The following is a 57,671-nucleotide window of genomic DNA, read 5'->3' on the forward strand; positions in this document are numbered from 1 at the left end:
TTTGCTGTTAATGGCCGCCAGTTGCCAGCCCACCACCAGCAGCGCCAGCCCCAGCAATGCGGGAACGGTTCGCTGCGCCAGCGTTCGCATCAGATGCGACAGCGGCGGATTACGCCTGCGCACCGTAACGGGCGGCAGCGTAATCACTTCACCGGCGGCGGGTTCAGGAATGCGTCTTTGCGCGTTTTGTACTGTTTTCATGTCAGGCCCCTTGATGATGGAGAGTGAAGCTGTTGGCGTAACGTTCGGGGTCCCGCCCGGTCCATACGGAACCATCCATGAGGGTGCTGGTGCGTAACAGCTGAGAAGGCGGCGTGATGCCGCCTACCGCTGCGGCGGCGTCCCGCCAGATGTCCGTGCGGTTAATCCGGGCGGCGATGGCGTTATAATCCGGCGCGTCCTTGAGCAGCCCCCAGCGACGAAACTGCGTCAGGAACCACATCCCGTCGGAATGCCACGGAAAACTCACTTCCGCATCGTGATAAAAACGAATGGCGTGCGCGTCCTGCCAGCGATGCCCTGCGCCGTTGTCGTACTCGCCCAACATACGTCCGGTCAGGTACTGCTCTTTGGTGTTAAGCCAGGCGCGACGGGCCAGTATTTGTGCGGTTTCGCGTCGGTTTTCCACTGAGGCGTCGATCCAGCGCGCCGCCTCCAGTACCGCGCTGACCAGCGCTCTGGCGGTGTTTGGATGCTGTTCAACCCAGTCACGGCGCGTTCCCAGGATTTTTTCCGGGTGATCGGGCCAGATGGCCTGCGAGGTTGCGGCAGTAAAACCAATGCGATCATTAATCGCACGGGCATTCCACGGTTCACCGACGCAAAAGCCCACCATGTTGCCAATACGCATGTTCATCACCATTTGCGGCGGCGGCACGACGACCATTCGGACATCAGAGAACGGGTTAATCCCCGCGCTAGCCAGCCAGTAATAGAGCCACATCGCATGCGTTCCGGTCGGAAAGGTATGCGCAAAGGTGTAAGTGCCGGGCGCTTGTCCGGCGATCATGTTTTTCAATCCGCCAGCGTCGGTAATGCCTTTCTCCTGAAGCGCCGTCGACAGCGTGATTGCCTGCCCGTTCTGATTTAGCGTCATCAGGTTCGCCATCGGCTGCGGCTTACTGGCAATACCAAGCTCAAGACCATAGAGCAGGCCATACAGCACATGCGCCGCGTCCAGTTCGCCGGAAACGAGTTTGTCGCGCACCGCCGCCCAACTGGCCTCTTTGGTCGGCACAAGGGTAATGCCGTATTTCTTATCAAACCCTTTCAACGCGGCGATGATCAGCGGCGCGCAGTCAGTGAGCGGAATAAAACCTACTCTGACGGTTTCAAGTTCGGGTTTGTCCGACCCTGCCGCCCACACGGACTGCATCAAACCGGGTACCAGCAGCGCCCCGCCCATCGCGGCCCCTGCCTGCAATAATCGACGTCGCGTCAATGAAACAGACCTGTCACCCATACATGCTCCCCATTGCAAAAAAAAAGCGCCCGGCAATGCCGAAGCATTGCAGGACGCCTTTATCCCAAACGCGCGCAAACCGTCGTTGGTTTGCCGCTAAACTGTTTTCAGAACTCTTTTACCATTTCAGTCCTGCAATTCAGATGCCAACATCAACATGCCCCTATTCCGCCGCTTTTCAGGCGGTACGCGAACGCGCTTGCACCCGAATCTGGCACACGATGCCCAGCCGTTGTGCAGCTACCCTTTGGTTGTCACCTGCCAGAGCGATTTCACCGTGAGCAGCGCACGCGCGATGTCCACCATCCGCTGGTTCTTATCCATCGCCATTTTGCGCAGCGACTGCCAGGCCTGCTCTTCAGACAGATTCTGGTGATGCATCAGCACATATTTGGCCTTATCAATAACCTTTCGCTCCTCCAGCGCATCCTGTAGTGACGCCAGTTGCCCGCTAAGCTGCTCCAGCTCCCGCGCCTGTTGCCGCACAACCAGCAGCAACTGCTTATCCCGGCGCAATGAGAACGTATCGTCGGTGGCATCATCCAGCCAGCTGGCGAGCGGCAACGTTGTCTCATCCTGCGCCAGACGGCGCTCCACCGCAGACATTAACTCGGCGATCAGCATCTCCTCGATGCTGCGCAGTTGCTCCAGCCGTTGCGTCTGGAGCGTGAACCAGCGTAAAGCGCTTTCGCCCTTATCGGGCGCAGGCTGGCGCGTACAGGCCAGGCGGCGCCACTGTTCGATAGCGGCTTCCGCTTCGCACTGCTGGCGAAATGCGTGAACCACCGTCGGAGACGCCAGCGATATAAAGGTGTCAAAGCAGAGCTGCTGTCCGTCAATGCGATCCACCAGCTCCTGTCGCATCTCGTGGCTGAACGCCCCTTGCGTAAACCCTATCGCCCCCAGCGCCCGCTCCTGCCCCACCAGCTCCTTACCCTGCATAAAGCTGTACAGCGCGACCATCCCTCCGGCGATGTGGGGATGGTCGATGTTGTCGTTAAGCTGCGGCACAATGCTTAGCAGGTGGCGCAGCGTGCGGCTGTACTGATCCATCGCCTGTGGCGCATCGCTATGCCGTCCACTGACCGCTTCGCGCAGCTGCGGCAACTGCTCCAGACACCAGACAGCCCCGGCGATGCGATGACAGAGCGCGCTGTTCGCCATCGGCCTCATCTCCTGCAACAGGGACTGCAACCGGGCGTGTTCTTCGTCCACCAGCGCGCGGCTGGCGCGTATCTCCGGCCCATAAAGTTGCCCTGCGGAACACAACCAGATGTTGGATGCGCCGCGTTCGCACTGTAGCATATGCACCAGATGGCTAATCCGGGACACCAGCTTCCCTGACTGCGCCAGTTGGCGAAGCTGCGTATTCTCAAGCTGGCGCGCATAATGAAACCATTGGGTGGCGCCGGGGCGGCTTTCCATATTCGTCATCATCGTTGCTCTCCCGGGTAACAGGTCTACCCGTACTACAAGCAATATCCATGCCCCCCTGACAACAGGAGTCAAAATGCAAAAGATAGTGATCGTCGCAAACGGTGCGGCATACGGTAGCGAAGCGTTATTTAACAGCCTGCGTCTGGCCATTGCGCTACGTGAACAGGCCGGCGACCTCGACCTGCGTTTATTTTTAATGTCGGATGCCGTCACCGCAGGATTACGCGGACAGAAGCCTGCGGAAGGTTACAATATCCAGCAAATGCTGGAGATCCTGACCGCGCAGGACGTCCCGGTGAAACTGTGTAAAACCTGTACCGACGGGCGGGGAATCACCACATTGCCGCTCATTGACGGCGTGGAAGTCGGTACGCTGGTCGAACTGGCCCAGTGGACGCTGGCGGCGGATAAAGTTCTGACCTTCTGATCCCTGGCGCGGGAATTGCCCCTGGTTTCCGCGCACCTTCATTAGCGCTTAACGCGCGTTTAGCCCTGCTGATACTATTTTCTTATGGACGCGGTTGCAGCCTCAAGATTCGCCGCCCGGTAGCCGATAGGATTTCCAATACCACACTGAAGGAAATACTATGTTCAGCTCAATTCGCGCCCGTATTATTGCGGCGACAACGGGATGTCTGGTTGTCGCCCTCCTCCTTAACACGCTGATTAACCTTCAGGTAACGCGTCTCGATAACCGACAAGCGCAGCAGGATACGCTCACCAGTACCAGCGCCAGCCACAGTCTGGCGATTGCCGACTGGGTTAGCGGTAAAATGAATATGATTTCCTCGTTGCAGCAGGCGGCGCTAACCGACGATCCGGTGCCGGTATTTCGTCAAATGGCGCTGGGCGGCGGCTTTACGAATATCTATGTCGGGTATGCCAGCAAAACAGCAAAATTCTCCGACCCGGCAGGCATACCGCCAGATTTTGATCCGACGTCACGTCCCTGGTATCAACAGGTTGTCAGCGCTGACGCTGCCGTCGTTACGGCCCCCTATGTTGATGCCGGAACCGGCAAGCTGGTGGTAACGTTCGCCGTTCCGGTGAAAGAGAATGGCGAACTGAAAGCGGTGGTCGCCGGTGATGTCGCGATGGATGCCGTCGTAGCGAATGTACACGGTATTCGACCGACGCCCGCCAGCAGCGGTATGTTGCTCGACCAAAACGGAACGCTCATCGCCGCCAACGATCCGGCGCTGACGATGAAACCTTTCGCGCAGGTCGTCAGCGGCGTGGATTTCAATCAGGTAAAAAGCGGACACCCTGTTCAGGCGCTGATCGGCGAGAGCAGTAAAACGCTGCTGGCGACGCCGGTGCAAGGAACCCACTGGTGGCTGGTCGTGGCGTTAGACGAAAAAGAGGCGACCTCCGGTATGCTGGCGCTGCTGAAGGCGTCCACCCTGTCTCTGCTGCTGTTGGTTCTCGCGGGCGGCGCAGTGATGCACCTTCTGGTGGCTCGCCTGATGAAGCGTCTGTCCACGATCCGCGACGCGATGCATGCCATTGCCAACGGGACGAACGATTTGTCTCAGCGTTTGCCGGACAGCGGCACGGACGAAGTCGCGCAAATCGCCAGGGCGTTTAACGGTTTTAGCGATAAGCTGTCCGTGGTGATGGTACAGCTACGCGATGCCAGCGCCTCGGTGAAAATGGCCGCGCAGGAGATTGCCGCCGGTAACCGCGACCTTTCAGGCCGTACCGAGCAGGCCGCCTCCAGCCTGCGTGAAACCGCCAGCGCCGTTGAGCAAATCACCGCATCGGTCGCCCAGTCCACGGAATCTGCCGCCGAAGCCAACGATCAGGCGCAAAAAGCCTCACAGGCCGCCACGCGCGGCGGCGACGTGGTCTCGCAGGCAATCACGACAATGCAATCTATTGAAGGGGCATCGGCGAAAATCGGCGATATCACCAGCGTGATCGACGGCATTGCGTTCCAGACCAATATTCTGGCGCTGAATGCTTCGGTCGAAGCCGCCCGGGCGGGAGAGCAAGGCCGCGGGTTTGCCGTTGTCGCGGGTGAAGTGCGCAACCTTGCCAGCCGCAGCGCGCAGGCGGCAAAAGAGATTAAATCGTTGATCGACTCCACAACCACCAGCGTCGCGACAGGTTCACGTTATGTTCATCTGGCCGGAGAAAGTATGCAGGAGATCCTGTCCAGCATCGGCCATGTCTCCGGCATCATGCATGAAATCAGCATCGCCACCAGTGAACAGATGAAAGGCATTCAGGAAATAAATCACTCCGTGAACCACCTTGATCGCATGGTGCAACAGAACGCTGAACTGGTGGTGCAGTCTGCCGCCGCCGCAGGCGCCTTGCAGAGCCAGGCAGGCGAGCTGGCTGAAACTGCCGGGCATTTCCGAATTTAATCTTATAAGGGCGTGTTTTTGTCGAAAGTTACCACGCCCTTTCAATGATTTTCAGGCATTTTGTCATTTTTGTTTAATGGTTATGCCATTTTTTGATCAAAATCAGCATCCGTGAGCTCACCCTTTGGTGTTATGCAATGAGTGAAATGTGAACAACATCACGCAGCACTTCCGCAAGGGAGTACGTTGTTTTCAAGAACGGGGTGAAAAATGGCATTAGTGAAAGCAAGTTTGAAATTGTTTGGTGGGGATACGGTGATAGTGCGTTGTTCTGAACGCTGCCACATTCATTTAATGAGCGAGAAAAAACACGTCAAAGACACGCAGACCGATATTTTAAGCGTGCAGAACCGTGATAATGCCTGGCTGACCGTACCGTACACCGGAGTCTGGAACGTGCTGATCGACAGCCACAGCCAGTCACTGGAACACTCCATCAGTTATATCGCAGCCTGATGTTTTTGCCCCTGGATTCAGGGGCAACGCTCAGGCAAATCCGGGGTTGAATCCCCTTTCCGGCTGATTCTCGCCTAACAAGCCTCTGACTTTCGCCACCAGATCGTTCAGGCAATCGTCCCGCATCCCCAGTCTGGCAAGCTCCTGTTCCAGCGAGAACAGATATTGCGCGTTGGTGCCCAACGGCCCACTGGCGGCAGCGATCAGCGGCGCGATAATCTGAGCGCGAGTATCCGACTCATACAGCGGGTGTCGCGGGTCCATAATAAACACCAGCGCATTGACCGTCCGGCCATCATCCAGCGCCAGCTGGCACCAGGTGGGAAGATAGCAGCCGGTAATCATTTCCCGCTTCCACAGCAGCGTCAGCTCCTGCTCCAGCGCGTTCTCCGGCAGTTTATAAGCCACGCCAGTAGTTCGCCCGCCCTCTTTCAGCGCCAGCATCCGTCCGGGCTGGCACGCCGTTCCACGCCCTGCCGTCAGACGCAGACAAAACGCCCGGTGCCAGCCGACCAGCGTACCGGTACTGGACTCGTCAAATTCTAACGCCGGATTCCACATCAACGATCCATAACCGAAGATCCACACCGGTCCATCATCGGGCCTACAGGCAAGCGTCGCCGCCAGTGAAGCGGCCCGTTGTTCTGCTGACCAAAGTAGTGATTCTTCAATAGCGCCAAACGCCGTTTTACAATCGGCATTCAGTAAAAAATCACGCGTTAACACCTTACACCTCCGCCACTGCAAACTTCCCTGCAACACTTTTTTGACGCCTTCCGGGCATTTTAACTGCTCATTTTGAAACCACTAACAGGACAATATGCAATTCAATCGCCGCTTGCAAGGCAACAGACACTCAACGCGCATCATTTGCCTGGCCTGGCACGAAGACGATCAGCGCTTTTTATGCCACTTATCATCGCCCCCTTTTTGGTAATCATTTTTGACGGCAGCCCAGGCAACCTTATGCGCGGTCTCCTCCCGGCTGGCGTCGTCACGTCTGTCCGTTTTATCTTTATATTGTTCCCAGGCGCTATTAAACGCCTCTTTATAGATATCCTGCGCGTGCGCAGGCAGCACATTCTGCACGCTTTCCGGCAAATCGCTTTTCGTTTTATAAGGCATTGCTGACTCCTCTTTTTGCTGTAAACCTTTAGTGTGGTCAACAATGTTTTGTCTCGCCAGTCGGGTGCTATTTTACTTTTTATTTGTCACTAACCCACTGTTATTCATATACTCTCTAAACAAGACGTACTTTTTTATTCACTCTGCGGGGAAAAATAGCCCATGCCGTAAAATTACGTAAAAACACAATGATGAAGCCGCGATTTCTGTTATTTTTTACAATCTTTAATACATTTATAATTAAAAACACCTGCGGAGATGGAGAATCATAATGACACACGCACATGAGGCGGTGAAAACCCGCCACAAGGAGACCTCGCTTATTTTCCCGGTTCTGGCACTGGTGGTGCTGTTCTTATGGGGAAGCAGTCAGTCACTACCAGTGGTCATCGGTATTAATATACTTGCCCTTATTGGTATTTTAAGCAGCGCTTTCAGCGTTGTCCGCCATGCGGATGTATTAGCGCACCGACTCGGCGAACCCTACGGTTCCCTGATCTTAAGTCTTTCTGTCGTTATTCTGGAAGTGAGTTTAATTTCCGCATTGATGGCCACCGGCGACGCCGCGCCAACGCTGATGCGCGACACGCTCTATTCAATCATCATGATTGTAACTGGCGGACTGGTCGGTTTTTCTCTGCTGCTTGGCGGTCGTAAATTCGCCACGCAATATATGAACCTGTTTGGCATTAAACAGTATTTAATTGCCCTGTTTCCGCTGGCGATTATCGTACTGGTCTTCCCTATGGCGCTGCCAGGGGCGAATTTTACTACGGCTCAGGCGCTGTTAGTGGCGCTTATTTCCGCCGCGATGTACGGCGTTTTCCTGCTGATTCAGACAAAAACGCACCAGAGTTTATTCGTTTACGAGCATGAAGATGAAAGTGATGACGATGACCCGCACCACGGCAAACCGTCCGCGCACAGCAACATCTGGCACGCTGTATGGCTGATCGTACATCTGATTGCCGTTATCGCCGTGACGAAAATGAACGCCAATCCACTGGAGACACTGTTAACCGAACTGAATGCGCCAGTGGCATTTACCGGTTTCCTCGTGGCCTTGCTGATCCTCTCCCCTGAAGGGCTGGGCGCGCTGAAAGCGGTGTTGAATAACCAGGTACAGCGAGCCATGAACCTGTTCTTTGGTTCGGTACTGGCAACCATCTCCCTGACCGTACCGGTGGTGACGCTGATTGCATGGGCTACCGGAAATGACCTGCTCTTCGGTTTGGGCGCCCCGGAGATGGTGGTAATGGTGGCCTCACTGGTGCTGTGCCACATTTCCTTCTCGACCGGGCGAACCAATGTGTTGAACGGCGCGGCGCATCTGGCTCTGTTTATCGCTTACCTGATGACCATTTTTGCCTGACGGACAAAAAAGCCCGGTAGCGTTTACGCTTTCCGGGCTTACGAAACCGCGTTTATTGTAGGCCGGATACGGCGTCAGACGCCCTCCGGCACACATCATCCCCGCTTAGTGTTCGGTATCCAGCTCGCCGAAGCTTTTCACCAGATCGTCAATCGCTTTAATTTGCTTCAGGAACGGTTCCAGCTTCGCTAACGGCAGCGCGGACGGACCGTCACATTTCGCATGCTCCGGGTCCGGGTGCGCTTCAATGAACAGACCGGCCAGACCTACCGCCATACCGGCGCGCGCCAGTTCGGTAACCTGCGCGCGACGACCGCCAGACGCGGCGCCAAACGGGTCGCGGCACTGCAACGCATGGGTGACGTCGAAAATAACAGGCGAGTTACCGGAAACTTTCTTCATCACGCTAAAGCCCAGCATATCAACAACCAGGTTGTCGTAGCCGAAGTTCGCACCGCGATCGCACAGGATCACTTTATCGTTGCCGCCTTCGTGGAATTTGTCCACGATATTGCCCATCTGACCAGGGCTGACGAACTGCGGTTTTTTCACGTTAATGACCGCGCCGGTTTTTGCCATCGCTTCCACCAGGTCGGTCTGGCGAGCGAGGAATGCCGGAAGCTGAATGACATCCACCACGTCAGCGACAGGCTGCGCCTGACTGGCTTCATGAACGTCGGTGATCACTTTCACACCAAACGTTTGTTTCAGTTCCTGGAAAATCTTCATCCCTTCTTCCAGACCCGGGCCACGGTAAGAGTGAATAGAAGAACGGTTGGCTTTATCAAAAGAGGCTTTGAACACATAAGGAATACCCAGCTTCTGGGTCACGGTTACGTAGTGTTCACAGATACGCATCGCCAGATCGCGTGATTCCAGCACGTTCATACCGCCAAACAGCACAAACGGCAGGTCATTTGCCACGTTGATGTCGCCAATGCTAACCACTTTTTGTTTCATAGGATCGCCTTAACCATGGGTAAAATGTCGATTAATTAATGCAAAACAATTTGCTTGTGCGCAATGGTATTAATCTGCGCACGAATCATTTCGCTGATCGGGTCTTCTGGACACTGTTCAACAAAATAACTTAAATCCGTCAACGCAACATGTTCACACTCCAGTTGCGCATAAATCAGGCCCCGGTCGCGGATCTCGTAAGGGTCTTCCGGGTTAAATTGCAGTAACGCTTCGCTGGCGCGCAACGCCAGTTCCATTTGCCGCTCTTCCATCAAGGAAGATTTCAGCGTATCCAGCAATTTGCGAATGACCTCAGCGTTATCCGCCTCATCCAGATCTTCGTTAAACAGCTCAGCGACCGGGCTAATATTGCCCTTCAGCCAGACTTCCAGCGTATGCTCATCGAGCGTTTCGCCGTTAAATGGGTTGATCAGCCACATTTCCCCCTCCAGCGATTCAATACGCAGAATCAACTGGGTCGGGAAAATGACCGGCACCAATGGGAGACCCAGCCGGTGAGCCAGCCACAATAAGATTGCGCCTAACGATACCGCGCTCCCCTGGCGGTTTTTCAGAACCTGATCGAGCCATAATGCATCAGAAAGACGGTAGACGCCGTGGGTATCTCTGAACCCCCACTCGCCATAAAAAAGTGCCAGCAATTTTTCCAGTTGCTCATCCTGAGACAGGAGCTGGCTAATTTCTTCATGCGCCAGACTGGCCAGACGTTCCAGTTCGTCATAGACCGCTTGCGTCGGAAAATCCAGGCGGATCGATTCCGATGCCAGGATCATCCCATCGCACAGTGGCGCTTTATTAAATTCGAAATCAGCTAACGACCTCATGACTTACCCCAGTAACGGTATTTTTGTGGTGGCGAGTTTAATGATGATGTACAGCACCACCAGCGCCAGCGGGAAGGCGATAACGCGCGCCTGCTGACTGCGCGCCTGACGATAATCAAGCGCAATAAAACCCAAAACGATGTAGATGATAACGCCAAACAACTTCTCAGTCAGCCATGTCCCCTGTTCGGTGAATGGCAGGATGTGCGTTTTTATGATCAACCCCGCTCCGCTAAGCAGCAAAACGGTGTCAATAATCGGCGGGACAACCCGCGTCCAGCGTGCGGATGCCAGCGCATGGCGGGTATAGCGCCACCAGAAACGCAGCACGAACAGGCTAACGGAAAGCGTAACGCTGGTCAGATGGACGCCCAGCAGCAGCGTAAATGTATTCATGGCGCGATCCGCCCAAGCGTGATTCGTTCGTTGTCGCCATAATCACGGCAGGTCTCAACCTGAACGTACCCCGCCTGCGTCAACGCGGTTCTGACCGCCGCCCCTTGCTGCCAGCCGTGCTCCAGCAACAGATACCCCCCCGGCGCCAGCGCATGGCGCGCCTGCGCGATAATGTGCGTGATATCCGCCATGCCGCTATCGTCTGCGACCAGCGCCGACAGCGGTTCAAAACGCACATCGCCCTGCGCGAGATGGGGATCATGAGCATCAATATACGGAGGGTTGCTGACGATCATGTCAAATTGCTGCCCCGGCAACGCCGCGAACCAGTCGCTTTGCAGTATGCGAACATTGTGAATCGCCAGATGTTGCGCATTACGGCCAGCCAGCGCCACGGCGTCTGGCATACGGTCTACCGCCGTGACTTCGCAGTCCGGTCGCTCTGTCGCCAGCGCCAGCGCAATCGCGCCGGTTCCGGTGCCGAGGTCGAGAATCCGACAAGGCGAATCAGGCAGACGCGACAGCGCCTGTTCGACCAGACATTCGGTGTCCGGGCGCGGGATCAGCGTGGCGGGCGAGACAAACAGCGGCAGTGACCAGAACTCGCGCATGCCAGTCAGGTGTGCAACCGGTTCGCCGCGCTGACGACGCGCCAGCAACTGCGCCAGTTGCTCACGCTGCGTGTCGGTCAGTGCCGTTTCGCCAAATGCCAGAATAAAGGTGCGCGCCTTACCGGTAACGTGACCCAGCAAAATCTCGGCATCACGTCGGGGGCTTTCACTCTCCTGTAAGCGGCTTATCGCCTCACGCAACCAGTGCTGGTAATCCATTATTCCTGCTCGGACAACGCCGCCAGTTGGTCGGCCTGATGTTCCTGAACAATCGGCTCAATGAGCATGTCCAGTTTCCCCTCCATCGCCTCATCCAGACGGTAGAGGGTCAGGTTAATACGATGATCCGTCACGCGACCCTGCGGGAAGTTATAGGTACGGTTGCGATCGCTGCGATCGCCGCTGCCTAACAGGTTACGCCGGGTTGAGGCTTCAGCCTGCTGACGCTTCGCCGTTTCTGCGGCATGGATGCGCGCGCCCAGCACCGACAGCGCCTTCGCTTTGTTTTTATGCTGTGAACGTTCGTCCTGGCACTCCACCACGATACCGGTCGGTAAGTGCGTAATACGAATTGCGGAGTCGGTGGTATTAACGTGCTGACCGCCCGCGCCCGAAGAGCGGAAAGTGTCGATACGTAAATCAGCCGGGTTAATATCCGGCAGTTCGGCCTCCGGCAGTTCCGGCATAACGGCGACGGTACAGGCGGACGTGTGGATACGCCCCTGCGATTCGGTCGCCGGAACGCGCTGAACGCGATGGCCGCCGGACTCAAACTTGAGTCGCCCGTAAACGCCATCGCCGCTGATTTTGGCGATGATCTCTTTATAGCCGCCATGCTCGCCTTCACTGGCGCTCATGATCTCTACCCGCCAGCGACGCGCTTCCGCGTAACGGCTGTACATGCGGAACAGATCGCCTGCGAACAGCGCGGCTTCATCGCCGCCCGTTCCGGCGCGCACTTCGAGGAAAACGTTACGTTCGTCATCGGGATCTTTTGGCAGCAGCAGAACCTGCAACTGTTGCTCCAGTTGTTCACCTTTTTCTTTGGCTTCGCGCAGTTCATCCTGCGCCATCTCGCGCATTTCAGGATCGTCGAGCATCATCTGTGCCGTTTCGATATCATCCTGAACCTGTTGCCAGTCCGTAAAACAGCGAGAAACATCGCTTAATTGCGCATACTCACGCGACAGCGCGCGAAAGCGTTCCTGGTCTGCGATGGTTCCCGCATCACCCAACAGCGCCTGAGCTTCTTCATGGCGTTCGTGCAGGGCTTCCAGTTTGGCAACGATAGAAGGCTTCATAGGCGTAAATGCACCCTGTAAAAAATAGATTGGTGTGCTGCTACTCCAGCCCGAGGCTGTCGCGCAGAATATTCAGGCGTTCGTCATCCCCGTCACGGGCGGCCTGTTGAAGAGATTTAGTTGGCGCATGGATCAGGCGGTTGGTCAGTTTCCATGCCAGATCCTGCAAAATGGCTTGCGCGTCGCCGCCCTGTTCAAGGGCTGCCAGCGCTTTAACTGTCAGTTCATCGCGTACATGCTCTGATTGACTACGGTATTCGCGGATGGTCTCGCTGGCGCTTTGCGAGCGCAGCCAGGCCATAAATTCGCTGGCTTCCTGCGCGACAATCGTTTCGGCCTCCACTGCCGCCGCTTTACGCTGCGCCAGGTTATGCGAAATGATGCTTTGCAGGTCATCAACGCTGTACAGATAGGCATTCGCCAGTTTCCCGACTTCCGGCTCCACGTCGCGCGGCACGGCAATGTCCACCAACAGCATCGGCTGGTTACGACGGCTTTTTAACGCGCGCTCCACCATCCCTTTGCCGATAATCGGCAGCGGACTGGCGGTTGAGCTGATAATAATATCGGCTTCCCGCAGACGTTCGTCGATGTCGCTCAACGAAATAACCTCAGCTCCCACTTCATCCGCCAGCACTTGCGCGCGTTCGCGGGTGCGGTTGGCGATGATCATTTTCTGTACTTTATGTTCACGCAGATGGCGCGCGACCAGTTCAATGGTTTCACCCGCCCCGACCAGCAACACCGTCACCGTGGAGAGGGATTCGAAAATCTGACGCGCCAGCGTACAGGCGGCAAAAGCAACGGACACGGCGCTGGCGCCGATGTCTGTTTCGGTGCGTACGCGTTTGGCGACGGAAAACGATTTCTGGAACATGCGTTCCAGCGCGCTGGCATGCAGATGACCTTTTTGCGAATCCGCAAACGCTTTTTTCACCTGACCGAGAATTTGCGGTTCGCCCAGCACCAGCGAGTCCAGCCCGCTGGCGACGCGCATCAGGTGGCTGACGGCGTCGTTGTCCTGGTGCCAGTAGAGGCTATTGCGCAGGTCGTCTTCATTGAGATTATGGTAATCACATAACCAACGAATCAGCGCCTCTTGCAGGTTATCCTGTTCTTCAACGCTGAGATACAACTCCGTACGGTTGCACGTCGACAACACCACGCCGCCCTGCACCATCGGCTGCGCAAGCAGGCTGTCCAACGCCTGATCGAGCGTATCTGGCGAAAACGTTACGCGTTCTCGCAGCGATACAGGTGCCGTTTTATGGTTAATACCGAGCGCTAAAAGGGTCATGTGTGCGGGAATAGTACCAGCGTTGATAAGGTTAGACTGGGTGCATCATACAGGATGCTCGTGGTCAATAAAAGAGACAGCCTCCTTTTGGAGTAATAGCTTACCGTTTAAATTAAGATAACGTGAACGTAGACGATGTACCCGGTCAGCGCTAGCATTAAGGGTTATAACTGCAACCAACCGACGGGTTCAGTTTGTCGGCCTGATAAGCATAGCGCCATCAGGCAATTATCGCATCGTATTACAAGGATTCGTCATCACTATGACCCTGCCTGATTTTCGCCTGATCCGCCTGCTCCCGCTGGCTAGCCTGGTCCTCACCGCCTGTACGATCAATGCGCCGAAAGGTCCTGGCAAAAGTCCCGACTCCCCTCAGTGGCGTCAGCATCAGCAGGATGTGCGCAAGTTGAATCAGTATCAGACGCGTGGCGCGTTTGCTTATATCTCCGACGATCAGAAAGTGTATGCCCGCTTCTTCTGGCAGCAAACCGGCCAGGACCGCTACCGTCTGCTGTTGACCAATCCGCTGGGCAGCACCGAACTGGAGCTGAACGCCCAGCCGGGCAATGTGCAACTGGTCGACAATAAAGGGCAGCGTTACACCGCCGACGACGCCGAAGAGATGATCGGCAAGCTGACCGGGATGCCCATTCCGCTTAACAGCTTACGCCAGTGGATTCTCGGTCTGCCGGGCGACGCCACCGATTACACCCTCGACGACCAGTATCGCCTGAGCGAAGTGAACTACCGCCAGGACGGTAAAAACTGGAAAGTGGTATACAGCGGATACGACAGTAAAACGCAGCCCGCCATGCCGGCAAATATGGAACTCTCTGACGGAGGTCAGCGCATCAAACTGAAGATGGATAACTGGATTGTAAAATGATGACCCACTGGCCATCTCCGGCAAAACTGAATCTGTTTTTATACATCACCGGACAGCGTGCGGACGGTTATCACACATTGCAAACGCTGTTCCAGTTTCTTGATTACGGCGACACGATCGGCATTACGCCACGCGGCGACGGCGAAATTCATCTTTTGACGCCTGTCGAGGGCGTCGAAAATGACGACAATCTGATCGTCCGCGCGGCGCGGTTGCTGATGAAGACAGCGTCCGCCCACGGGCGTTTGCCCGCAGGCAGCGGCGCGGATATCAGCATCGAGAAACGTTTGCCCATGGGCGGCGGTCTGGGTGGCGGCTCGTCCAATGCGGCGACCGTTCTGGTGGCGCTGAATCATCTCTGGCAGTGCGGATTATCGGTCGATGAACTGGCGGAAACAGGCTTAACGCTGGGCGCAGACGTCCCGGTGTTTGTCCGTGGACATGCGGCCTTCGCCGAGGGCGTGGGTGAAATCCTGACGCCGGTAGACCCGCCGGAGAAGTGGTATCTGGTTGCCCACCCTGGAGTAAGCATCCCCACGCCGGTTATTTTCAAGGACCCCGAATTACCGCGCAACACGCCAAAAAGGTCAATAGAAACGTTATTAAAATGTGAATTCGGCAATGATTGCGAGGTTATCGCAAGAAAACGTTTTCGCGAGGTTGATGCGGCGCTTTCCTGGCTGTTAGAATACGCGCCGTCGCGCCTGACTGGTACAGGGGCCTGTGTCTTTGCTGAATTCGATACAGAATCCGCTGCTCGTCAGGTGCTTAAGCAAGCCCCGGAATGGCTCAATGCGTTTGTGGCGAAGGGTGTCAACCTCTCTCCATTGCAAAAAGCCATGCTTTAAGCCGGGCAAGCTGAGTTTCGGTGACAACGTCACCCTGTTCCAGACGTTGCATCGCGCTCTTTAATACACCGCCTGGATAGGATATTGCCTGGCCCGCACAGTTTTCGGCAGATTCTATCCACCAATGGACGCATGCCTGAGGTTCTTCTCGTGCCTGATATGAAGCTTTTTGCTGGTAACGCCACCCCGGAACTAGCACAACGTATTGCCAACCGCCTGTACACTTCTCTCGGCGACGCCGCTGTAGGTCGCTTTAGCGACGGCGAAGTCAGCGTACAAATTAACGAAAATGTACGCGGTGGTGATATTTTCATCATCCAGTCCACTTGTGCCCCTACTAACGACAACCTGATGGAATTGGTTGTTATGGTCGATGCGCTGCGCCGTGCTTCCGCAGGCCGTATCACCGCCGTTATCCCTTACTTTGGCTATGCGCGTCAGGACCGTCGTGTACGTTCCGCTCGTGTACCGATTACCGCAAAAGTCGTCGCTGACTTCCTGTCCAGCGTTGGCGTTGACCGCGTTCTCACCGTTGACCTGCATGCTGAACAGATCCAGGGCTTCTTTGACGTTCCGGTTGATAACGTATTCGGTAGCCCAATTCTGTTAGAAGATATGCTGCAACTGAACCTGGATAACCCGATTGTGGTTTCTCCAGATATCGGTGGCGTTGTGCGTGCCCGCGCTATCGCTAAGCTGCTGAACGATACCGATATGGCGATCATCGACAAACGCCGTCCGCGCGCTAACGTTTCTCAGGTGATGCACATCATCGGTGACGTTGCCGGCCGCGACTGCGTACTGGTTGATGATATGATCGATACCGGTGGTACGCTGTGCAAAGCAGCAGAAGCACTGAAAGAACGTGGTGCCAAACGCGTATTCGCCTACGCGACTCACCCGATTTTCTCAGGCAATGCGGCAAACAACCTGCGCAATTCGGTGATTGATGAAGTCGTTGTCTGTGACACCATTCCACTGACCGACGAAATTAAAGCACTGCCGAACGTGCGCACGTTGACACTGTCGGGTATGCTGGCCGAAGCGATTCGTCGTATCAGCAACGAAGAATCCATTTCAGCTATGTTCGAACATTAATAGAACCCGGCTAAAAAACCCGCTGCGGCGGGTTTTTTTGTCTGTAACTCTTATTTGTATGACCAATGCCTCCTTCACCTGCCATTTAGTTGACAGATGATGCGCTCATGGATGAAACATTATTGTGAACAGAATATTTTCCTCACATGTGATGCCTTTCCGCGCCCTCATCGACGCTTGCTGGAAAGAAAAATATACCGCCTCACGGTTCACCCGTGATGTGATTGCCGGGGTAACCGTCGGGATCATCGCTATCCCGCTGGCGATGGCGCTGGCAATTGGCAGTGGTGTTGCACCGCAGTACGGTCTTTATACGTCCGCTGTGGCGGGGATTGTTATTGCCTTAACCGGCGGGTCGCGCTTCAGCGTCTCCGGCCCGACCGCCGCATTTGTCGTTATTCTCTACCCGGTATCGCAACAATTCGGGCTGGCAGGTCTGCTGGTCGCCACCCTCATGTCCGGGGTGTTCCTGATCCTCTTCGGCCTCGCGCGTTTTGGCCGCCTGATCGAATACATTCCCGTATCGGTCACGTTAGGTTTTACATCAGGGATCGGCATCACCATCGGGACAATGCAGATTAAAGATTTTCTCGGTCTGCAAATGGCCCATGTGCCGGAGCATTACCTACAAAAAGTCGGGGCGCTGGTTATGGCGTTGCCGACCATTAATCCGGGCGATGCTGCTATTGGCGTGGTGACGCTCGGTATGCTGATGTTCTGGCCGCGTCTGGGGATTCGTCTGCCGGGCCATCTTCCGGCGCTGCTGGCGGGCTGCGCCGTTATGGCCGTGGTTAATCTGCTGGGTGGTCATGTGGCGACGATTGGTTCACAGTTCCACTATGTGCTGGCCGATGGTTCGCAGGGCAACGGCATTCCTCAGCTGCTGCCGCAGCTGGTATTGCCGTGGAATCTCCCGGATTCAGATTTCACGCTAAGCTGGGATTCATTGCGGGCGTTATTGCCAGCCGCTTTCTCGATGGCGATGCTGGGGGCGATTGAATCCCTGCTGTGCGCGGTCGTGCTCGACGGCATGACGGGCACCAAACACAAAGCAAACAGCGAACTGATCGGCCAGGGGCTGGGGAATATCGTGGCGCCGTTCTTTGGCGGGATCACCGCGACGGCGGCGATCGCCCGTTCTGCGGCAAACGTGCGCGCAGGCGCGACCTCGCCCATTTCCGCCGTTATCCACGCAATTCTGGTCATCCTCGCCCTCCTCGCGCTGGCTCCCCTGTTGTCATGGCTGCCGCTTTCCGCCATGGCCGCGCTGCTGCTGATGGTTGCGTGGAACATGAGTGAAGCCCATAAGGTGGTCGATTTACTGCGACATGCGCCCAAAGACGACATCATCGTGATGATGATGTGTATGTCGCTGACGGTGCTCTTCGATATGGTGATTGCGATCAGCGTCGGGATTGTCCTGGCCTCCCTGCTGTTTATGCGCCGTATTGCCCGTATGACGCGCCTCGCGGCGGTAAACATCACGGTTCCCGATGATGTGCTGGTATTACGCGTTATCGGGCCGCTCTTTTTCGCCGCCGCGGAAGGGTTATTTACCGACCTCGAATCACGCATTGAGGGTAAACACATCGTGGTGCTGAAGTGGGACGCCGTTCCGGTGCTGGATGCCGGTGGTCTGGACGCCTTCCAGCGCTTTGTGAAGCGTTTGCCGGAAGGCTGTGAACTGCGCGTCAGTAACGTGGAATTCCAGCCGCTGCGCACCATGGCCCGCGCCGGTATCAAACCCATTCCAGGTCGTCTGGCATTCTTCCCGAACAAAGATGCCGCGCTGGCGGATATCTAATCCCGGCTGCCGGTCTGTACCTCAACAGACCGGCAAGTTTTCTTGTTGAAAACTGGTTTTCTGCGTCTGGCTTGTTATTATCGTTTTCCTGATATTTGTTAGCGATAACCGATATGAAACCGACCTCTCCGTTTGTTTTTCGTGAAATAACGCGGGACGATATTCCTGCCGTACAGTCCTTTATTATTCGGCATCTTAATCTTTATTTTAATGCCGGCAGAGCATTACCCACTGCGAGTGACGACGTATTCGACCTCCGGGGAAATTATCTTGAGCGGGAAAGAAACCAATTGTTCGGCGTCTGGAATGAACAACAGCAGATAATTGGGACGCTGGCGATATGTCAGTACGATGACAGAATAGAGATGTTGCACGGTCGTTATAATTTACCGGAGACAGCTGAGATTTGTCGCTGCTATGTCGATCAGCATTATCGCAGGCAAGGTATTGGCAGCCAACTGGTCTCGCTGGCTGAACAATTTTGCGATCAGCAACGCTATAAAATATTATATTTGCACACCCATCATTTTTTACCCGGCGGGTATCAATTCTGGCGGCGAAATCTGTTTAACGTCTTCATGGATGTGGGCGACGAGTGGCAGATCGTGCATATGGAAAAACCGTGTAAATATATTGTTACCAGCGACAATATTGATAACATTCACTATTTATAATAACGCCTTCTTTCTCATCGCGATTAATTGATCAACGTCAATCAATTCTCATTTGCCTTTCCGTTATTACTTGCGGTTGCAATAATCACCACTCCAACAAAAACACAACCATTTGAATTTAAATTAATTAATATAAAAATCACCATAAAGTATGATGTTTTTGTTCTTTTTTCATACGGTTGACGAGGTTATTGATTGCCGATACAGTCGCCAGTGACAGTATTCATAACACAGCCGTTGTTTTGAAAGGAATATGGTGCGGATTATTTTAATCTCATTCCATAGCTGCCCCCGCAACTGTAGGCGGATACCGAATATCTGCGTGTGGTTATTGTAACCACCGGTCACTGTAAAGATTTGCTTTATGGGAAGGCCGATATTCTGATTACCGCGAGCCAGGAGACCTGCTGTCAGGGTTGTACACATTGAGTGGACGGGATGGTCCATGGGATGATTTATTTGGCATAAATACCATTATGAATTGATGAGCCTATTCCTGCTGAGATTTTGCATTCTCATAATTTCATCATTCAATGTCATCTATCGTCATGTACCTGTCCCGATATATGGAACCAAATAAACCATGACCAGACGTTCAGATTCTGGCATGTACAGGACGATAACAATGTACGCAGACTTTACTTTACCTCATAAAAAATACCTTCTGGCTGTGGCTGGCGCAGCGTTATTATTCACATCAGGATTGACTCATGCGGCAAAAACAGTCTATCCGTTGACGATTAAAAACTGCGGCCGCGATATTACCTTCAATAAAGCCCCGGAACGCGTTGCCACGGTCGGGCAAAACAGCACTGAAATTCTTTATTCCCTGGGGCTGGCCGAGCGCGTTGTCGGCACATCGCTGTGGTTCGGTCCCGTCCCGGATGCTTACAAAGCGGCAAATGAAAAAGTGGCCGTGATTGCGCAGAACATCCCCAGCTTTGAAGGCATTATTGCCAAAAAACCGGATTTGGTCGCCAGTCAGTTTGAATGGCAAATTGGACCTGCCGGAACCGTCGCCTCTTACGAGCAGTTTAGCGAGTTGAACGTGCCGGTATATACCGCGCCTGCGGACTGCGCTAAAGACAACGAAGACGGTGGAGACGGTGTACGTAAAGGCATGTTTGATATTGCTATGGTTTATCAGGAAGTCTCCGATCTGGCGAAAATTTTTGACGTGCAGGACAAAGGCGATGAATTGATCGCCAGTCTGAAGGCCCGTGAAGCTGCCGCCAAAAACAAAATTGCCGGAATGGATAAGAACGTCTCCGCCGTATTCTGGTTTTCCAGCGCCGACCTGCAACTGGACCCCTATGTGGCCGGGAAATTTGGCCCTGCCGCATGGATCGCCCAAACGCTGGGGGTGAAAAATGTGATTGATTCTACTGAAGAGTGGCCAACCGTTGGCTGGGAAACCATCGCGAAAGCCAGCCCGTCCGTCATTGTTCTCGGTGAAATGAGCCGCCGTCGTTTCCCGGCAGATGACTGGCAGGTCAAACTGGAATATCTCAAGTCCGACCCCGTGACTAAACTCATCCCCGCCGTGAAGGAGAACCATCTGCCAGTGGTGGATGTGCAAACAATGAACGCCGGCATCAGAACGATAGATGGCGTCGAAAAACTCGCAGATGCGTTGGTTGAATACGGTCTGGCGCATCCGAAAACGGCTCAATAATCTTTATGTCGCGCTATGTCTTACCGGGCATAGCGCGCCTCTGGTATTCAGGATTGCAGGTAGATGATGAGCGAAACTCGCAGGACGCGTCGCGCTGTCGGCCAGTTAACGATAAGAATCGGGGGACACGCCCTTTGGGTCAGCGTGTTAATGGGCTGCGTTCTACTGGCGGGGATCTCCATTGGCGAGACGTTTATCCCCTGGCAGCATGTCATCCATACGCTTTCTAACCAGTTCTTTGATACGCGCTATGCCGTTGATGCGCTGGATGCGGGCATTATCTGGAACTATCGCCTGACGCGGGCGTTGGTTTCTGCCTGTTGTGGCGCATGTCTGGCGGTTTCCGGCGTCGTATTGCAGTCATTGCTACGAAACGCGCTGGCAGAGCCTTATCTACTGGGGATCTCTGCCGGCGCCTCGACCGGCGCTGTTCTGATCGCCTTAACAGGGATTGGCGCTGGGATCGTCAGCATGTCGTTCGGGGCTTTTATTGGGGCGTTAACGGCTTTTCTTTTCGTGGCGTTACTGGCGATCGCCGCCGGGGGGAGACAGGGAAGCGCCACCACACAAATCATCCTGGCCGGGATCGCCAGTTCACAGTTATTTAATGCCCTCACCTCGCTAATCATCACTCGTTCTGCGAATGCGGAACAGGCTCGTGGGATTATGTTCTGGCTGCTGGGCAATCTGAGCGGCGTTCGCTGGCCAGATGTCGTTTTGGCCGTCCCTACCGCGCTGGTCGGTGTGGCGTTATGTTTTTGTTACGCCCGTCATCTGGATGCTTTTTCGTTTGGCGCAGAGTCCGCAGCGTCACTTGGCATCCCGGTAAAACGCACGCGCGGAGTCCTGATTGCCGCCGTTACCGGGATGACGGCAATTATGGTCTCCATTGTCGGGGCGATTGGTTTTGTCGGCCTGGTGATCCCTCATGCCGCCCGCCTGCTGGTGGGTAATCAACACCATCGATTGCTGCCGGTCAGCGCCATGATCGGCGCCATTTTTCTCATTATCGCCGACGTAATCTCCAGAACATTACTTCCCGGGCAGGTGTTACCCATCGGGGTGATTACGGCGCTTGTAGGCGCACCTGCGTTTTCCATCATTTTGATCAGAGGAAACCAGACAAAATGACGGTAAATTCTGCTCTCGCCGCTCCACGCTATCCTTCTGCAACAGTCCGAAACCTGGTGCAGGCGCAGCAACTGCACTGGGAAGTAAAAGGCAAAGCCATCGTCAGCGACGTCTCTTTTCACGTCGCGCCCGGTGAGTTTGTCGGCATTATCGGCCCCAATGGCTCAGGCAAAACATCACTGATCTCATTGCTTGCCGGTTTACTGAAACCCTCGTCAGGCAGCGTAACGCTGGAGAATAAAAATATTCGCCATTACTCACGCCGCCATTTAGCGCAAAAAGTGGCGCTGGTGGAACAACAAGCGGAAACCAGTGAACGTCTCACCGCATTGCAGGCTGTCTCTCTGGGGCGCACCCCGTGGTTGAGTCTGCTCTCGCCCTGGTCTAAACAAGATGACGATATTGTCCAGACCATGCTGGAGAAGGTAGATCTACAGCGCGTACAAAATCGCTGCTGGAATACCTTTTCTGGCGGGGAAAAACAGCGTCTGCATATCGCCCGGGCCCTGGCGCAGCAACCGAAAGTGCTGCTGATGGATGAACCCACGAACCATCTCGACATTCAACATCAGATAGGTCTGCTTAATCTGGTGAAACGCCAGAAGCTCACCGTCATTGCGGCTCTGCACGACCTGAACCATGCCGCCATGTTCTGCGACCGCATTCTCGTAATGAAAGCGGGTCAACTGGCGATGCAGGGCAGCCCTGCAACCATTTTTACGCCTGAAAACCTCAGCCAGTGGTTTGGCATTAATGCCATCGTTGAGCAGGCGCCGGATGGATTGAGCTGCTTCATCCGCTACCAACGACCGGAATAAACACCTAAGGGAGAACCCATGAAATTGATTAAGCAAAGCCTGAGCATGTTATGTCTGTTAGCGCTGACCACCACGACTTTCGCTCAGACCCACGAAGTGCTGATGAAAAACAGAGGCGCGGGCGGCCCGATGGTATATGAACCGGATTATCTGGCGATTCAGCCAGGCGACACCGTGAAGTTTATTCGCAAGCATAAGAGCCATAACGCTGCGTCAATCGCAGAGCTTTCGCCAGCAGGCTACCCCGGATTTGTCGGCAAGATTGATGAGGAAATTGAGGTCAAGTACGACAAACCTGGATTTTACGGTATTAAATGCACCCCGCATTACGCGCAAGGGATGGTGATGCTCATTAAAGTGGGTGATGCAACCCTGCCTGACAGCTATCGAACCTTTAAGGCGCCGGGGATCGCGGATAAGCGTTTCCAGGACATTTATACACGCATTGAGAAACAGTAATCCAGATACGCGAAAATGGTGGGGGCGCACGGTGGCGGATAAAAAACAGGGCAATGAAGATGTTCAGGTACAGCGGCGAGAATGCCTGTGTAAACTCACAAAATTTGTCGGGGCTGCGGGTGTCACCGCCGCCGTCTGGCCGCTCATCTCCGCACTGGGGCCGGATGATAAAACCGTAGCGGAAAACGAACCTGTCGATGTCCCTCTCGCCGGGGTTGCCGTCGGCCAGACGGTGAAAAGGGTCTGGCAGGGAAAGCTTATCCTTATTCATCACCGTACCCCGGAGGAAATTCGCTCAGCGCAGCAGGCGGATGTCCATCGTTTTATCGATCCGCAGGCTGACGGCGAACGTATCAAGACAGAGTATCCGCAGTGGCTGGTCATTCAAGGTTACTGCCCCCACGCAGGCTGTGTGCCCAATGCCAAACCCGGTGGGCAAGGCTGGGTATGCCCTTGTCATGGCTCGGAGTTTGACACTTCAGGGCGCGTCACGCGGGGGCCCGCTACGGCAAATCTCGCAATCCCCGATTACGCGTTTCATCCTGATGGCCTGACTGTGCGTATTGGCGCGAAGGAAGTCTGAAATGGCGGCAGAACATCTATCCGTACCCCGACGAGAACGAGTGTGGCGTATTCCCTTCCCTCGTACGGTCGCAGGCGTCTGGGTTTTTGCCGTCGGGATCATTCTGCTGGTGATGCTCGGAGTACAAATCCTTTCTGGTCTCGTTCTGGCGATGTTTTATGTACCCACGGAAGGGCTGGCCTTTGATTCAATCATTCATATTATGCGATCCGTGAGACACGGCGAACTGGTGCGCAACGCGCATTCTATTGGCGCATCGCTATTTTTCTTCGCCTGTTACCTGCACATCTTCCGCGCCATGTATTACAACGTGTACCGAAAGCCTTATCTCAAAATGTGGATGATAAGCGTGACGTTATACGTGTTACTGATGATCACCGCATTTCTGGGATATAGCCTGATTTGGGGGCAAAAGAGCTACTGGGCCGCTACCGTTATTACCGGATTCACTCGTGCGATCCCGTGGGTGGGAGATACGTTGTATTCGTTTTTAGTCGGCGGCTATGCACCAGGAACACCCACATTAGGCCGTTTTTATGTGCTTCATTTTATTATCCCCTTCGTCATTGTCGGGGGAACGATATGGCATATCCGCACCGTGCAGTCCGCATTTGCGCAGGCAATGAAAAAGACATTTACGCAAAGCGAGTCCCGGAAACTGTTTTTCGATTATAAAATCACCGACAGTGATGCCATCAAGCTCACTCTTTTCATGATGCTGTTCGCCTGGTTTTTATTCTTTGCCCCGCACTATCTCAGCAGCGCCGACAATTTTATCCCGGCAGATCCCACCGTAACGCCCGCTGTCGTGGCGCCTGAGTGGTATTTTTTGCCGTTCTTTTCCATTTTGCGCTGCTTCCCAAACGAACTTCTCGGGATAGTCGCCATGTGTGCTTCAGTGCTGATTTTTTATTTTCTCCCCTGGCTCGACACTTCACGCGCCCGCTTTCGCAATTACAGCAAGCTCGTTAAATGTGGTTTTTGGCTCTGGGTTGCTAATGCATTCTTTTTAGGATGGCTGGGTTCAAAAGCGCTGGTCGGCCCCGACCTGCCTGACGGTTTCAGTAATGAAGAGGGCTGGATACGCGCGGCATCGCAACTTTCAACGCTGGTTTACTTCGGATGGTTTGTCATCGTACTGCCCTGCCGACGTTTTCTGGAAAAGCAGGATTAACCGCCATGAAGGGATTAGTAAGATATAGCGTTTTATGGCTGTGCATTCTGGGCGCCAGCGCTGTCTGTGCGCAAGAGACGCCACCTCGCCAGGCGTGGAGTTTTAGCGGCATAACGGGCCACTATGATAAAGAACAACTGCGGCGCGGTTTACAGGTCTACGAAGAGAAATGCCGCGCCTGCCACGGGATGGTTCATCTTAATTTTCGCACCCTGACAAAGCCAGGCGGGCCCGAACTCTCGCTCACAGAGGCAAAGCGTCTTGCCAGCGGCTACGTCTTTCCCGACATTCAGGATGATGGTCAACCCGGCGAGCGGGAAGGCAATCTCAATGATACGTTTGTCTCACCCTACCTTAACGATCAGGAAGCAAGATATCTTAATAATGGCGCCCTTCCCGTCGATTTAACCTATATCGTTCGCGCCAGAACGTACGACCGGGGGTTCCCGCAATTTCTGTTCGATGCCTTCTTGCCCTATACCGATCAGGGGGCGGATTACGTCTATGCCTTGTTGACCGGTTATCTGCCTGACGACCCGGAAATGAAGGCAAACCGATACGTTCCCGGCGGCATAATTAACATGCCGAAGCCGTTGTCTGATGGGGAGATCACCAGGTCAGAAAAGGACGATATACCAGAAACCGAAGAGCAGTACGCGCGAGACGTTACGGCTTTTCTGGCATGGGCTGCCGATCCGGCGCTTGAACAGCGAAAGCATCAGGGCCATTACGTAATGAGTTATCTGGTCATTATGCTGGCATTGCTGCTGATTTTACGCCGATTAAAGAAACGCTCGTCAGAAAAAACGAGTGAGAATGGTTAAGACAATGACCAGTCAGTTCAACGCTGACTGGTCTTAAACCGACGCGATACCTTAGCTGTGACGGCGATTGTCGTTACGGCGGCAACGTTTGTCGTAGTGGCGAACCCACCAGTAACGATCGCTCACCTGTTCATGCCCACCTACGCGGGCGCCTGCCAGCCAGAGAATGGCACCGACAAAGATGCTCAGCACCGCACCATGTGCAAAAAATTGTGGCAGGTTAAACTGCGGTAACTGGTTTAAAATAGAATAACCAACACCAACCACCATGACCACTAACCCCAACCCCATGAGCACGTTACCGAGTAACGAAGCGTTTTTGCGTTTCATATGTCACCTCCGGAACTTTTGGGTTGTTTCAGGGAATACCCCTAATCCTTATGTGTAAAGTATAGACAACACTGTGCTTTATGAGTGCGTGGGCGATCACAATTACAACCTGTTATTCAACAAAACTTTACAAATAACCCTCTGAACAGCTTGACTTTCCAATAGTTCAAACAGGCAATTATTCAGCTTCCGGCGCAATCCACGCTGTTTTTTGTCAAGCGCGGCCGCAGACAGTAAACTACGCGCCAGTTATAGACACACTCAGGACAAAAAACGTGACGATTAAATTGATTGTCGGCCTGGCGAACCCCGGCGCAGAATACGCGGCGACACGCCACAATGCGGGCGCATGGTACGTCGATTTACTGGCAGAGCGACTACGCGCGCCTCTGCGTGAAGAGCCGAAATTCTTCGGTTACACCTCCAGAGTGCCCCTCGAAGGGGAAGATGTTCGCCTGCTGGTACCGACCACGTTTATGAATCTGAGCGGTAAAGCCGTCGGCGCGATGGCCAGTTTTTACCGCATCATGCCCGATGAGATTCTGGTTGCCCACGACGAACTGGATCTCCCCCCTGGCGTCGCGAAATTTAAGTTAGGCGGCGGACACGGTGGTCATAATGGCCTGAAAGACATCATCAACAAACTGGGTAATAACCCTAACTTTCATCGCTTACGTGTCGGAATTGGTCATCCGGGCGATAAAAATAAAGTTGTCGGTTTTGTTCTGGGTAAACCGCCGGTGTCGGAACAAAAGTTAATTGACGACGCCATTGACGAAGCGGCGCGTTGTACTGAAGTCTGGTTCAAAGAAGGGTTAACCAAAGCGACGAACCGATTACATGCCTTTAAAGCACAATAAGCAGTGATGTGCGGCATTTTTGCCGCGCGCTGTGTATAATAGGCAAAGTTGTTTACTTTTCTACAATCTGTTTTCTGCAACAGGTTGATTATCAAGATATTAAGGTGATTTAAATCATGGGATTCAAATGCGGTATCGTTGGTTTGCCCAACGTCGGGAAATCCACCCTGTTCAACGCCCTGACTAAAGCCGGTATTGAAGCGGCAAACTTCCCGTTCTGCACCATCGAGCCAAATACCGGTGTAGTGCCGATGCCCGATCCGCGTCTGGACAAACTGGCTGAGATTGTCAAGCCGCAGCGCATTCTCCCTACCACTATGGAGTTCGTCGACATTGCCGGTCTGGTAAAAGGCGCGTCGAAAGGCGAAGGCCTGGGTAACCAGTTCCTGACAAACATCCGTGAAACCGAAGCGATTGGTCACGTAGTACGCTGCTTTGAAAACGACAACATCATCCACGTTGCGGGGAAAGTAAACCCGGCGGAAGATATTGACGTTATCAACACCGAGCTGGCGCTGTCCGACCTTGATACCTGTGAACGCGCCATTCACCGCGTGCAGAAGAAAGCCAAAGGCGGCGATAAAGACGCGAAAGCTGAGCTGGCCGCGCTGGAAAAATGCCTGCCGCACCTGGAAAACGCCGGCATGCTGCGCTCACTGGATCTGACAGACGAAGATAAAGCGGCGATCCGCTATCTGAGCTTCCTGACGCTGAAGCCGACCATGTATATCGCTAACGTCAACGAAGATGGCTTCGAAAATAACCCGTACCTGGATCAGGTTCGCGCCATTGCCGATGCAGAAGGCTCTGTCGTGGTTCCGGTTTGTGCCGCTATCGAGGCCGACATCGCAGAACTCGACGATGCTGACCGTGACGAGTTTATGGCTGAGCTGGGTATTGAAGAACCGGGTCTCAACCGCGTAATTCGTGCGGGCTACAAGCTGCTGAATCTGCAAACTTATTTTACCGCTGGCGTGAAAGAAGTACGCGCGTGGACGATTCCTGTCGGCGCAACCGCACCGCAGGCTGCGGGTAAAATTCACACTGATTTTGAGAAAGGCTTTATTCGTGCGCAGACCATCGCTTTCGACGACTTCATCACGTACAAAGGTGAACAAGGCGCGAAAGAAGCCGGTAAGATGCGTGCGGAAGGCAAAGACTACATCGTTAAAGACGGCGATGTGATGAACTTCTTGTTCAACGTCTAATTGTTGCCTTATGAGGTTTCAATAAACCTCGTAAAGTCCACAAAAACCCATAAAATCCACGCAATTGCGTGGATTTTTTATTTAAAGCGTATCCGTTGATATCATGGAAGCGCGATCGGAACTGAGTATAGCGGTGGTATAATCTGAATAGCCACCCATTTTGTAGACGCCTTAAGTGGTTGTAGTTATAAATTATCCTTTGTATGAGGCTTCTTGTCCGCAATGACAGGCGGAAGTCGGCTAAAAACGATATTACATGTTATTTGATCATATCCAGAATGTCTTGAGCCTTTTGAAATAGCTCGTCATAAGTGACAATCTCAACGTTTGTCATACTATTTCTGAATAGCTCAAATGATTTGTATTGACTATTATTTTTAAGCTCCGACTCAAGTGTACCAATAACAATTAAGCATTTAGGATTGAATGCCGAAAATGAATCACCTCCGTTACCTTCACTTAGTTTGAAATATTCCTTCATTAATTGGTCTTTATAATTTAACACCTGAACAAACGCCCCAGATAGTTCTTCGCTAATTGAATAGGCATTAGTTCTATATCTTCTCCCCAGTAATATCGTCTTTGGGGTCTTTATTTCGACCAATACTATATTTCCAGTCAGCCTGCTTGCGTAGATAAAATCGACAAGATTACCACCCGAATTGTTTATCGATTTTCCACCAACATAGCATTTACTGCCTAACTGAAACATACTTTGTGGAAATATCTGTGATAATACAGCAGGACATTTTTGTAGAAGAGTTTGCCAGAATTCCTCGGATGCATTTTCACGATTTACTTTCCAGACACCTATTGCTTCCTCTAAAGAGATTTCGACCTGCTCATCCAGCTTGACCTCTGCTACACACTTAGAGGCAGACACTATTTCTGATATTTTATTTAAATGTTCTTTCCTAGCCTTTCTTAGCCACTCAGCCGAATATATTTCCGGCTGCCTGTCAATAATCGCATGATGATTCGGGCACAACAGAAGATAGTTTTCTGTTTGAAGTAGTTGGTCTGCATTTGTAGAAGGGTTGTATCTTGGCCCGTGAGAGTGAATGGCTTCAATCGAAGCTATTTCCCCAATAAATGATGAGTCCTGAAGCATGAGGTTTTGATCACAACCTGGAAACGAGCATCGATAGCCGCTCAATATAGCTACCTGCCGCTTCACGCTAGCGGAGAGATAACGTCTTACCTTTCTCTCAAAGGTTACTTTTTCCGCCTCAAATTCCATTAGCACAATCTCAACTTTAGCAGTGTATTTTATTTATCCTGACGCGCATCTTGCAGATGCGTACAGCATATTCGAGTATCTTTACCTGCATCATACGATTTTGTCAGTAGATTTCCACTCACCGTTTTTGAGTGAAGATTCTCCGCAATGAGCGACAACATCTGGTCGCCAGCTGCGCTCAGCCGCTGTCGACTCATCATTGCCCTTTGCACTAAACATAAATCTGCCCGAAATGGGTGTTCATGAACGGAAGCTTTACTCATCATTGACCAATAGGAAAAAGTTGATCAACCAAGTAACACAGGTAAGATATATCTAATCCGAATCATTAAGAAGCACTATGCAAGTGAGGGTCCTATGGGGATTCCAGGAAATTATTACCTTAAGGGTTATATAGATGACTCCAGGTCAGGCTACATCGAGACGCTCTTTCAGGCAACATTCTCTGGCACAGAAGAAGTTGTTGCATCCTGCCCCCTTTTACCCGAAGAAGTTTTTCTCTTGGTCGAACGGCTTTACTGGACCTCGATTGATGGCGACACGATTTATAAAAACGATGACAGCGGTACTAAATTAATTCTAAAATATCCTTTTTCACGATTTTGGGATGTTATTACAAATAACTTTGCTATAGCACAATATTCTGAGCATTACGGGCTTTCTTTTCAGCTAAATTTGAGAGAGAAACTCAATCTCGATAACCTGCGATTCCCTCATTTCATCCGCATCACACTGCCGGGAAACTCGATTGGTGACGAATTTAACAAAATAAAAACACGCCCTCATCATGCTGGTATTGATCATTTCGAATGCCGCTCAGATATAATTTCTCATGCTACATATGTAGAAGGAATGTTGTACAAAATAATAATTAATAGTGGACTGTCAGTAACCGGGTCCATTGATGAAATGACATTTAATGAGAAAATAGTATTTTGCAGAAATAACAAGCTACTCAAGATGAAACTTATTAATATAGTCTGGCTTTTGAAAAATTTAAGAAATGAGGCAGCCCATCAATTTTCCTTTGAAATTGATGACTCTTCAGAAAGTCATCTAGAAATAAAACCCGTCAGCGAAAAACTGTTAGTCGGGATAAAAGAGTTTGTTAAAACCTGCGAGAAGCGATATGGTTTGACAGCAGCTAAGATACATCGCTTTGATAATAGCTTTCGAATGCTTGCGGGAGAGCTAAATGAAGCAGCTAACCTTACCCAGGTCATTACTCTGGGAAAGCAGTTCCCGGTCGAACTATCTAGTTATTTTTACGGATAATGGAAACTACAAATTATCAACGCTAGCAGAGAATTCAGAACCGAGTATGAGTCAATCTAAGATATCCGGCCATCCCCGTTGATAATGGTTAGCGAACTCCCTTCAATGTTGGCATGGTTAAATGTTCGCTCAAGGGAATTGTGGTTTTCAGGGATCTGAGCTTTTGACCCATAACGTATCTTCGTGAAAGAGTCACCTTTCACGAATAACAAAAATCCACGCCAAAGCGTGGATTTTTTTCATAACGCTGCACTTCACATTAATAACCAGCCGCTGACTAACGGGCAATCTCACCCGACTACCCCTGCTCTGCCGCTATTAAATAGGGCGCAATGCTCGCTAATTTCTCCCGGGTTTCCGTCAGTTCGCGTTCCGGCGTAGATTGCGCGATGATCCCCGCCCCCGCCTGTATCCAGCAGCGTTGGCTGTCCTGAAATACGGAACGCAGAACCAGCGCCGCATCGAAGCGCGTATCGTCCAGCAGCAGGATTGCGCCGGAATAAAGCTCTCGCGGCGTATTCTCAATTTGCATAATCGCGTTCAGAGCAGCGTTTTTAGGGATGCCTGAGGCGGTAATCGACGGAAACAATACAGTAAACGCATCCCAGGCATCCTTGTTTTCCGCAAGCTGACCGCTCACGCCAGACCCCAGATGCTGAACGCTGCCGCGCTGGCGAACCGACATTAAATCTTCAACCACCACGCTGCCCGGCTGGCAAACGGCCTCCAGTTCAGCAATAGCTTCTTTGACAGAAAGGATATGCTCAAGCACCTCTTTACTGTCGTGCAGCAGTTCTGCCTCTTTCGCCTTATTATGCTCCGGGTTTCCCATGCGATCGCGGGTGCCCGCAAGCGGTTCAGTGACCACTTTATTGCCCGTCACTGACATCACCAGTTCCGGGCTAAAGCCCAGCGCTTCGCGTCCTTCCTGACGGAACATAAACGAGCGCACAGGCGTGTTTGCCTGCCGCCCGTATAACAGCGTGGCAGGCATATCAATCCGCGATGGCAGGGGAATGGCGCGCGAGACAATCACTTTGACATACTCGCCACGGCGGATCTCCGCAACGGCGCGTACAACCTGTTGTTTATACGCCTCACCATTGAGGGCGGTATCCACCGCCAGTGGTGCGTTCTGCGTCGTTGTACCGGCCTCTTTTACCCACTCGCACAGACGTCGGCACCCGTCGGCGGAGTCCGCATAAACGGTGACATTTCCCTTTTCAAAAATAAGTTCTTCACGGGGAACGGTTAACGTCAGCAGCGGCCACTCCCCGGCGTCAAAGGTAATCCCCCGCGCATGCGCCGCAAAGTTGAACCCGACCTGTCCATATACCCGACGTCCTTTCACCTGAGGATGCGCCATAAAACGACGCGCGCAGTCGGCAATGGAATCCACCGCCCATTTTTGCTCCCCGGCATCATCAATAAATGTCGCCTGCGTTCCATCGGCATTAATGTGCAACCGTGCCTGGCACCCTTTGCCTAAATACCAACAGGGTTGACGCTCATAGACATAACACTCTTCTTCTGCGAACTGGCGTAAAACGCCAGAAATCGTCGGCAGCCATTGTTCCTCTGGTAACGCCAGGTGTAAAAATTCACTGATTTTCATCCCTTACCTCTCTGTGTTATTCCCGGATCAATCAATTGCGCTTGTCATCAGTTCTCTTGCCGAATGCAGCCGGATATAAGCAACCCACGCCGCCAGCAACGTGAATACCCCGGCAAACAGGAAGCAGGCTGCATAACCAAAATGTTGAGCAACAACGCCGCCGATAACGCCTGCCAGAATGGCGATTGCCGCGTCAGTACATTGAAAGAGGGTGAAGTCGACACCGGCCTGCAAAGGCGATGAAAGCGACATCAGCGTGGCGTAAAGACAGACCAGCGCGCAGGCCAGCGAAATGGACTGGACAATGACCAGACACTGGAGAATCGGCAGTAGCAGATGACCCGGCGCCATCATGAGCGTCATCACCACCGCCAGCAGCGCGATCCCCTGGACGCCATAAGCCGTCAACAGCGCTCTGCCGGGTGAGGTGTATTTCATCAGCAATCCGCCAGCCAGCGTTCCTGCTATGCCCGCTGCAATATTGCCGCCGCTAAACAGCGCGCCCAACGCGGACATGCTCAACCCATGATCCAACAACAGCGGCGCCAGAAGAGGCAGCACAAACCGCATGCCTGAATTCAGCATCAATACCAGCAGTAAGCCCAGGCGCGCCTGTTTCCTCCGTAGCGCATAACCTAACGCCGGAACATGCGGGATAGTCGCTGTTCGCGTCGGCTCCGTAATGCGCCACAGCGGGAATGACAGCGCCATAATCAGCACCGCCATCATCAGCATGGCGACAGGCCAGCCGGATGCTGCCGACAGCATCAGGAACACCCCGCCGCCGCACATCATTCCCAGATAGCTGCCGCCGACCTGCACGCTGTTTCCCCAGCCGTAACCCGCGCGGGTCAGTTGATCGACGCAAAAGCCGTCGCTGGCGATATCAATGGTGGAGGCGACCGTGCCTGCCACCATAAACAGAACAAATAACGCGACGATTTGCGTATCAGGAAATCCCCCTTCTTGCCCAAACCAGCCAATCGCTGCGGCAATAGTCAGGATCGCCGCTAGCGCGACCTGACCACGCAGGATTAACATGCGGGAACGGCGTTCCTGGCTACCGGGCGGAAGCCGCCAGCGCTCGATCCACGGCGCCCAAATAAACTTCAGCGCCCAGGGCAGCATGAACAGGGTTGTCGCACCGGCAAGCGCCAGCGAACCGCCAGCAGCGCGCACCAGCGCGGGTAAGGACTGCATAGACAGCGCCGATACCAAGCTCTGCGTCACATAGACGCCGGCAATAGCAAAAATCACCCGCCCGGTCGTCAACGTCAGCGGTTTCACATTCGACTGAACATCACTCATGTTCCCACACTCCAGACGCGGAAACCCCGTCGTCGCGCCACACGCGCGCGGCCATTTGCGCCTGCCACAGCGCCTGATAACGTCCATGATGAGAGAGCAATTGCGCATGAGTACCCTGCTCAACCACCTGTCCCTCTTCCATCACCAGAATGTTTCCGGCCCCGGCGATGGTGGATAAACGGTGGGCAATGATAATCACCGTCCGGTTGTGAACCAGGTTATCGATCGCTTTTTGCACCGCCAGCTCGCTTTCAATATCCAGCGCGGCGGTCGGTTCATCGAGAATGACGACCGGCGCGTTTTTCAATAACGCTCTGGCAATGGAAATCCGCTGGCGCTCGCCGCCCGATAGCTGGCCGCCCATCTCCCCCATTGGCGTCAGCCAGCCTTGCGGAAGACGGGAAATAAACTCAAGGCACTGCGCCGCGCGGGCGGCCTCTTCCACCTCCTGTCGCGTCGCCTGTGGGCGCGCGATACGGATATTCGCCAGCAGCGTGTCATCAAACAGCCAGACATCCTGGAAAACAACAGAAATCAGGCTATTGAGCTGTTCCGGCGTCAGGCGGCGAATATCGACGCCGCCAATAGAAATCTGCCCTTGCTGCGGATCGGCATAGCGCATTAACAGTTTAGTGACCGTGGTTTTGCCTGCACCGGAGGCACCCACCAGCGCGCTCATACTGGCTGCCGGGAACGTCAAAGAAACATGATTAAGCGCGTGACCGTCGCCTTCTTCGTAGCGATAGCTGACGTTGTCAAAGCGGATATCATAACGCTCCGGCATCTCGCTTTGCTCTGCGACGGGAAGCGGTGCTATCGCCATAAACTGCTCAATCCGTTGCAGGGCGCTGGCGATCAGTTCCACAACCGAGGTGTAGCTGATAAACATCGCCATCGGTTCTGCGAAGCGCATAATCATCGCGACGGCGGCAATCAGAAAGGCGAGGTTCAGAGTGCCCGTCACCACCCAGACGATCCCGGATAACACCACCACCTGTAGGCCCAACTCCACGATGCTGGCGATCAGCATCGTCGCGCCAGCGCCCTGGCGGTGAGTGCGGGTCTGTAAGTTTTCCAGCGCATTGAAATGCGCCAGCAGCGCCCGGCTTTTATCGGCATCGCTGCCGCAGGTGCGCAATACCATCATCCCCTGAGCAAATTCAACGATATCGCCGCTCAGACGCTGGTGCGCTTCCCCCAGCGTCTGCATTTGTCGCCGCATCGCCGGACGGCGCCAGTAATAAAACGGCACCAGCAGAGGGAAGATCAGCAACATCACCAGCCCCAGCCGCCAGTCTATCCACAATGTCGCCAGCGACGCCGTCAGCGGCGTGACAATGGTGAGCAGCAAAATATTGGCTATCGCAATAACATAATTAAGGTTTTCATCCACGCTGCCCAGCAGCAAGGCGTTCATTTCGCCCGCCCTGCCGCGCTGGAGCTTCTCCAGCGGCACGCGGCGTAACTGCTCGCCAAGTCGCAGGCGCAACTCATGGGTGGCCTGCGCCAGATGACCACGGTATTCAAAGCCCAGACCATACCAGCGTAGCGCCAGCGTCACAATCGCGGCAACGCTGAAGGCCACAGCCCAGTTGAGAAGTTGCGGCGCGTCTCCCCGTAACAGCGCATCAATGATCGGATAAAGACAGGCAAAGGCGATCCCCTGCATGAATGCCGCCAGCAACAGCGCCAGCATACTGCGCCGCAGCATCCTGGCCTGACTGCCAACGCTGGAGATAAGCTGGCGCCAGATGACGCGCCAGGCCAGGTTATCCGCAGGATTATTGTCTTTCATTTTCCACCACCTCTTCCTGTGTTCCACCCGGCACCCAATGCTGCGCCTGCTGATAGTGTTGCCAGAGCCGTTGATACAGGCCGCCCTGCGCCAACAGTTGCGTATGGTTCCCCATTTCCCTGAGCTGTCCGTCGGAAAACAGCAATATCACATCGGCCTGAGTCACCATTGAAAGACGATGCGCGACCATGATGACCGTCCGGCCGCGCATGGCCGCCGCGAGTGCCTTGATAAGCGCCGCTTCGTTTTCCGGGTCAGCAAACGCCGTCGCCTCATCAAGCACCAAGATGGGGCGATCCTGCAAAATCGCCCTGGCGATAGTGATGCGCTGCCGCTGGCCGCCGGAGAGAAATACCCCACGTTCCCCGACTCGCGTGTTGTAACCTTCTGGCAGCGCGCTAATAAAATCATGGGCCTGCGCCACTCTGGCCGCCGCTATTACCGCCTCCAGCGGCGTATCCGGCGCGCCCAGACGAATGTTATTGGCTATCGTGTCGGCAAAAAGGAAGTTGTCCTGAAACACAAACGAGAGTTGCTTCATCAGGGTGTCCGTCTGCATATCGCGCAGATCCACGCCGCCAATACGGATATGGCCTTTGTCCGGGTCGGCGTAACGCAGCAGCAAGCGCGCCACGGTGCTTTTTCCGGCGCCACTTGGCCCGACCAGCGCCACAATTTGCCCGGCAGGCACATGAAAGCTCACCTCCTGCAACGCGGCGCCAGTACGCGCTTGCGGATAATGAAAGCTCACCTGCTCAAAGGTAATGCTCGCCTCTTGCGGCTGCTGGTCAGACTGCGGCAACGATAACTCCGGCATTGCGAGAACCTGATAAATACGTTGAATGCTTAAACGCGTTTGCGCGACCAGGTTATTGAGCATCATCATTGGCATTACGGCTTCGGCCATTCCGCTGCCCAGCAGTAAAACGGCCACCCACGCGATAAAATCGAGACTGCCATAGTGCAACAGGCCGTATCCCGACCAGATCAGGACAAACAGGGTCGGGAGAGGATTCAGAATCGAGAAGGAAAAACGCGCTGAAAAACCGGCTTTGCGATACCAGGTTTTGAGCACATCGACCCACTCTTCAAGGGCGCGTTGATAGCGCAAAAAACTGGTGCTGCCGCTATCAAACGTTCTCACCACGGGCATGGCCTGCACGAACTCAATAACCGCCGCACTGACCTGCTCGCGCGCCTTATGATAACGCTGAGCCATATCTTCCGAACGCTGGCGGGCAAGCACGAGAACAACCGAGCCAAACGCCAGTACCCCCAGCGTCGCGATTGCCAGCCGCCAGTCCAGCCAGAACAAGATAACGATTGTCGCCAGCGGCATGATGATCGCGCGGGCATAGAGCGGCGTGCTGTCGGCCACAAAAATATGCAGTGACTTCACGTCATCCAGCATCACTTTCGCCACTGACCCGCTGCCCATTTGCTGTAACACGCCAGGCGGAAGCTGCAATGCTTTACGGGCTAATCTGCTGCGCAGAATGTTCTCCAGATGAAAAGCCGCGTAATGAGAGGTGTTGAACGCCTGTAAGCGCAGAACAAAAGTTAAGACCACGCAGCCGATCACGCCGCCCAGCGGCCAGGCCGGAATAGCGTCAGGCGTCGCGCGAATGTCACGCAGGCTCCACGCCAGAAAAAGGAGCGCCCCCAGGCTGGTTAATGCCGCCAGCCCCGCCAGCGCCATAGCTAAAATAACCTTCCTGCGAACCGGTGTAATCACCTGCCAGAGAGGAAATCGGGACAGCGATTCAGTATTGGATGATTGAGATGACATGGGAGTAACTGAATTTCCTGATGAATTTTTACGGACGCCAAAAACGACAATTCAGGGTGGCGTTCTGAGAATTAATGTGAATAATAACCATTATCAATAACTCATCTACCCCATTCGGTTCTATTTATACCCGCATTGGTCTAAGCCACAGGGAGATAACCAGGTCATGACGGAGTCACCGCAAACGCAATCTGAAATCTCTATTCACCAGTTGGTGGTCGGGAAACCTGCAAACGATGGCAATATTCCTGCTCAGTGTGAACTGCTGCGCTGTTCGTTGCAGGAAGGTATGGATATTTTGCTCTGGAGGGGCCATTTTGCGCGGCCTGAGACGTTGCAGCTACACGACGATCTGGGCAGGATTAACTTCTCGTGCATCCTGGAAGGCACATCGCGCTTTGCGATTCAGGGACTCCGGCGCCATACCGACTGGGAGCTTGCGCGCAATCGCCATTACATTACCCATACGCCAGACTGCCGTGGCAGCGCCTCCTATTGTGGCCGATTCGAGAGTATTACCCTCTCCTTCAGCCCTGAAACCCTCGCGCTGTGGGTGCCGGATATTAGCGCGGTCATTAAGAATAAGATCGATTCCCACTGCTGTTGCCAGCAGCAGCGTTGTAATGCTGAAACCCACTTAACGGCTCAGGCCTTGCGTCACGCGCTGATGCGCATGCACGGCGGCTTCAGCCATGAACAAAAGCCGTCGACGCTATGGTTGCAGGGGCAAAGTCTGGTCATGCTCAGTCTGGTGCTGGATGAACATCGCGAAGACGCCAGTTGCCTCTCCTGCCACTTCAACCCGATGGAACGTCAGAAACTGCTGCGGGCGAAGGATCTGCTGCTGGCTGATCTGACGCAAGCGCCGGGCGTCGCGGAGCTGGCCAGAGAGTCCGGTCTGAGCGTTCTCAAAATTAAGCGAGGCTTCCGCGTTCTGTTCAACAACAGCGTCTATGGCCTGTTTCAGGCTGAACGAATGCAGGAAGCCAGAAGACGCCTGGCCAACGGCAATACCTCCGTCATGACGGTGGCGGCCGATCTGGGCTATGCCAACGCCAGCCATTTTTCTGCCGCCTTCCAGAAACAGTTTGGCGTAACCCCTTCGACCTTTAAACGCGTGATGTAACCGGGGTCGCGCCCCCCTAAATTTCTCCCTGACAGAGGCCCGGATACCCCATCCGGGCCTCTGTTCTTTCCGCCTGTTACCAACCCGAAACGGGCATAAATAAACCCGTTTCGGGTAGCACCCAATTGTTAATAATTATTATTCTCATATAAGCAATGCTTTTCGGTAAGACGTGCCATCAGGAGGAAGAATGATTTCTGGCGCACCATCTCAGGATTCGCTGTTACCGGACAACCGCCACGCGGCTGATTACCAACAATTACGCGAGCGGCTTATACAGGAACTGAATTTAACGCCGCAGCAGTTACATGACGAAAGCAACCTGATCCAGGCCGGCCTGGATTCAATAAGGTTGATGAGATGGTTACACTGGTTTCGTAAAAATGGCTACCGCCTTACCCTTCGCGAGCTGTATGCCGCCCCCACGCTGGCGGCATGGAACCAGTTAATGCTCAGCCGGTCGCCGGAGAACGCGGAAGAAGAAACGCCGCCCGACGAATCATCCTGGCCGAACATGACCGAAAGTACCCCCTTCCCATTGACGCCGGTACAGCACGCCTACCTGACGGGCCGCATGCCGGGGCAGACGCTTGGCGGCGTGGGTTGCCACCTGTATCAGGAGTTTGAAGGCCATTGTCTGACGGCGTCGCAGCTGGAGCAGGCCATCACGACCTTGCTGCAACGCCACCCAATGCTGCATATCGCCTTTCGCCCCGACGGGCAGCAGGTCTGGCTACCGCAACCTTACTGGAACGGCGTCACCGTTCATGATTTACGCCATAACGACGCTGAAAGCCGCCAGGCCTATCTGGACGCACTGCGCCAGCGCCTGAGCCACCGTCTTTTACGCGTGGAGATCGGCGAAACGTTTGATTTTCAGCTGACGCTCTTGCCGGACAATCGCCACCGCCTCCATGTCAATATTGACCTGCTGATTATGGATGCCTCCAGCTTTACGCTTTTCTTCGATGAGCTTAACGCCCTGCTGGCCGGAGAATCGCTGCCGGCTATCGACACCCGCTATGATTTCCGTTCGTATTTGCTGCACCAGCAGAAGATCAATCAACCACTGAGAGACGACGCACGCGCTTACTGGCTGGCGAAAGCATCGACGCTTCCCCCCGCGCCCGTCTTGCCGCTAGTCTGCGAACCCGCCACGCTACGTGAAGTCCGTAATACCCGACGCCGCATGATTGTCCCGGCAACACGCTGGCACGCCTTTAGCAACCGGGCCGGCGAATATGGCGTGACGCCAACAATGGCGCTGGCGACCTGTTTTTCTGCCGTGCTGGCTCGCTGGGGCGGCCTGACGCGTCTGCTGCTTAACATCACCTTATTCGACCGCCAGCCGCTGCACCCGGCGGTTGGCGCAATGCTTGCCGACTTCACCAATATTCTTCTGCTGGATACCGCCTGCGATGGCGATACCGTCAGCAACCTGGCGCGTAAAAACCAGCTCACGTTTACGGAGGACTGGGAGCATCGCCACTGGTCCGGCGTCGAGCTACTCCGTGAACTCAAACGCCAGCAGCGCTACCCCCACGGCGCCCCAGTGGTATTTACCAGCAATCTGGGGCGTTCCCTCTACAGCAGCCGCGCAGAATCGCCGTTGGGCGAGCCGGAATGGGGCATCTCGCAAACGCCGCAGGTCTGGATAGATCATCTGGCATTCGAGCATCACGGCGAGGTCTGGCTGCAATGGGACAGCAACGACGCGCTGTTCCCTCCGGCGTTAGTCGAAACATTGTTCGACGCCTACTGCCAGTTGATTAACCAACTCTGCGATGACGAAAGCGCCTGGCAAAAGCCGTTCGCAGATATGATGCCCGCCAGCCAGCGCGCGATACGCGAACGGGTCAACGCCACCGGCGCCCCCATTCCCGAAGGCTTGCTGCATGAAGGCATTTTCCGTATCGCTCTGCAACAGCCGCAGGCGCTGGCGGTAACGGACATGCGTTATCAGTGGAATTATCATGAGCTGACAGACTATGCCCGCCGTTGCGCGGGCAGGTTAATCGAGTGCGGGGTTCAGCCCGGCGATAATGTGGCTATCACGATGTCGAAAGGCGCAGGACAACTTGTTGCGGTTCTGGCCGTCCTGCTGGCCGGGGCGGTTTACGTTCCGGTTTCGCTGGACCAGCCTGCCGCACGGCGCGAGAAAATCTACGCTGACGCCAGCGTCCGGCTGGTGCTCATTTGCCAGCACGACGCCAGCGCCTGGTCAGACGATATTCCCGTCCTTGCCTGGCAGCAGGCCATTGAGGCGGAGCCGATCGTCAACCCGGTGGTACGCGCCCCCACGCAGCCGGCCTACATTATCTACACCTCCGGCTCTACCGGCACGCCGAAAGGAGTAGTCATTTCTCACCGGGGAGCGCTCAACACCTGTTGCGATATCAATACCCGCTATCAGGTTGGCCCGCATGACAGGGTGCTGGCCCTCTCCGCCCTGCATTTTGATTTATCGGTTTACGACATTTTTGGCGTACTGCGTGCGGGCGGCGCGCTGGTGATGGTGATGGAAAATCAACGGCGCGATCCTCACGCATGGTGTGAGCTGATCCAGCGCCATCAAGTCACGCTCTGGAACAGCGTCCCGGCGCTGTTCGATATGCTGCTGACCTGGTGTGAAGGTTTCGCCGACGCCACGCCGGAAAACCTGCGCGCAGTGATGCTTTCCGGCGACTGGATCGGGCTTGACCTCCCCGCCCGTTATCGGGCCTTCCGGCCACAAGGACAATTTATCGCGATGGGCGGCGCCACCGAGGCGTCTATCTGGTCTAACGCCTGCGAAATTCACGACGTCCCTGCCCACTGGCGCTCCATCCCTTACGGTTTTCCGCTAACCAACCAACGCTACCGGGTGGTGGATGAACGGGGCCGGGACTGCCCTGACTGGGTGCCGGGCGAATTATGGATTGGCGGCATCGGGGTCGCGGAAGGCTATTTCAACGACCCCCTGCGCAGCGAGCAGCAATTTTTGACGCTCCCGGACGAGCGCTGGTATCGCACTGGCGATCTCGGCTGCTACTGGCCAGACGGCACAATCGAGTTCCTCGGTCGTCGCGACAAGCAGGTCAAAGTCGGAGGATATCGCATCGAGCTGGGCGAAATCGAAAGCGCACTCAGCCAGTTGGCGGGGGTGAAACAAGCAACCGTTCTGGCGATCGGCGAAAAAGAAAAAACGCTGGCGGCATACGTGGTTCCTCAGGGCGAGGCTTTTTGCGTTACCGATCATCGGGACCCGGCACTGCCGCAGGTGTGGCACACGCTTGCGGGAACGTTGCCCTGTTGCGCCATCTCGCCAGAGATCTCCGCAGAACAGGTAGCCGATTTCCTTCAGCATCGCCTGTTAAAACTGAAGCCGGGTCACACCGCTGGCGCCGATCCTCTCCCCCTGATGAACTCACTTGCTATCCAGCCGCGCTGGCAGGCCGTGGTGGAACGCTGGTTAGCATTTCTGGTGACGCAACGGCGACTGAAGCCCGCTGCTGAAGGTTATCAGGTCTGCGCTGGTGAAGAACGCGAGGATGAACACCCGCATTTCAGCGGACATGATTTAACGTTATCGCAAATTCTTCGCGGCGCCCGTGACGAACTGTCGTTACTGAACGACGCGCAGTGGTCGCCGGAAAGCCTGGCCTTCAACCATCCGGCCAGCGCCCCGTATATTCAGGAACTGGCGACAATTTGCCAACAGCTTGCACAGCGCTTACAGCGCCCGGTACGCCTGCTTGAGGTGGGAACCCGCACCGGCCGCGCCGCAGAATCGCTGTTGGCACAGCTCAACGCCGGACAGATTGAGTATGTCGGGCTTGAGCAGAGCCAGGAGATGCTGCTGAGCGCCCGGCAGAGGCTTGCCCCCTGGCCTGGCGCTCATCTGTCCCCCTGGAATGCAGACACGCTGGCGGCGCACGCTCACTCGGCGGACATTATCTGGCTTAATAACGCCCTGCATCGTCTGCTGCCGGAAGATCCCGGGCTCCTTGCAACATTACAACAGCTTGCCGTTCCCGGCGCGCTGCTCTACGTGATGGAGTTTCGCCAGTTAACGCCGTCCGCCTTGCTCAGCACGCTTCTGTTAACCGATGGGCAGCCGGAGGCCTTGCTGCATAACAGCGCCGACTGGGCGGCATTATTTAGCGCAGCCGCCTTCAACTGTCAGCATGGCGATGAGATCGCGGGGTTACAACGCTTCCTCGTACAATGCCCTGACAGGCAGGTGCGCCGCGATCCCCGTCAACTTCAGGCCGCCCTCGCCGGGCGCCTGCCGGGGTGGATGGTGCCGCAACGGATCGTCTTCCTCGACGCCTTACCGCTGACGGCTAACGGGAAGATTGACTATCAGGCGCTGAAGCGTCGTCATACCCCTGAAGCGGAAAACCCGGCCGAAGCGGATTTACCCCAGGGCGACATTGAAAAACAGGTTGCCGCCCTCTGGCAGCAACTCTTATCGACTGGCAATGTCACCAGAGAAACCGACTTCTTCCAGCAAGGCGGCGATAGCCTGCTGGCGACCCGTCTGACCGGGCAACTTCATCAGGCAGGTTATGAAGCGCAATTAAGCGACCTGTTTAATCATCCCCGGCTGGCGGATTTTGCCGCCACGCTGCGGAAAACCGACGTCCCGGTTGAACAACCATTCGTCCACTCCCCTGAAGATCGCTACCAGCCCTTTGCGCTTACCGACGTGCAGCAGGCTTACCTGGTGGGGCGTCAGCCAGGCTTTGCCCTGGGCGGCGTCGGCTCACATTTCTTTGTTGAATTTGAAATTACCGATCTGGATCTCACCCGGCTGGAGACGGTCTGGAACCGATTAATCGCCCGCCACGATATGCTGCGCGCCGTCGTGCGTGATGGACAGCAACAGGTGCTCGAACAGACGCCCCCCTGGGTGATACCCGCACACACCCTCCATACGCCTGAAGAGGCGTTGCGGGTACGCTAAAAACTGGCGCATCAGGTACTCAACCCCGAAGTGTGGCCGGTATTCGATCTCCAGGTCGGGTACGTGGACGGGATGCCCGCCCGCCTGTGGCTGTGTCTGGATAACCTGTTGCTTGACGGTCTGAGCATGCAGATCCTGCTGGCGGAGCTGGAGCACGGCTACCGCTACCCGCAACAGCTGCTTCCGCCGCTGCCCGTCACCTTCAGGGATTATCTGCAACAGCCCTCGCTACAGTCGCCCAATCCAGATTCTCTGGCATGGTGGCAGGCGCAGCTTGATGATATTCCTCCGGCGCCAGCGTTGCCGCTGCGCTGCTTGCCTCAGGAAGTTGAAACACCGCGCTTCGCCCGCCTGAACGGCGCGCTGGACAGCACGCGCTGGCATCGGCTGAAAAAACGGGCGGCTGACGCCCATCTCACCCCGTCGGCCGTGCTGTTGTCGGTGTGGTCAACGGTTCTCTCTGCATGGAGTGCGCAGCCTGAGTTCACGCTTAACCTTACGCTTTTCGACAGGCGACCGCTGCACCCGCAAATCAACCAGATTCTGGGCGATTTCACCTCGCTGATGTTGCTGAGCTGGCATCCCGGCGAAAGCTGGCTGCACAGCGCGCAGTCACTACAGCAGCGGCTGAGCCAGAACCTCAACCACCGCGATGTGTCGGCCATCCGCGTGATGCGTCAACTGGCGCAACGGCAAAACGTGCCTGCCGTTCCGATGCCCGTCGTCTTTACCAGCGCGCTGGGCTTTGAGCAGGATAACTTCCTCGCCCGGCGTAATCTGCTCAAACCGGTCTGGGGCATCTCCCAGACGCCGCAGGTCTGGCTCGATCACCAGGTTTATGAATCCGAAGGCGAACTGCGCTTTAACTGGGATTTTGTCGCCGCGCTGTTTCCTGCCGGGCAGGTAGAGCGCCAGTTTGAACAGTATTGCGCATTGCTAAACCGAATGGCCGAGGATGAAAGCGGCTGGCAACTGCCGCTCGCCGCGCTGGTGCCTCCCGTTAAACACGCAGGGCAATGCGCAGAGCGCTCACCGCGCGTATGCCCTGAGCACTCTCAGCCACACATTGCGGCGGACGAGAGCACCGTCAGCCTGATTTGCGACGCCTTCCGCGAGGTGGTTGGCGAGTCTGTCACACCCGCAGAAAACTTCTTTGAGGCGGGTGCAACGTCGCTGAATCTGGTGCAACTGCACGTTTTGTTACAACGTCACGAATTTTCCACCCTGACGTTGCTTGACCTCTTCACCCACCCTTCTCCTGCCGCCCTGGCCGATTATCTGGCCGGCGTCGCCACGGTGGAGAAAACAAAACGTCCTCGCCCTGTTCGCCGTCGTCAGCGGCGGATATAGCGCGAAGCAAACTGATTTTCCCCGGAACGCCATCGCGAACGCATGGCGTTCCATTGACTTTGTGAATCTTAGGAAACGGGACCGATTATGGATAACTTGCGCTTCTCTTCTGCGCCGACAGCAGATTCCATTGATGCATCGATCGCTCAACACTACCCGGACTGCGAACCTGTCGCGGTTATCGGCTACGCCTGCCATTTTCCTGAATCGCCGGATGGCGAAACGTTCTGGCAAAACCTGCTGGAAGGTCGTGAATGCAGCCGACGCTTTACGCGCGAAGAGCTTCTGGCCGTCGGTCTGGATGCCGCCATCATTGACGATCCTCATTATGTCAATATCGGTACGGTGTTAGACAACGCCGACTGCTTCGACGCCACCCTGTTTGGCTATTCGCGACAGGAAGCGGAGTCGATGGACCCGCAGCAGCGCCTGTTTTTGCAGGCGGTCTGGCATGCGCTGGAACATGCCGGTTATGCCCCCGGCGCCGTCCCCCATAAGACCGGCGTTTTCGCCTCTTCCCGGATGAGTACCTACCCCGGTCGCGAAGCATTGAACGTGACAGAAGTCGCGCAGGTAAAGGGTCTGCAATCTCTGATGGGCAATGATAAAGACTATATTGCCACCCGCGCCGCGTACAAACTCAACCTGCACGGCCCGGCGTTATCGGTACAGACCGCCTGCTCCAGTTCGCTGGTTGCCGTGCATCTGGCCTGTGAAAGCCTGCGCGCAGGCGAATCCGATATGGCGGTTGCCGGCGGCGTGGCGCTCTCTTTCCCCCAGCAAGCGGGCTACCGCTACCAGCCCGGAATGATTTTCTCTCCTGATGGTCACTGTCGTCCTTTTGACGCCTCGGCTGAGGGCACCTGGGCCGGTAACGGTCTCGGCTGCGTGGTGCTGCGTCGCCTGAGAGACGCGCTGCTGTCAGGCGATCCGATTATCTCGGTGATCCTCTCCAGCGCGGTCAACAACGACGGCAACAGAAAGGTCGGCTATACCGCCCCTTCCGTCGCAGGGCAACAGGCAGTCATCGAAGAGGCGTTAATGCTGGCGGCCATCGACGACAGGCAGGTAGGTTACATTGAAACCCACGGCACCGGCACACCGCTGGGCGACGCGATTGAAATTGAAGCGTTACGCAACGTCTATGCGCCTCGCCCGCAGGATCAGCGCTGTGCGCTCGGTTCCGTGAAAAGTAATATGGGCCATCTGGATACCGCGGCGGGCATTGCCGGACTGCTGAAAACCGTTCTGGCAGTCAGCCGCGGGCAAATTCCACCCTTACTGAATTTTCACACCCCCAACCCGGCGCTGAAGCTTGAAGAGAGTCCCTTTACCATACCGGTGTCGGCGCAGGCGTGGCAGGACGAAATGCGCTATGCGGGCGTCTCCTCCTTTGGTATTGGCGGCACCAACTGCCATATGATCGTCGCCTCGCTGCCCGACGCGCTCAACGCGCGCCTCCCCAATACGGATGGCGGCAGAAAAAGTACCGCGCTGCTGCTCAGCGCCGCCAGCGACAGCGCGTTGCGGCGGCTGGCGACGGATTATGCCGGGGCGCTGAGGGAGAATACGGATGCCAGCAATCTGGCCTTCACGGCCCTGCACGCGCGCCGTCTCGATCTTCCCTTCCGCCTGGCGGCGCCATTAAACCGTGAAACCGCTGCGGCGCTCAGCGCCTGGGCCGGTGAGAAATCGGGGGCGCTGGTTTACAGCGGCCACGGCGCCAGCGGCAAGCAGGTGTGGCTGTTTACCGGCCAGGGCTCGCACTGGCGCACTATGGGTCAAACGATGTACCAGCACTCAACGGCGTTTGCCGACACGCTGGATCGCTGTTTTTCCGCCTGTAGCGAAATGCTCACGCCGTCACTGCGCGAAGCGATGTTTAACCCCGATTCGGCGCAGCTGGACAATATGGCCTGGGCGCAGCCAGCGATTGTCGCGTTTGAAATCGCGATGGCGGCGCACTGGCGCGCTGAAGGACTGAAGCCAGACTTCGCCATTGGGCATTCCGTCGGTGAATTTGCCGCTGCCGTCGTCTGCGGACACTATACGATTGAACAGGTCATGCCACTGGTTTGTCGGCGCGGCGCGCTAATGCAGCAGTGCGCAAGCGGCGCGATGGTGGCGGTATTTGCAGACGAAGACACGCTGATGCCGCTGGCTCGCCAGTTTGAGCTGGATCTCGCCGCCAACAACGGTACGCAACATACGGTATTTTCCGGGCCGGAAGCCCGTCTCGCGGTATTTTGCGCCACGCTCTCGCAGCATGATATTAACTATCGTCGCCTGAGCGTAACCGGCGCGGCGCACTCCGCTTTACTGGAGCCGATACTCGATCGGTTCCAGGACGCCTGCGCGGGGCTGCACGCAGAGCCGGGGCAAATACCGATTATTTCCACGCTCACCGCCGACGTCATTGATGAGTCAACGCTCAACCAGGCGGATTACTGGCGCCGACACATGCGCCAGCCGGTGCGTTTTATCCAGAGTATTCAGGTGGCGCATCAGCTCGGCGCCCGCGTTTTTCTGGAGATGGGGCCCGATGCCCAGTTGGTTGCTTCCGGGCAGCGCGAATACCGCGATAACACATACTGGATAGCCAGCGCCCGGCGTAACAAAGAGGCGAGCGATGTCCTCAATCAGGCCCTGCTCCAGCTTTACGCTGCCGGCGTCGCCCTACCGTGGGCCGACCTGCTGGCGGGCGATGGACAACGTATCGCTGCGCCATGTTATCCGTTTGATACTGAGCGTTACTGGAAAGAGCGCGTCTCCCCGGCCTGCGAGCCTGCCGACGCAGCGCTGTCTGCCGGGCTGGAGGCGGCGAGTCGCGCCGCGACAGCGCTCGATCTCCCCCGTCTGGAAGCGCTTAAACAGTGCGCCACGCGACTGCACGCCATCTACGTCGATCAACTGGTACAACGCTGTACCGGCGATGCCATTGAAAACGGCGTGGACGCCATGACCATCATGCGCCGTGGACGTCTGCTGCCCCGCTACCAGCAGCTACTCCAGCGCCTGCTGAATAACTGCGTGGTCGACGGCGATTACCGCTGCACCGACGGGCGATACGCTCGCGCCCGCCCCATTGAACATCAACAGCGGGAATCACTGCTGACGGAACTTGCCGGTTATTGTGAAGGTTTTCAGGCTATTCCCGACACCATCGCCCGTGCCGGCGATCGGTTATATGAAATGATGAGCGGCGCGGAAGAACCGGTGGCGATTATCTTCCCGCAAAGCGCCTCTGACGGCGTGGAAGTGCTGTATCAGGAATTCAGCTTTGGCCGCTATTTCAACCAAATCGCCGCCGGGGTATTACGCGGCATTGTCCAGACGCGTCAGCCCCGCCAGCCGTTGCGTATTCTTGAAGTTGGCGGCGGAACCGGCGGCACCACCGCGTGGCTACTGCCGGAACTCAACGGCGTTCCGGCGCTGGAGTACCACTTCACCGATATCTCGGCGCTGTTCACCCGCCGCGCCCAGCAGAAATTCGCCGACTATGATTTTGTGAAGTATAGCGAGCTGGATCTCGAAAAAGAGGCGCAGTCTCAGGGTTTCCAGGCACAGTCTTACGATCTTATCGTGGCAGCGAACGTGATTCACGCCACCCGCCATATTGGTCGCACGCTCGATAATCTGCGCCCCCTGCTCAAGCCGGGCGGGCGCCTGCTGATGCGCGAAATCACCCAGCCAATGCGTCTGTTTGACTTCGTTTTCGGCCCGCTGGTTCTTCCGCTACAGGATCTCGACGCCCGCGAAGGTGAGTTATTCCTCACCACCGCTCAGTGGCAGCAACAGTGCCGCCACGCCGGATTCAGCAAAGTGGCGTGGCTACCGCAGGATGGCAGCCCGACCGCCGGGATGAGCGAACATATCATTCTCGCCACGCTGCCCGGTCAGGCGGTTAGTGCCGTAACATTTACCGCGCCATCAGAACCCGTGTTGGGGCAGGCGCTGACGGATAACGGTGATTATCTCGCCGACTGGTCCGATTGCGCAGGTCAGCCCGAACGGTTTAACGCCCGCTGGCAGGAGGCCTGGCGTCTGCTCTCACAGCGTCATGGCGACGCTCTGCCTGTGGAACCGCCCCTCGTCGCCGCCCCGGAGTGGCTGGGGGAGGTCCGCTTAAGCTGGCAAAACGAAGCCTTTTCCCGCGGTCAGATGCGCGTTGAAGCCCGTTATCCTGATGGCGAGTGGCTGCCGCTATCGCCCGCCGCGCCTCTTCCTGCGCCGCAGACGCATTATCAATGGCGCTGGACGCCCCTCAACGTCGCCAGCGTTGACCATCCGCTTACCTTCAGCTTCAGCACCGGTACGCTTGCGCGCAGCGACGAGCTGGCGCAATACGGCATCATTCACGATCCGCACGCCTCTTCGCGACTGATGATTGTTGAGGAGAGCGAGGATACGCTGGCCTTAGCGGAGAAAGTGATAGCGGCGCTCACCGCCAGCGCAGCCGGATTGATTGTGGTCACCCGCCGCGCGTGGCGAGTCGAGGACAATGAGGCACTCTCTGCGTCCCATCACGCGCTATGGGCCTTGCTTCGCGTCGCGGCCAACGAACAGCCGGAACGGTTGATTGCCGCCATCGATCTCGCCGAAAACACCCCGTGGGAAACGCTGCATCAAGGGTTGAGCGCAGTCTCACTATCACAGCGCTGGCTCGCCGCACGGGGTGACACCCTCTGGCTCCCTTCACTGGCGCCCAATACGGGATGCGCCGCTGAATTACCGGCAAACGTGTTTACCGGCGATAGCCGCTGGCATCTGGTGACCGGAGCGTTTGGCGGATTAGGCCGCCTTGCCGTGAACTGGCTCAGAGAAAAAGGGGCGCGACGCATCGCCCTGCTGGCGCCGCGCGTGGATGAGTCATGGCTACGCGACGTGGAGGGCGGGCAGACGCGCGTCTGCCGTTGTGATGTGGGCGATGCCGGGCAACTGGCCACGGTTCTTGACGATCTGGCGGCCAACGGCGGCATTGCCGGAGCGATTCATGCCGCTGGCGTATTGGCTGACGCGCCCTTGCAGGAGCTTGACGACCACCAGCTGGCCACCGTTTTCGCGGTAAAAGCGCAGGCGGCAAGCCAGCTGTTGCAAACCCTGCGCAGCCACGACGGACGCTATCTTATTCTCTACTCTTCCGCTGCCGCCACCCTCGGCGCGCCGGGTCAGAGCGCCCATGCGCTGGCCTGCGGCTACCTGGACGGGCTGGCCCAGCAGTTTTCCACCCTTGATGCGCCGAAAACGCTCTCTGTCGCCTGGGGCGCATGGGGAGAAAGCGGTCGGGCGGCCACGCCGGAAATGCTGGCGACGCTCGCCAGCCGTGGTATGGGCGCGTTAAGCGATGCCGAAGGCTGCTGGCACCTGGAACAGGCGGTGATGCGCGGTGCCCCGTGGCGACTGGCGATGCGCGTTTTTACCGACAAAATGCCCCCGTTACAACAGGCTCTGTTTAACATCAGCGCCACAGAAAAAGCCGCAACGCCTGTCATTCCTCCTGCTGATGACAACGCCTTTAACGGCAGCCTGAGCGATGAAACGGCGGTGATGGCATGGCTGAAAAAGCGGATTGCGGTTCAGCTAAGGCTGAGCGATCCGGCGTCACTGCATCCAAACCAGGATCTGTTGCAACTCGGCATGGACTCGCTGCTCTTCCTTGAACTCAGTAGCGATATTCAGCACTACCTGGGCGTACGCATCAATGCGGAACGGGCGTGGCAGGATCTGTCTCCTCATGGACTCACGCAGCTTATCTGTTCTAAGCCAGAGGCGGCGCCTTCCACTTCGCAGCCGGAAGTGTTGCAGCACGACGCCGACGAGCGTTATGCGCCCTTCCCTTTGACGCCCATTCAGCACGCCTACTGGCTGGGGCGAACCCACCTCATTGGCTATGGCGGCGTCGCCTGTCACGTCCTGTTTGAGTGGGATAAACGCCACGATGAGTTCGATCTCGCCATACTGGAGAAAGCATGGAACCAGCTTATCGCACGCCACGATATGTTGCGCATGGTGGTTGATGCCGACGGGCAGCAGCGAGTCCTGGCGACAACGCCGGAGTATCACATCCAGCGTGACGATCTGCGCGCGCTTTCCCCGGAAGAACAGCGCATCGCGCTGGAAAAACGGCGGCATGAACTGAGCTATCGCGTTTTGCCTGCCGACCAGTGGCCTCTTTTTGAGCTGGTGGTCAGCGAAATCGACGATTGCCATTACCGCCTGCACATGAACCTCGACCTTTTGCAGTTCGATGTGCAGAGTTTTAAAGTCATGATGGACGATCTGGCGCAGGTCTGGCGCGGTGAAACGCTGGCGCCGCTCGCTATTACCTTCCGTGATTATGTGATGGCTGAACAGGCGCGCCGACAGACATCGGCATGGCACGATGCCTGGGATTACTGGCAGGAAAAACTGCCGCAACTGCCCTTAGCGCCAGAGCTGCCGGTGGTTGAGACGCCCCCGGAAACGCCACACTTCACCACCTTCAAATCGACGATCGGCAAGACAGAATGGCAGGCCGTGAAACAGCGCTGGCAGCAGCAAGGCGTCACACCGTCTGCCGCGCTGCTCACGCTGTTTGCCGCCACCCTTGAGCGCTGGAGCCGCACCACGGCATTTACGCTGAACCTGACGTTCTTCAATCGCCAGCCGATCCATCCGCAAATCAACCAGTTGATTGGTGATTTTACCTCCGTCACGCTAGTTGATTTTAACTTCTCAACGCCGGTGACGTTGCAAGAGCAGATGCAACAGACCCAACAGCGCCTCTGGCAAAACATGGCGCACAGTGAAATGAACGGTGTTGAGGTGATCCGCGAACTGGGCCGCCTGCGCGGGTCACAACGTCAACCGCTGATGCCGGTGGTGTTTACCAGTATGCTGGGGATGACGCTGGAAGGCATGACTATCGATCAGGCGATGAGCCATCTGTTCGGCGAACCCTGCTATGTGTTCACGCAAACGCCGCAGGTCTGGCTGGATCATCAGGTCATGGAGAGCGACGGCGAGTTGATGTTTAGCTGGTACTGCATGGACAACGTGCTGGAACCCGGCGCTGCCGGGGCGATGTTTAATGACTACTGCGCCATCCTGCAAGCCGTCATCACCGCCCCTGAAAGCCTGAAGACTCTCGCCAGCGGCATCGCCGGGCACATTCCCCGCCGACGCTGGCCGCTGAACGCACAGACGGACTACGACCTGCGGGATATTGAGCAGGCGACGCTCGAATACCCCGGCATCCGGCAGGCCAGAGCGGAAATAACCGAACAGGGCGCGTTGACGCTGGATATCGTAATGGCCGACGATCCGTCGCCATCAGCGGCGACGCCTGATGAGCACGAACTTACCCAACTGGCGCTGCCGTTGCCTGAGCAGGCGCAGCTTGATGAGCTGGAAGCGACCTGGCGCTGGCTGGAGGCGCGTGCGCTACAGGGGATCGCGGCCACGCTAAATCGTCATGGCCTGTTTACCACGCCGGAGATCGCCCATCGCTTTAGCGCAATAGTACAGGCGCTGTCCGCGCAAGCGTCTCACCAGCGTCTGCTGCGCCAGTGGCTACAGTGTCTGACGGAAAGAGCGTGGTTAACCCGCGAAGGTGAAAGCTGGCGCTGCCGCGTTCCGCTCAGCGAGATTCCTGAGCCTCAGGAAGCGTGCCCGCAAAGCCAATGGAGCCAGGCGCTGGCGCAGTATCTGGAAACCTGCATCGCCTGGCACGACGCCCTCTTCTCCGGGCAGTGTTCACCGCTGGAATTGCTGTTCAACGAGCAGCATCGCGTGACCGACGCGCTGTATCGCGACAACCCCGCCAGCGCCTGTCTGAATCGCTATACCGCGCAGATTGCCGCCTTGTGCGGCGCAGAACGGATTCTGGAGGTTGGCGCCGGAACCGCAGCCACTACCGCGCCGGTGCTAAAGGCCACGCGGAACACGCGGCAGTCGTACCACTTCACGGACGTCTCCGCGCAGTTCCTCAATGACGCCAGAGCCCGTTTCCATGATGAATCGCGGGTGTCTTATGCCTTGTTCGACATCAACCAGCCGCTGGATTTCACCGCCCACCCGGAGGCGGGTTACGACCTGATCGTTGCCGTCAATGTGCTCCACGACGCCAGCCATGTCGTCCAGACGTTGCGCAGATTAAAACTGTTGCTGAAAGCCGGCGGACGTTTGCTGATCGTTGAAGCGACGGAGCGAAACAGCGTATTCCAGCTGGCGAGCGTGGGCTTTATTGAGGGATTAAGCGGATACCGCGATTTCCGCCGCCGGGATGAGAAACCGATGCTCACCCGCTCCGCATGGCAGGAGGTTCTCGTTCAGGCCGGGTTTGCAAACGAGCTGGCGTGGCCCGCGCAGGAATCGTCGCCGCTGCGCCAGCATCTGCTGGTGGCGCGTTCGCCTGGCGTAAATCGCCCGGATAAAGAAGCCGTGAGCCGCTATTTACAGCAGCGCTTTGGCACCGGTCTGCCCGTTTTACAGATCCGGCAAAGAGAAGCGTTATTTACGCCGCTGCATGCCCCGTCTGATGCGCCGACTGAGCCAGCCAAACCCACGCCAGTTGCCGGGGGGAATCCGGCGCTGGAAAAACAGGTGGCTGAACTCTGGCAATCGCTGCTGTCTCGCCCCGTGGCAAGGCATCACGACTTTTTCGAACTGGGCGGCGACAGCCTGATGGCGACAAGGATGGTCGCGCAGCTAAACCGGAGAGGGATTGCCAGGGCTAACCTTCAGGATCTGTTCAGCCATTCGACGCTGAGCGACTTCTGCGCCCATCTACAGGCGGCTACGTCAGGAGAGGACAACCCGATACCCCTTTGCCAGGGCGACGGCGACGAAACCCTGTTCGTCTTCCACGCTTCGGACGGCGATATCAGCGCCTGGCTGCCGCTCGCCAGCGCGTTGAACAGGCGCGTTTTCGGCCTGCAAGCAAAATCGCCGCAGCGCTTTGCCACGCTTGACCAGATGATCGATGAGTATGTCGGGTGCATCCGTCGTCAGCAGCCTCACGGCCCTTATGTGCTGGCAGGTTGGTCGTATGGCGCGTTTCTTGCGGCGGGCGCCGCACAGCGCCTGTACGCCAAAGGCGAGCAGGTTCGGATGGTGTTAATCGATCCCGTGTGCCGACAGGATTTCTGTTGCGAAAACCGGGCGACCCTGCTGCGCCTGTTAGCCGAAGGACAAACGCCTCTGGCGCTGCCCGAACATTTCGACCAGCAGACGCCCGACAGCCAGCTTGCCGACTTTATCAGCCTCGCTAAAACGGCCGGTATGGTGTCGCAAAACCTGACGCTGCAAGCGGCAGAAACGTGGCTCGATAACATCGCGCATCTGCTGCGTTTACTGACTGAGCATACGCCGGGCGAAAGCGTTCCGGTCCCCTGTCTCATGGTGTATGCCGCCGGGAGACCCGCACGCTGGACGCCAGCAGAAACCGAGTGGCAGGGCTGGATAAACAACGCCGACGACGCTGTGATTGAAGCCAGCCACTGGCAAATCATGATGGAAGCCCCCCACGTTCAGGCTTGTGCGCAACACATTACGCGCTGGCTTTGCGCAACCTCAACGCAACCGGAGAACACGTTATGATGCCGTCCGCCTCCCCAAAACAACGCGTACTGATTGTGGGCGCCAAATTTGGCGAAATGTACCTGAATGCCTTTATGCAGCCCCCGGAGGGGCTGGAACTGGTTGGCCTGCTGGCGCAGGGAAGCGCCCGCTCAAGAGAGCTGGCCCATGCGTTTGGCATTCCGCTGTATACCTCGCCGGAACAGATAACCGGGATGCCGGATATCGCCTGTATTGTCGTGCGTTCGACCGTCGCCGGAGGAACCGGTACGCAGCTTGCCAGACACTTTCTGGCGCGCGGCGTACACGTTATTCAGGAGCATCCCCTCCACCCGGATGACATCAGTTCCTTACAAACGCTGGCGCAGGAACAGGGCTGCTGCTATTGGGTAAACACGTTTTATCCGCATACGCGCGCGGGACGCACATGGCTTCGCGATGCGCAGCAGCTGCGTCGCTGCCTGGCTAAGACGCCGCCGGTAGTCCACGCCACCACCAGCCGACAGTTGCTCTACTCCACGCTGGATTTGTTGTTGCTGGCTCTGGGCGTTGATGCCGCCGCCGTGGAGTGCGACGTGGTTGGCAGCTTTAGCGATTTTCACTGCCTGAGACTCTTCTGGCCGGAGGGAGAAGCCTGCCTGCTGCTTCAGCGCTATCTCGATCCTGACGATCCAGATATGCATAGCCTTATCATGCACCGCCTGCTGCTGGGCTGGCCGGAAGGTCATCTTTCGCTGGAGGCGAGCTACGGCCCCGTCATCTGGTCATCCAGCCTGTTTGTCGCAGACCATCAGGAGAACGCCCACAGTCTCTACCGCAGACCGGAGATCCTGCGCGATCCGCCGGGTCTGACGCGCAGCGCGGCGCCCCTGAGCTGGCGTGACTGCTGCGAAACCGTCGGGCCGGAGGGCGTCAACTGGTTGCTACACCAGTTGCGCAGCCATCTGGCGGGCGAACATCCACCAGCGGCCTGCCAAAGCGTACATCAGATCGCGTTATCACGTTTATGGCAGCAGATTTTACGTAAGACCGGCAATGCGGAGATCAGACGCCTGACGCCGCCGCACCACGACCGGTTAGCCGGTTTCTACAACGATGATGATAAGGAGGCGCTGTGACGCAATCTGCAATGTGCATCCCGCTATGGCCCGCCCGGAACGGCAATACTGCGCATCTGGTCATGTGCCCTTTCGCTGGCGGCAGCAGTAGCGCGTTTCGCCACTGGCGAGACAATCAAATGGCGAACAGCGCGCTTTCTCTGGTGACCTGGCCGGGGCGCGATCGCCTTCGCCATCTGGAACCGCTCAGAAGCATTACACAACTGGCGGCACTGCTGGCGAACGAACTGGAAGCGTCCGTATCGCCTGACACGCCGCTTTTACTCGCCGGGCACAGCATGGGAGCGCAGGTGGCGTTTGAAACCTGCCGACTTCTGGAGCAACGGGGGCATGCGCCACAAGGACTGATTATTTCCGGGTGCCATGCCCCGCATCTGCATTCTGAACGCCAGCTCAGCCATCGCGATGATGCCGACTTTATCGCTGAGCTGATAGACATTGGCGGATGTTCTCCTGAACTGCGGGAAAACCAGGAATTAATGTCGCTGTTTCTTCCTCTTCTGCGCGCTGATTTTTACGCCACCGAGAGCTATCACTACGACTCGCCCGACGTCTGTCCGCCGCTGCGCACGCCTGCGCTGTTATTGTGCGGCAGCCACGATCGCGAAGCCTCCTGGCAGCAGGTCGATGCCTGGCGTCAGTGGCTGAGCCACGTTACAGGCCCGGTGGTGATTGACGGCGATCATTTCTATCCCATTCAACAAGCCCGGTCCTTTTTTACGCAGATTGTCCGCCATTTTCCCCACGCATTTTCTGCAATGACCGCGTTGCAAAAACAGCCCAGTACTTCAGAAAGGTGACGCATGAATTCTTCCTTTGAATCTCTGATTGAACAGTATCCCTTACCCATTGCCGAACAGTTGCGCCACTGGGCGGCCCGTTATGCCTCGCGAATTGCCGTCGTTGATGCAAAGGGGTCGTTAACCTACAGCGCGCTTGATGCACGGGTCGACGAACTTGCCGCTGGTCTGTCATCACTGGGTTTGCGTTCGGGGGAGCATGTAATTGTGCAGCTTCCCAACGACAACGCGTTTGTTACCCTGCTGTTCGCCTTGTTAAGACTGGGCGTTATCCCCGTGCTGGCGATGCCCTCGCAACGGGCGCTGGATATCGACGCGCTGATTGAGCTGGCGCAACCCGTCGCTTACGTTATTCACGGGGAAAACCACGCAGAGCTGGCCCGACAGATGGCGCACAAACACGCCTGCTTGCGTCATGTCCTGGTCGCAGGAGAGACCGTGAGCGACGATTTTACGCCGCTCTTCTCCCTTCACGGTGAGCGACAGGCGTGGCCGCAGCCTGATGTTTCCGCCACCGCGTTGTTGCTGCTTTCAGGCGGCACAACCGGCACGCCCAAACTCATCCCGCGCCGACATGCCGACTATAGCTATAACTTCAGCGCTTCTGCTGAACTGTGCGGCATCAGCCAACAGAGCGTATATCTCGCCGTCCTCCCGGTGGCGCATAACTTTCCGCTGGCCTGCCCCGGCATTCTGGGAACGCTTGCCTGCGGCGGAAAAGTGGTGCTGACCGACAGCGCCAGCTGTGATGAGGTGATGCCTTTAATCGCGCGGGAAGGCGTGACTCACGTCGCCCTGGTTCCGGCGCTGGCGCAATTATGGGTGCAGGCCAGGGAGTGGGAAGACAGCGACCTCTCGTCGCTGCGCGTCATTCAGGCAGGCGGCGCCCGGCTCGACCCGACGCTTGCTGAGCAGGTTATCGCCACCTTTGACTGTACCCTGCAACAGGTCTTCGGTATGGCGGAAGGCCTGCTCTGTTTTACCCGGCTGGACGATCCGCATACCACCATTCTCCACAGCCAGGGGCGCCCGTTGTCCCCTCTGGATGAAATCCGCATCGTTGATCAAGACGAGAACGACGTCGCGCCGGGCGAAACCGGGCAATTGTTAACGCGCGGCCCTTATACCATTTCGGGCTATTACCGCGCCCCTGCTCACAACGCGCAGGCCTTTACCGCGCAAGGGTTTTACCGCACAGGCGACAATGTCAGGCTGGATGAGGCGGGGAACCTGCACGTTGAGGGACGCATAAAAGAGCAGATCAACCGCGCCGGAGAAAAAATAGCCGCGGCTGAAGTGGAATCGGCACTGATGCGTTTAGCGGAAGTGCAAGATTGCGCGGTGGTCGCCGCGCCGGACACGCTGCTTGGCGAACGGATCTGCGCGTTTATCATCGCGCAGCAGGTGCCAACTGACTATCAGCAGTTGCGTCAACAACTGACCCGTATGGGACTCAGCGCGTGGAAAATTCCTGACCAAATCGAGTATCTGGACCACTGGCCGCTCACCGCCGTCGGCAAGATAGACAAAAAACGCCTGACGGCTCTCGCCGTCGACCGTTATCGCCATTCAGCCCAATAAGCGCAAACCGACCCGAAACAGGTTGAAATAAACCCGTTTCGGGTAGCACCACTATTAGAAATAGTTATCATTTTCAATTCACCATTGTCGGTATTTTTGGCGTTTCGCCGTCTTACAGGGACTCACAACAATGAAAATGACACGGCTTTATCCTCTGGCCTT

42 protein-coding genes, 1 pseudogene and 1 riboswitch (2 of these 44 only partly in view) are annotated in these 57,671 nt (G+C 55.9%); of the genes and pseudogenes, 26 read left to right on the plus strand and 17 right to left on the minus strand.

The window, feature by feature from the left end; translation table 11 throughout:
• The 3 genes from ntrB to nasR form a co-directional block, all read right to left on the minus strand.
• Window positions 1-201, minus strand: the 5' end (the start) of a protein-coding gene (gene ntrB, locus OGV79_RS16125; RefSeq protein WP_012132174.1) for a nitrate ABC transporter permease. 681 nt of this gene lie to the left of the window's left edge; only the first 201 of its 882 coding nucleotides appear in the window; the start codon lies at window positions 199-201; its stop codon lies beyond the left edge, outside the window.
• 1 nt (window position 202) lies between these two features.
• Window positions 203-1,462, minus strand: coding sequence for a CmpA/NrtA family ABC transporter substrate-binding protein (locus OGV79_RS16130; RefSeq protein WP_286468703.1), 1,260 nt, complete (start codon window positions 1,460-1,462; stop codon window positions 203-205).
• Between the two features lie 240 nt (window positions 1,463-1,702).
• Window positions 1,703-2,899 (minus strand): nitrate regulatory protein NasR, encoded by a 1,197-nt coding sequence (nasR, locus tag OGV79_RS16135; protein WP_012132172.1) that lies wholly within the window; start codon window positions 2,897-2,899, stop codon window positions 1,703-1,705.
• A gap of 73 nt (window positions 2,900-2,972) precedes the next feature.
• Between nasR and OGV79_RS16140 the strand changes: the two genes are divergently transcribed.
• The 3 genes from OGV79_RS16140 (at window position 2,973) to OGV79_RS16150 (ending at window position 5,727) form a co-directional block, all read left to right on the plus strand.
• The gene (locus OGV79_RS16140; protein ID WP_012132171.1) at window positions 2,973-3,326 is read left to right on the plus strand and encodes a DsrE/DsrF/TusD sulfur relay family protein; all 354 of its coding nucleotides are present in this window, start codon (window positions 2,973-2,975) and stop codon (window positions 3,324-3,326) included.
• Window positions 3,327-3,486: 160 nt separating this feature from the next.
• Window positions 3,487-5,271, plus strand: a complete 1,785-nt coding sequence (locus OGV79_RS16145) for a methyl-accepting chemotaxis protein (RefSeq protein WP_012132170.1) — start codon at window positions 3,487-3,489, stop codon at window positions 5,269-5,271.
• 210 nt (window positions 5,272-5,481) lie between these two features.
• Window positions 5,482-5,727, plus strand: a complete 246-nt coding sequence (locus tag OGV79_RS16150) for a DUF1883 domain-containing protein (protein WP_012132167.1) — start codon at window positions 5,482-5,484, stop codon at window positions 5,725-5,727.
• 30 nt (window positions 5,728-5,757) lie between these two features.
• On the opposite strand, the gene OGV79_RS16155 is transcribed toward OGV79_RS16150, so the two are convergent.
• Both OGV79_RS16155 and chaB read right to left on the minus strand, forming a co-directional pair.
• Window positions 5,758-6,453, minus strand: a complete 696-nt coding sequence (locus OGV79_RS16155; protein WP_115609262.1) for a gamma-glutamylcyclotransferase — start codon at window positions 6,451-6,453, stop codon at window positions 5,758-5,760.
• Between the two features lie 168 nt (window positions 6,454-6,621).
• A complete protein-coding gene (gene chaB / locus OGV79_RS16160) occupies window positions 6,622-6,852 on the minus strand; it encodes a putative cation transport regulator ChaB (RefSeq protein WP_286450679.1) in 231 nt (76 codons plus the stop codon).
• Between the two features lie 271 nt (window positions 6,853-7,123).
• On the opposite strand from chaB, the gene chaA reads away from it, so the two are divergent.
• Entirely contained in the window at window positions 7,124-8,224 is a 1,101-nt protein-coding gene (chaA, locus tag OGV79_RS16165) for a sodium-potassium/proton antiporter ChaA (RefSeq protein WP_012132163.1), read from the plus strand.
• A 105-nt stretch (window positions 8,225-8,329) separates the two neighbouring features.
• Here chaA and kdsA read toward each other — a convergent pair whose 3' ends face one another.
• Genes kdsA through hemA form a run of 6 tightly spaced genes read right to left on the minus strand, consistent with a single transcriptional unit; the run spans window position 8,330 to window position 13,634 of the window.
• Window positions 8,330-9,184: a 3-deoxy-8-phosphooctulonate synthase gene (gene kdsA, locus OGV79_RS16170; protein WP_012132162.1), complete on the minus strand. Its 855-nt coding sequence runs from the start codon at window positions 9,182-9,184 to the stop codon at window positions 8,330-8,332.
• 35 nt (window positions 9,185-9,219) lie between these two features.
• The gene (gene sirB1, locus OGV79_RS16175; RefSeq protein WP_012132161.1) at window positions 9,220-10,029 is read right to left on the minus strand and encodes an invasion regulator SirB1; all 810 of its coding nucleotides are present in this window, start codon (window positions 10,027-10,029) and stop codon (window positions 9,220-9,222) included.
• A gap of 3 nt (window positions 10,030-10,032) precedes the next feature.
• Window positions 10,033-10,425 (minus strand): invasion regulator SirB2, encoded by a 393-nt coding sequence (gene sirB2 / locus OGV79_RS16180; protein WP_047463430.1) that lies wholly within the window; start codon window positions 10,423-10,425, stop codon window positions 10,033-10,035.
• Complete coding sequence (prmC, locus tag OGV79_RS16185) at window positions 10,422-11,255, minus strand: peptide chain release factor N(5)-glutamine methyltransferase (RefSeq protein ID WP_200090663.1); 834 nt, start codon at window positions 11,253-11,255, stop codon at window positions 10,422-10,424. Before prmC ends, sirB2 begins: the two co-directional genes overlap by 4 nt.
• On the minus strand, window positions 11,255-12,337 hold the full coding sequence (prfA, locus tag OGV79_RS16190; protein ID WP_286468704.1) for a peptide chain release factor 1: 1,083 nt from the start codon (window positions 12,335-12,337) through the stop codon (window positions 11,255-11,257). Before prfA ends, prmC begins: the two co-directional genes overlap by 1 nt.
• A 40-nt stretch (window positions 12,338-12,377) precedes the next feature.
• Entirely contained in the window at window positions 12,378-13,634 is a 1,257-nt protein-coding gene (gene hemA, locus OGV79_RS16195; protein ID WP_012132157.1) for a glutamyl-tRNA reductase, read from the minus strand.
• A gap of 262 nt (window positions 13,635-13,896) precedes the next feature.
• Here hemA and lolB point away from each other — a divergent pair, with 262 nt between their 5' ends.
• From lolB to OGV79_RS16255, 12 genes are all read left to right on the plus strand, one after another.
• Window positions 13,897-14,520 carry a lipoprotein insertase outer membrane protein LolB gene (gene lolB, locus OGV79_RS16200; protein WP_047463422.1) on the plus strand — a complete coding sequence of 208 codons (624 nt, stop codon included), beginning with the start codon at window positions 13,897-13,899 and terminating at the stop codon, window positions 14,518-14,520.
• Complete coding sequence (gene ispE, locus OGV79_RS16205; RefSeq protein WP_012132155.1) at window positions 14,517-15,368, plus strand: 4-(cytidine 5'-diphospho)-2-C-methyl-D-erythritol kinase; 852 nt, start codon at window positions 14,517-14,519, stop codon at window positions 15,366-15,368. Before lolB ends, ispE begins: the two co-directional genes overlap by 4 nt.
• Before the next feature lie 150 nt (window positions 15,369-15,518).
• Window positions 15,519-16,466 (plus strand): ribose-phosphate diphosphokinase, encoded by a 948-nt coding sequence (prs, locus tag OGV79_RS16210; protein WP_001518537.1) that lies wholly within the window; start codon window positions 15,519-15,521, stop codon window positions 16,464-16,466.
• 124 nt (window positions 16,467-16,590) lie between these two features.
• Complete coding sequence (gene dauA, locus OGV79_RS16215; RefSeq protein WP_286468705.1) at window positions 16,591-18,270, plus strand: C4-dicarboxylic acid transporter DauA; 1,680 nt, start codon at window positions 16,591-16,593, stop codon at window positions 18,268-18,270.
• Window positions 18,271-18,383: 113 nt separating this feature from the next.
• Window positions 18,384-18,944 carry a GNAT family N-acetyltransferase gene (locus OGV79_RS16220; protein ID WP_286468706.1) on the plus strand — a complete coding sequence of 187 codons (561 nt, stop codon included), beginning with the start codon at window positions 18,384-18,386 and terminating at the stop codon, window positions 18,942-18,944.
• 200 nt (window positions 18,945-19,144) lie between these two features.
• A riboswitch (cobalamin riboswitch) is annotated at window positions 19,145-19,370 on the plus strand.
• Between the two features lie 199 nt (window positions 19,371-19,569).
• Window positions 19,570-20,619 carry an ABC transporter substrate-binding protein gene (locus OGV79_RS16225; protein WP_286468707.1) on the plus strand — a complete coding sequence of 350 codons (1,050 nt, stop codon included), beginning with the start codon at window positions 19,570-19,572 and terminating at the stop codon, window positions 20,617-20,619.
• Window positions 20,620-20,685: 66 nt separating this feature from the next.
• The gene (locus tag OGV79_RS16230) at window positions 20,686-21,750 is read left to right on the plus strand and encodes a FecCD family ABC transporter permease (protein WP_353622141.1); all 1,065 of its coding nucleotides are present in this window, start codon (window positions 20,686-20,688) and stop codon (window positions 21,748-21,750) included.
• Window positions 21,747-22,568: an ABC transporter ATP-binding protein gene (locus tag OGV79_RS16235; protein ID WP_286468709.1), complete on the plus strand. Its 822-nt coding sequence runs from the start codon at window positions 21,747-21,749 to the stop codon at window positions 22,566-22,568. The genes OGV79_RS16230 and OGV79_RS16235 overlap by 4 nt, the downstream gene beginning before the upstream one ends.
• Window positions 22,569-22,586: 18 nt before the next feature.
• On the plus strand, window positions 22,587-23,027 hold the full coding sequence (locus OGV79_RS16240) for a pseudoazurin (protein WP_199975895.1): 441 nt from the start codon (window positions 22,587-22,589) through the stop codon (window positions 23,025-23,027).
• A gap of 31 nt (window positions 23,028-23,058) precedes the next feature.
• Complete coding sequence (gene petA, locus OGV79_RS16245) at window positions 23,059-23,610, plus strand: ubiquinol-cytochrome c reductase iron-sulfur subunit (RefSeq protein WP_199975896.1); 552 nt, start codon at window positions 23,059-23,061, stop codon at window positions 23,608-23,610.
• Window position 23,611: 1 nt separating this feature from the next.
• A complete protein-coding gene (locus OGV79_RS16250; RefSeq protein WP_047463409.1) occupies window positions 23,612-24,784 on the plus strand; it encodes a cytochrome b in 1,173 nt (390 codons plus the stop codon).
• A 5-nt stretch (window positions 24,785-24,789) separates the two neighbouring features.
• Window positions 24,790-25,608 (plus strand): cytochrome c1, encoded by an 819-nt coding sequence (locus OGV79_RS16255; RefSeq protein WP_286468710.1) that lies wholly within the window; start codon window positions 24,790-24,792, stop codon window positions 25,606-25,608.
• Window positions 25,609-25,659: 51 nt separating this feature from the next.
• On the opposite strand, the gene ychH is transcribed toward OGV79_RS16255, so the two are convergent.
• On the minus strand, window positions 25,660-25,938 hold the full coding sequence (ychH, locus tag OGV79_RS16260) for a stress-induced protein YchH (RefSeq protein ID WP_012132144.1): 279 nt from the start codon (window positions 25,936-25,938) through the stop codon (window positions 25,660-25,662).
• Window positions 25,939-26,213: 275 nt separating this feature from the next.
• On the opposite strand from ychH, the gene pth reads away from it, so the two are divergent.
• Both pth and ychF read left to right on the plus strand, forming a co-directional pair.
• Window positions 26,214-26,798, plus strand: coding sequence for an aminoacyl-tRNA hydrolase (pth, locus tag OGV79_RS16265; RefSeq protein WP_071258463.1), 585 nt, complete (start codon window positions 26,214-26,216; stop codon window positions 26,796-26,798).
• Window positions 26,799-26,914: 116 nt separating this feature from the next.
• On the plus strand, window positions 26,915-28,006 hold the full coding sequence (gene ychF, locus OGV79_RS16270; protein ID WP_012132142.1) for a redox-regulated ATPase YchF: 1,092 nt from the start codon (window positions 26,915-26,917) through the stop codon (window positions 28,004-28,006).
• A 259-nt stretch (window positions 28,007-28,265) separates the two neighbouring features.
• On the opposite strand, the gene OGV79_RS16275 is transcribed toward ychF, so the two are convergent.
• The gene (locus OGV79_RS16275; protein WP_012132141.1) at window positions 28,266-29,246 is read right to left on the minus strand and encodes a Shedu immune nuclease family protein; all 981 of its coding nucleotides are present in this window, start codon (window positions 29,244-29,246) and stop codon (window positions 28,266-28,268) included.
• A 357-nt stretch (window positions 29,247-29,603) separates the two neighbouring features.
• Between OGV79_RS16275 and OGV79_RS16280 the strand changes: the two genes are divergently transcribed.
• The gene (locus OGV79_RS16280) at window positions 29,604-30,521 is read left to right on the plus strand and encodes a hypothetical protein (protein WP_012132139.1); all 918 of its coding nucleotides are present in this window, start codon (window positions 29,604-29,606) and stop codon (window positions 30,519-30,521) included.
• A 298-nt stretch (window positions 30,522-30,819) separates the two neighbouring features.
• Here OGV79_RS16280 and ybtS read toward each other — a convergent pair whose 3' ends face one another.
• The 4 genes from ybtS to ybtP are packed head-to-tail and all read right to left on the minus strand — an operon-like array spanning window position 30,820 to window position 36,938.
• Window positions 30,820-32,136 carry a yersiniabactin biosynthesis salicylate synthase Irp9/YbtS gene (ybtS, locus tag OGV79_RS16285; RefSeq protein ID WP_286468711.1) on the minus strand — a complete coding sequence of 439 codons (1,317 nt, stop codon included), beginning with the start codon at window positions 32,134-32,136 and terminating at the stop codon, window positions 30,820-30,822.
• A gap of 27 nt (window positions 32,137-32,163) precedes the next feature.
• On the minus strand, window positions 32,164-33,444 hold the full coding sequence (gene ybtX / locus OGV79_RS16290) for a yersiniabactin-associated zinc MFS transporter YbtX (RefSeq protein WP_286468712.1): 1,281 nt from the start codon (window positions 33,442-33,444) through the stop codon (window positions 32,164-32,166).
• A complete protein-coding gene (gene ybtQ, locus OGV79_RS16295; protein ID WP_286468713.1) occupies window positions 33,437-35,239 on the minus strand; it encodes a yersiniabactin ABC transporter ATP-binding/permease protein YbtQ in 1,803 nt (600 codons plus the stop codon). Before ybtQ ends, ybtX begins: the two co-directional genes overlap by 8 nt.
• Window positions 35,226-36,938, minus strand: coding sequence for a yersiniabactin ABC transporter ATP-binding/permease protein YbtP (gene ybtP, locus OGV79_RS16300; RefSeq protein WP_286460000.1), 1,713 nt, complete (start codon window positions 36,936-36,938; stop codon window positions 35,226-35,228). Before ybtP ends, ybtQ begins: the two co-directional genes overlap by 14 nt.
• A 256-nt stretch (window positions 36,939-37,194) precedes the next feature.
• Here ybtP and ybtA point away from each other — a divergent pair, with 256 nt between their 5' ends.
• The 7 genes and pseudogenes from ybtA to fyuA all read left to right on the plus strand — a co-directional run.
• The gene (gene ybtA, locus OGV79_RS16305) at window positions 37,195-38,154 is read left to right on the plus strand and encodes a yersiniabactin transcriptional regulator YbtA (RefSeq protein WP_000140406.1); all 960 of its coding nucleotides are present in this window, start codon (window positions 37,195-37,197) and stop codon (window positions 38,152-38,154) included.
• A 190-nt stretch (window positions 38,155-38,344) separates the two neighbouring features.
• Window positions 38,345-44,452 (plus strand): annotated as a pseudogene (irp2, locus tag OGV79_RS16310) (yersiniabactin non-ribosomal peptide synthetase HMWP2).
• An 87-nt stretch (window positions 44,453-44,539) separates the two neighbouring features.
• Window positions 44,540-54,031, plus strand: a complete 9,492-nt coding sequence (gene irp1 / locus OGV79_RS16315; protein WP_286468714.1) for a yersiniabactin polyketide synthase HMWP1 — start codon at window positions 44,540-44,542, stop codon at window positions 54,029-54,031.
• Window positions 54,028-55,128, plus strand: a complete 1,101-nt coding sequence (gene ybtU / locus OGV79_RS16320; RefSeq protein ID WP_012132135.1) for a yersiniabactin biosynthesis oxidoreductase YbtU — start codon at window positions 54,028-54,030, stop codon at window positions 55,126-55,128. The genes irp1 and ybtU overlap by 4 nt, the downstream gene beginning before the upstream one ends.
• Window positions 55,125-55,928: a yersiniabactin biosynthesis thioesterase YbtT gene (gene ybtT / locus OGV79_RS16325; RefSeq protein ID WP_104868587.1), complete on the plus strand. Its 804-nt coding sequence runs from the start codon at window positions 55,125-55,127 to the stop codon at window positions 55,926-55,928. Before ybtU ends, ybtT begins: the two co-directional genes overlap by 4 nt.
• Window positions 55,929-55,931: 3 nt before the next feature.
• Entirely contained in the window at window positions 55,932-57,509 is a 1,578-nt protein-coding gene (gene ybtE / locus OGV79_RS16330; protein WP_286468715.1) for a yersiniabactin biosynthesis salycil-AMP ligase YbtE, read from the plus strand.
• Window positions 57,510-57,639: 130 nt separating this feature from the next.
• Window positions 57,640-57,671 carry the start of a siderophore yersiniabactin receptor FyuA gene (gene fyuA / locus OGV79_RS16335; protein WP_000784549.1) on the plus strand. Its footprint extends 1,990 nt past the window's final position, so the window shows 32 of its 2,022 coding nt (coding positions 1-32); it begins with the start codon at window positions 57,640-57,642; the stop codon falls past the right edge of the window.

It is taken from the genome of Citrobacter sp. CK185 (assembly GCF_030333565.1).
Classification (GTDB): Bacteria; Pseudomonadota; Gammaproteobacteria; order Enterobacterales; family Enterobacteriaceae; genus Citrobacter_B; species Citrobacter_B koseri.

What these genes read in the sequence shown, in the direction of transcription:
- OGV79_RS16130 (WP_286468703.1), bottom strand. Translation starts at nt 1,462, where the DNA reads ATGGGTGACAGGTCTGTTTCATTGACGCGACGTCGATTATTGCAGGCA.
- nasR (WP_012132172.1), bottom strand. Translation starts at nt 2,899, where the DNA reads ATGATGACGAATATGGAAAGCCGCCCCGGCGCCACCCAATGGTTTCAT.
- OGV79_RS16140 (WP_012132171.1), top strand. Translation starts at nt 2,973, where the DNA reads ATGCAAAAGATAGTGATCGTCGCAAACGGTGCGGCATACGGTAGCGAA.
- OGV79_RS16145 (WP_012132170.1), top strand. Translation starts at nt 3,487, where the DNA reads ATGTTCAGCTCAATTCGCGCCCGTATTATTGCGGCGACAACGGGATGT.
- OGV79_RS16150 (WP_012132167.1), top strand. Translation starts at nt 5,482, where the DNA reads ATGGCATTAGTGAAAGCAAGTTTGAAATTGTTTGGTGGGGATACGGTG.
- chaB (WP_286450679.1), bottom strand. Translation starts at nt 6,852, where the DNA reads ATGCCTTATAAAACGAAAAGCGATTTGCCGGAAAGCGTGCAGAATGTG.
- chaA (WP_012132163.1), top strand. Translation starts at nt 7,124, where the DNA reads ATGACACACGCACATGAGGCGGTGAAAACCCGCCACAAGGAGACCTCG.
- kdsA (WP_012132162.1), bottom strand. Translation starts at nt 9,184, where the DNA reads ATGAAACAAAAAGTGGTTAGCATTGGCGACATCAACGTGGCAAATGAC.
- sirB1 (WP_012132161.1), bottom strand. Translation starts at nt 10,029, where the DNA reads ATGAGGTCGTTAGCTGATTTCGAATTTAATAAAGCGCCACTGTGCGAT.
- sirB2 (WP_047463430.1), bottom strand. Translation starts at nt 10,425, where the DNA reads ATGAATACATTTACGCTGCTGCTGGGCGTCCATCTGACCAGCGTTACG.
- prmC (WP_200090663.1), bottom strand. Translation starts at nt 11,255, where the DNA reads ATGGATTACCAGCACTGGTTGCGTGAGGCGATAAGCCGCTTACAGGAG.
- prfA (WP_286468704.1), bottom strand. Translation starts at nt 12,337, where the DNA reads ATGAAGCCTTCTATCGTTGCCAAACTGGAAGCCCTGCACGAACGCCAT.
- hemA (WP_012132157.1), bottom strand. Translation starts at nt 13,634, where the DNA reads ATGACCCTTTTAGCGCTCGGTATTAACCATAAAACGGCACCTGTATCG.
- lolB (WP_047463422.1), top strand. Translation starts at nt 13,897, where the DNA reads ATGACCCTGCCTGATTTTCGCCTGATCCGCCTGCTCCCGCTGGCTAGC.
- ispE (WP_012132155.1), top strand. Translation starts at nt 14,517, where the DNA reads ATGATGACCCACTGGCCATCTCCGGCAAAACTGAATCTGTTTTTATAC.
- OGV79_RS16220 (WP_286468706.1), top strand. Translation starts at nt 18,384, where the DNA reads ATGAAACCGACCTCTCCGTTTGTTTTTCGTGAAATAACGCGGGACGAT.
- OGV79_RS16225 (WP_286468707.1), top strand. Translation starts at nt 19,570, where the DNA reads ATGTACGCAGACTTTACTTTACCTCATAAAAAATACCTTCTGGCTGTG.
- OGV79_RS16230 (WP_353622141.1), top strand. Translation starts at nt 20,686, where the DNA reads ATGAGCGAAACTCGCAGGACGCGTCGCGCTGTCGGCCAGTTAACGATA.
- OGV79_RS16235 (WP_286468709.1), top strand. Translation starts at nt 21,747, where the DNA reads ATGACGGTAAATTCTGCTCTCGCCGCTCCACGCTATCCTTCTGCAACA.
- OGV79_RS16240 (WP_199975895.1), top strand. Translation starts at nt 22,587, where the DNA reads ATGAAATTGATTAAGCAAAGCCTGAGCATGTTATGTCTGTTAGCGCTG.
- OGV79_RS16250 (WP_047463409.1), top strand. Translation starts at nt 23,612, where the DNA reads ATGGCGGCAGAACATCTATCCGTACCCCGACGAGAACGAGTGTGGCGT.
- OGV79_RS16255 (WP_286468710.1), top strand. Translation starts at nt 24,790, where the DNA reads ATGAAGGGATTAGTAAGATATAGCGTTTTATGGCTGTGCATTCTGGGC.
- ychH (WP_012132144.1), bottom strand. Translation starts at nt 25,938, where the DNA reads ATGAAACGCAAAAACGCTTCGTTACTCGGTAACGTGCTCATGGGGTTG.
- ychF (WP_012132142.1), top strand. Translation starts at nt 26,915, where the DNA reads ATGGGATTCAAATGCGGTATCGTTGGTTTGCCCAACGTCGGGAAATCC.
- OGV79_RS16275 (WP_012132141.1), bottom strand. Translation starts at nt 29,246, where the DNA reads ATGGAATTTGAGGCGGAAAAAGTAACCTTTGAGAGAAAGGTAAGACGT.
- OGV79_RS16280 (WP_012132139.1), top strand. Translation starts at nt 29,604, where the DNA reads ATGGGGATTCCAGGAAATTATTACCTTAAGGGTTATATAGATGACTCC.
- ybtS (WP_286468711.1), bottom strand. Translation starts at nt 32,136, where the DNA reads ATGAAAATCAGTGAATTTTTACACCTGGCGTTACCAGAGGAACAATGG.
- ybtX (WP_286468712.1), bottom strand. Translation starts at nt 33,444, where the DNA reads ATGAGTGATGTTCAGTCGAATGTGAAACCGCTGACGTTGACGACCGGG.
- ybtQ (WP_286468713.1), bottom strand. Translation starts at nt 35,239, where the DNA reads ATGAAAGACAATAATCCTGCGGATAACCTGGCCTGGCGCGTCATCTGG.
- ybtP (WP_286460000.1), bottom strand. Translation starts at nt 36,938, where the DNA reads ATGGCGCTGGCGGGGCTGGCGGCATTAACCAGCCTGGGGGCGCTCCTT.
- ybtA (WP_000140406.1), top strand. Translation starts at nt 37,195, where the DNA reads ATGACGGAGTCACCGCAAACGCAATCTGAAATCTCTATTCACCAGTTG.
- irp1 (WP_286468714.1), top strand. Translation starts at nt 44,540, where the DNA reads ATGGATAACTTGCGCTTCTCTTCTGCGCCGACAGCAGATTCCATTGAT.
- ybtU (WP_012132135.1), top strand. Translation starts at nt 54,028, where the DNA reads ATGATGCCGTCCGCCTCCCCAAAACAACGCGTACTGATTGTGGGCGCC.
- ybtE (WP_286468715.1), top strand. Translation starts at nt 55,932, where the DNA reads ATGAATTCTTCCTTTGAATCTCTGATTGAACAGTATCCCTTACCCATT.